Source organism: Thalassospira sp. B30-1 (assembly GCF_015767575.1).
Lineage (GTDB): Bacteria > Pseudomonadota > Alphaproteobacteria > Rhodospirillales > Thalassospiraceae > Thalassospira > Thalassospira xiamenensis.
Genome location: NZ_CP065232.1, coordinates 3,138,358 through 3,196,028 on the forward strand (window position 1 = coordinate 3,138,358; position 57,671 = coordinate 3,196,028).

Sequence of the window (57,671 nt, forward strand, 5' to 3'; positions counted from 1 at the left end):
TTAGAGTCACTCGTATCGCGGCGCACCTCGGCAATCGGTTCAACGCGGCGCAGGACGGCACGAATGCGAGCCACCAGTTCGCGTGGATAGTATGGCTTGGGGATGTAATCATCGGCACCAAGTTCCAACCCGACAACCCGGTCGACATCGTCACCCTTGGCGGTCAGCATGATCACCGGCACCCGGCTTTTGGTGCGCAATTCGCGCAGTACTTCAATTCCGCCTATGCCCGGCATCATGATATCAAGCAACACAACGGAAAACCCGCCACCCAGCGCCATGCGCAGGCCATCCTCGCCGTTATAGGCGTTGGCTATTTCGAACCCCTCGCCTTCAAGATATTCGCCCAGCATCGCGCCGAGTTCGACATCATCATCAACAAGCAGAATTCTGGTCACGGGCAACGGGTCTTTCAAATGCGGGTTAATTCCTGTTCATGATGACATTCTAGCGCTTAAACCGCCTAACGAAAGGCGTGGATGCCAGACTTTACACATTCCTTACAGATCATTTTCATCCCCCTCACCCCGTTCTGACAAAGGGGTTGCTATGTCTGGTATGCCCGACGGCTCAATTGCCTTTCAACGTCGGGCGCGTCTCATCCAAGGACATGAAAGCACGATGAAGAAATCATCCAGGACCGCACGCAACCTTGTCATCGCCCTGATCGTCATATTGGCGGCAGGATGGATGGCACAGGCCTATCTGTTCCCGTCCGAAGCCAAAACCAGTTATGTGACCGCCAAACCCCGTATCGGCAATCTTGCCGATACGGTACTGGCAAGTGGCACCATCACCGCCTCCAAACTGGTCAGTGTTGGCGCACAGGTATCAGGGCAGATCAAGGCACTGCATGTCGATCTCGGTGATGAAATCAAGGAAGGAGATCTGATTGCAGAAATCGATCCATCGACCCAGCAGAACGATTTGCGCGATGCCGAGGCCGCCCTTGCCAACATCAAGGCACAACTTGCCGCCAAACAGGCCGAACTGAAACAGGCGGAACTTGATTATGCGCGGCAGAAAAATATGCGTGCGCTTGATGCCTCGCCTCAGGAAGATTTCGAAAGCGCCGAGGCAACCCTAAATGTGACCAAGTCTGAAATCGCAGCGCTCAATGCGCAAATTGATCAGGCAAAAATCGCCGTTGATACCGCCGAAATCGATCTTGGATATACCAAAATCCTGGCCCCCATGGACGGTACAGTTGTTGCCCTGCCAGTCAAGGAAGGCCAGACCGTCAACGCCGCCCAATCCACCCCGACCATCATAAAACTCGCACAGCTTGATACCATGACGGTCGAGGCTGAAATATCCGAGGCCGATGTCATCCGCGTCCGCGAAGGCCAACCGGTCAGCTTCACCATTCTGGGCGATCCCGACACGCAATATGAAAGCACGCTTCGCGCCATCGAACCGGCCCCGACCGGGATCGAGGATGACGACGACAACACCGACGACGAGGCGGTTTATTATAATGGCCTGTTTGACATCGCCAATCCGGACCACCGCCTGCGTGTCTGGATGACGGCCGAAGTCACCATCACGTTAAACGAAGTGGAAAATGCCCTGATCGTACCGTCCGCCGCGCTGAGTGGCCCGAACAAGGACGGGCAATATACCGTTCGGGTTCTTGATGACGAAGGCGCCCCGGTTGAAAAACCGGTCACAGTTGGCATGAACACCAATATCAACGCCCAGATCATCAGTGGCATTTCCGAAAATGACGACATTGTCATTGGCGCGACCAGTGGCGCAGTCGCAACCAGCCAGTCCATACGTCGCGGCCCGGGGGGGATGTTCTGATCATGAACCAGATAGCGAGAAACACGGTTAACACCCCGCTGATCGAAATCCGCGATCTGTGGCGGCACTACCCGGCGGGCGAGGATCGCATTGCCGTGTTAAAGGGTGTCAACCTGACGATTGAACGCGGCGAAATGGTTGCGATCATTGGCGCGTCCGGATCGGGCAAATCGACGCTGATGAATATTCTGGGTTGTCTTGACCGACCAACTGGCGGGGAATACCGGGTTAATGGCCGCCTGACCGGCGATCTGGAACCAGATGAACTGGCCGCCCTTCGGCGCGAATATTTCGGATTTATCTTTCAACGCTATCATTTGCTGTCGGATCTAAGCGCACTTGGCAATGTCGAAGTGCCGTCAATTTATGCCGGTTTTGACGCCGAAACCCGGCGCGACCGTGCAATGGATATCCTGACCCGTGTCGGACTTGGGGATCGCATTCATCATCGCCCCAGCCAGCTTTCCGGCGGGCAGCAGCAACGCGTCAGTATCGCACGCGCATTGATGAATGGCGGCGATGTCATTTTGGCCGATGAGCCGACCGGCGCACTTGATAGCCAAAGCGGCGCACAAACGCTTGAACTGTTGCGGAACCTGCATCGCGACGGCCATACCGTCATTCTGGTCACCCATGATCATGATGTTGCCGCCCATGCCGAACGCATCATTGAAATCCGCGACGGCGAAATCATCCGCGATGAACGCCAGACGCAAGCCTTTGTCGAACGCGCCGCCAGCAAAAAAGCTGAAAACTATACCCACCGCGCATCGCGTATCCGGGCCGAAATAGATCGCTTTACCGAAGCATTCAAAATGGCACTGGTGGCCATGAATGCGCATCGGTTGCGGACCTTTTTAACCATGCTCGGCATTATTATCGGTATCGCATCGGTGGTTTCGGTCGTTGCCCTTGGGCAAGGGTCGCAGGATCGCATCCTTGCCGATATCAGTTCGATTGCGACCAACACGATTGATGTCAATCGCGGCAAGGATTTCGGTGATCGCGATGCCAGCCAGATCAGGACATTAACCGCCGCCGATGCCGATATTCTGGCGACCCAGTATTATGTCGACAGCGTCACACCCAAGGTTTCAAGCACCGTCACCCTGCGATATGGCAATATCGAAGTCGATGCCGCGGTTGCCGGTGTCGGCACCGATTATTACCGGGTACGCGGCTATGAAATGGCCGACGGCATCTGGTTTAACAGCCTAGCCGTCGATAAACGCAGTCAGGACGCGGTCATTGACGACAATACACGAGAAAAACTGTTCCCGAACGGCGAAGACCCGCTGGGGCAGGTGATTTTCCTTGGCACCGTGCCGGTGCGCATCATTGGTGTCACCGCGCCAAAGGACAGCACTTTTGGCAATAATGACAGCCTGAATATCTGGGTTCCCTACACCACCGCACTGACCCGAATTCTCGGCCAGAATTACCTAAGCAGCATCACCGTCCGTATTGATGACGCAGTCCAAACCGCGTTGGCCCAACAGAACATCGAAACCCTTCTGACCCAGCGGCACGGGGTAAAGGACTTTTTCACGATCAATACCGACACCATCCGTGAAACCATCGAAAAAACCACCAGCACCATGACACTTCTGATTTCATCAATTGCGGTGATTTCCCTGATCGTTGGCGGTATTGGCGTTATGAATATCATGCTGGTGTCGGTTACAGAACGCACCGGTGAAATCGGGGTTCGGATGGCGGTCGGCGCACGTCAAAGCGACATTCTGCGCCAATTCCTGATCGAGGCGGTTCTGGTCTGCATCCTTGGCGGGGCACTTGGCGTTCTGACTGCCCTTGGCATCGGCGTTCTGTTTGACGCGATGGGAAGCTCGTTTTCGATGGTCTATTCGACGACCTCGATTGTCGCAGCCTTTGCCTGCGCCACATTGATCGGGATTGCTTTCGGCTTCCTGCCTGCCCGAAATGCCGCCCGGCTTGATCCGGTCGACGCCCTGTCGCGCGACTGACGGAGAATACAAAAATGATCACACGGATTTTAAAGACCGGAACCATCCTTTCGATGATGGCACTTGCAGGGTGCAGCAGCCTGAACGAAACCCGCTATTCCCGTCCGGATATTACGTCGGAAAACGGCTGGAACGGAGCCGCCACCGCATCGGACAACAGCAACGCAGCAACCATCACCGCCTCGCAAAACTGGTGGCAGAATTTCGGCGATGACCAGCTTGATGAACTTGTCGCCCGTGCGCTTGAACGCAATAACGACCTGGCGGCGGCCACCATCAAAGTCCGCAAGGCACAATTGACCGCGGGCCTTGCCGAAGATGACCTTTACCCCGATTTCTCCGGTGGAGCAGATGCATCGGTTTCGCGCGATCTGGACGAGGATAATGGCAGTACGCGAAGCTTTGGCACCAATGCCGGAATCAGTTACGAGCTCGACCTTTGGGGCAAGCTTGGCCATGATTACGATGCCGCCCGCTGGGAAGCACTGGCGACCCTTGAAGATCGTGAAAGCACGGCATTATCGCTGATCGGGACCACCGCCACCCTTTACTGGCAGGCGGTTTACTATCAGCAACGCCTGGATATCGCCCAGGCCAGTATCGATTACGCCCAGCAGACCCTTGATCTGGTCGATGTTCAATATGCGTCCGGTTCGACATCGTCACTGGAACTGTTCGAAGCCCGCCAGAACCTTGAAAGCCAGTTGGCCGATTATACCCAGATCGAACAAAGTCTAACGGAAACCAAAAACGCGCTATCGATCCTGTTTGACCGCGCACCGGGTGATATTGAAATTCCGCGCATGACATTACCGTCCGGTGCCCTGCCCGATGTGGCGGCGGGTCTGCCATCGGAATTGCTGTCGCGTCGCCCGGACGTACGGGCGGCTGAATTGCGCCTTAAGGAAAGCGTTTCGGATTTGAATTCGGTCAAAACCAGTTTGCTACCGACCCTGACCCTGACGGGGGAATTGGGCACCAGCAGCGACCAGTTGCGCAATCTGTTGCAAAACCCGATTGGCACATTGGGCGCCAGCCTTGCCCTGCCTTTCCTGAACTGGAACGAGGGACAGCTTAATATCAAGGTATCCGAAGCCGAATATGAACAGGCCATCGCCGAATTCCGCCAAACGGCTTACGAAGCCATGAGCGACGTTGAAAACGCGCTTTCAGCCCGCACACAATATGATCGCCGTGCCGCCCGGCTTGAAGCCGCACTTGACGCCGCACGCAATGCCGAACGGATTTACGAAACCCGGTTCCGGTCCGGTGCAGTCGCCATGCAGGATTGGCTGGACGCGCAGGAAACCAGACGCACCGCCGAAGAAGCTGTTCTTTCAAATCAGCTTGATCGCATTACCAACCTGATCACGCTCTATCAGGCATTGGGCGGCGATGCGACACCTGCCAATGCCCAAACCAACCCGGCACCGGACACCACAGCCGCCTGACAGCAACTGTCACACACAAAAACATGATGATGCGTTTTCAAAACCTTTCGCACCATATCGGTCATGTCCTGATCCTTTTGGGTACAGGACTATGCGCAACCGCGATCCTGCTTGGCGCAAGCCGGGCGGCACAGGATTGCAAGGATGACACTGGATCAGATCGTCTCCTTGAAACGCGCAAGATCGAGCCGCCCCCAGCAAAAACCGAATACAGGAAACGAAAATAGACCACCGAACCCGTACTCGACATTATCAGATCCGCCCCCTCGGCTTCACCCGTTTCCACGTGCGCGGCATCAGAAATGTCAAGGCTGAGTGGCAGCTCATGGCGCTCGGCTATAACTGCAAGCGTTTCGCAAGCGTCATGCAGGTATGAGGCCTTTATCGACCGTCACAACCAGCAACCAAACTAAGATCCGATATGGTAAATTCAGCGCAAATATTCAAACAGCGACATATCAACGATTTGACCGGCGACCGAATAGGATGCCTCAAGCTGTACTGACAGGGTTTCAAGATTCACCATGGCCTCGGCCAGGTCGACTTCGGAAAGGTCGGTCACGATACCCTCGGCGGTCAGTTGGAAGTCGGTATGCATGTCAACAATCGCCTCAAGCTCATCTTGGGTCAAAGAGACCTGGGTCTGAAGATCTGCAATTCCCTCGACCGCGCCCTCGATCAGGGTCATGGCCTCGGTCAGGGCGGCTTCATCAATCGGATCGGCTGATGCGTATGCCGTCAGGTTCAACGCCCGCAATGCCTGTTCGAACGGCTCCTGATCGGCGGTAAGGCCATATTCGATGGTGGTGCCATCCGCGACCTTGGCCGATGCAATATCACTATTGCCGGAATAATAGCTGGTATCGGCTGCACTGGGCGTTGTCATGGCCGGATAATCCGCCACATCGACAGAAACCGGTGCCGTATTTGTGGCCGACCCGGCAAACAGATACCGGTCTTCATATTGGGTATTAAGCAAAGATTCCATGGTGGAAAGTGCTGCCGTCGCGGACTCATTAATCCCGGCAACATCGGGACTTCCAGTGCTAAGTGCGCCCGAAATATCGGCCAGCATATCGCTCATCAGATCGACCATATCATTCAGCGTCGAATAATACATTTCGACCCGGCTTTGAATTTGCTCTGCTAAATCGGCATAGGCAGACGATTCCGATATTTCCGCGCTTAGTGTGCTGATGACATAGGAATTATCCGAAACACCGGAATAGGAGTCCGCTTTCATTCCCGAACTTGACTGGTTGGTTGCATCTGTAAGTTGTGATTGAACACTTCGCATCTGATTCAGCAGATTTTGCTGCATGGCGGCTGTCGAAACTCTCATGTTCTTTACCCTTTACCGGACAGCTTCAAGCAACGTGTCCATCAGAGACTGCGTGATCTCCAGGACCGCTGCGGCCGCTTCGTAGGCACTTTCAAGATTGGCCAATGTCAGAGCCTCTTCGTCAGTATTAACCCCGTATTGATTGGAAAAACTCTCAACCAGATCGCTAAACGCGGTGCTCGCAACACTGGCCTTGGTTTCGGCAGTCGAAGCCTGCTGGGCAACATCAGACAGTATTTCTGATGCATAATCCGAAAGCGTCGTTTTGGTACTGCCAAGGTTCCCGGCCGCATCGAAACTGACATTGGTATCAAAAACATTGGCCAATGCCTCGGCCACATCCGAGCTTCCCGACGAAATCACGCTATCGCCAACGGCAAGAGTCGCGTCGTCCGATCCCGATCCGGTTGGCACCAGACTGGAATCGGCCAGCCACGCGCTATTAACCGAAATATCATCGGCACCGGTTCCAGTGAACATGTCGTTCAGACCGAAATAATCCGACAATCCCTGCGCATCCGCACCAATCTCGGCATCCATATTGATGATCGATACACCGTAATCATCATCCGTGCTGGCGATGGTTAAAGTGCCATCCGCATTTACCGTAGCACTCATGTTTGTTGATCCATTGATCTGATCAACCAGATCTTGAACCGTCGTCACCGTAGTCAGATCGATATCAAGAATTTCAACCGCATTGCCATCCTCATCCGTCGCCACCAACCGAACGGTGCCGGTTCCGGAAAAGGAATCTGTCAGCGCCGTTGTCTCGCTTGATGTTAGCTCGTTCGGGCCGGGATAGGACGTGCCAAGATTGGTCACGGCATTGACGCTGTCCATCAGAGCCACGGCAAGGGCATCAAGTTCATCCTGAATGGCAGGTAGGGTTTCATCACGAAGTTCAATCAGTCCTCCCAGCGCGCCACCGCTGACATCATCCGTGATCGAATTACCATTCACGGTGATTTCGCCAAACACCGTGTCGGCATTTACCGTACCAACCGCGTTATATTCAAGTTCCTGCACCTGACTACCAACCACAAGCGTCCCGCCGATATAGATCTGCGTCTGGTTGGATGAATTGGTGTAATAGGACACATCAACCAGTTCAGACAGTTCCTGGATGGCGACCGCACGCGCATCTTCAATCTCGCTGGAAGCCAGCGTTGTACCATCCGTTCCGGTAAGCTGCTCGTTGTAGGACTGAATCTCATTCAACAAAGAATTGATCTGATCAACGGTATCTTCGATCGACTGATCGGCAGACGCACGCTGATCCTGAACACTTGCCGAAAGGCTGTTAAGCTCGCTTGCAATCTGCTCTGCATCGGTCAGAACAAGCGACTTGGCCGACTGGCTGTCTGCACTGACAGCAAGGGATGCGATTGATGTTTCAAGGTCGGTGATCAGGGTAGAAATTGCGTCATCATCTCCAACCGATCCGAAATTGCTTGAAACAATCTCAAGCGGGTCGGCAAACACGGATGCATACCCACTTTCCGACGCGGCTTCGTTAATCGCTTTGATCAGATAACTGTCAACGCTTGATCCCACCGAAGTGACCGAAACGCCCACAGCCGAACCACCGCTGATATTGCTGGCCAGACTGGTCGACTTGGTTGTGTATCCTTCGACCGACGCATTCGCGATGTTGTTCGAAGATACAGCAATCCCGGTCTGGCTTGATTGCAATGCGCTGAACGCAGCAGATTGGGCAGCACGGATCGACATTTTTCTGACCTGTCAGTTGTCAAAAGTGCAGTTACATCTTCAAATTCAGAATGGCGCGCGTTGATTTGCCATGCAGATCACCATCGCGGTCATATGACGTTGCCTGATCACCTGCCGTTGCGGCCCAACCGGCACGAATACGTTTCAGGCAGGCATCGCGCTTGGCCATAAGGCGGATATTATTGCGATCAAGCTTATTGCGAAGACTGCGCACCAAATCAAAATTGATGATCTGGCCAGCAAGCGGATTTTCCGGATCGGCCTGTTTCTGAGCACGCAGTTCGGACTTCAGCGCATCTTCCAGCAGAGTCTTTTCCGCCGTGATATCGGGCAAAAGGTCATACTGACCCTGTTCAAGGATCCGCCATTCGACATCGAGAAGTTCTTCGAGACGCGCAATGATCTGCGTGACGGCGTCGCTATCGTTTGGAAGTGCCAAAGCCATTGCTGTCATAACCTGAAATCCCCTTGCTTCACGACTTAGTTCACTGCCGAAATGAGCGTGTCATACATATCGCTGGTCGTTGAAACGACCTGTGCCGCCGCCGAATAGGCCTGCTGTGCGATGATCATTTTGGAAAACTGGCTGGTAGTATCGACGGTGGAACTTTCCAGCGAATAATCCGCCAGCGTCCCGGTTCCGCCATCACCCGGGGTTTTCAGCACATAGCTGCCCGATGTGTTGCTTTCCTTGTAGACAGTATCGCTATAAGCGGTCAGGCCATCCGCGTTGGCAAAATCGGCCAGTACGATCTGATAGACCGGTTCGCTCTCGCCGTTTTCATAGGTCACCGAAACAACCCCATCGTCCGAGATCGATATCTCGGCGATCTCGCTGTAATTCGAACCGTTCTGGTCAACCGAATACAGCGTCATGTCGCCATCTTCTTCGTCGGACGCAAATTGCTGCAAGCCGTCGTCATCGCCGGCCGTTCCAAGATCGGAAACGATAGAGCTATCATTAGCCCCGGTGGTCCAGCCGGTGATGGTCAGAGTTGCATTGTCGGTCACATCAGTGCCGCTGGTATCCGTAATCGCCGAAAGATTGCCGTCCCCGTCAAAGGTAATCGTCAATGGACCACCCGAGGACGTACCCGTAACCGTCGTTCCGTCCGAGGTCAGAACCGGATCAGAATAAGTCAGCTCCCACTCATTCTCGGCCGTTTTCTCGTAGTTATAGGTTACCGTATGACTGGTACCGAGACTGTCAAACACTTCGACATCAACGGAAAATGTATCGCCAACTGCCGCATCTGCCGGAAGGTTTGCTACCATCGAAACTTCGGTCGAAGCTTCTGCCGTTCCGGTCAGATCTTCAAGATTGATCGTCGTCAGGGCCGATGTGCTGGTCGGAACGGTGCCGCTTGCCGGATTACCGTCATCGTCAAGCGCGTATCCCATAAGATAATAGCCAGAACTGTTAACCAGATTGCCTTCGGCATCAGTGTCAAAATCACCGGCACGCGTGTAATAAACGTCACCATTGCCATCGGTCACGACAAAGAAACCATCACCCGATATCGCCAGACTGGTCGCAGTATCATCTGCCTGAATCAGGCCTTGCGAGCTGATATTGGTTTGGGTCGATGTCGTCACACCATTGGAATAGCCAGTCGTCGTCGAGCCGGGCGTGGTCACCAGCGACGAGAAGGATGTCGAACTATCCTTGTAACCGACAGTCTCGCTGTTACTGATATTGCCCGAAATCACACCAAGCGACGTCGATTGCGCATTCAGCCCCAAAACGGCGGAATTCAGTGCACTGCTTAAGCTCATGGCTTTGATCCTTCGCTTCAGGAAACTGTTTGCGTGCCCTGAACGTCCGAGATCGCGATATCGACCCCGTTGACATACAGCACGGCTTCGTCGCCGGTCAGGTCGATTGCCGACACCACACCGGTCATGAGAATTTCAGAATCAACGGAATTTCCGTCAGAATCGGTCGCTTCGACCGAAAGGGTATAGGTCCCCGAGCTCAGCGTGCTTCCGCCGTCCGTCACCCCGTCCCATGTGAAATTATTCGCACCCTCGGCACCGGTCACCGTCGTCTCGTAGACAACATTTCCATCTTCATCGGTGATTTCGATGCTGACATTCGAGGCATCATCATCAAGGACAAAATACCATTCGGCCTCGCCATCTTCGAGCGGGGCGGTATCCCCGACTGCGACAACATCGGTACCAAGATAGGACTGCGCGGCGCTGTTATCGATCACCCCCTGTAGGGTCAGAAGCGATTCCGAAAGATCCGACAGCAATGCATTGTTATTTTCAGCCAGTTCAAGCTGCTCGAAGGTCGCCAGCTGCGTGGTCATCTCTGACACATCTTCGGGATCGGTCGGGTCCTGATTCTGAAGCGTCGTCAGCATCAGCGTCATATAGGTTTCGTAGGTAGAGCTCTCGCTCGTACTAGACGAAGTTGATGTGCTTGACGACGAGGTCGTCGAAGCCGTCAGGCTATCGTATGTCAGGCCGCTGAGGTAACTCATCACCGCCTCCATGAAGCGAACATTGAACGGGTCTTATGTTCGTTTCACGCTGACGGACGGAAAAACTGGCGCAGCAAATTCACTTTTTTAGAAAATAAATCCAAAAACAAAAAAGGAGCGCATTTGCACTCCTTTCCGTCTTAGGCTCGTTTCCGGCAAAAGTTACTGCGGCGGCGGTGGCGGCCCAGGACGATGCAATGCCAGTTCTGCGCGATCTTCGGGTGACAGCTGGACCGCGACATTGGCCATGTGCGTAAGTATACGACCAAAATCATCCCCGATACCGTTCTTCATTTTTTCAAAGACGCCACGGATTTCGGCATCCGTTGCATCGTCGCGCAGCAAAACCTCGCGCAGTTCTCTGAACTTTTTCAGGTCATCACGACGTTTCATCAAATCTTCCATCACCGGCGCAAACTCGGCGTCAAAAATGGCCTTTCCTTCCGGGCTCAGCTTCTCGCGTACTTCTGAAAGCATGCGAACCGGCGGCGGCGGGCCATTGTCCGGACCAATCATCGGCGGCGAGCCCCCCAAAAAGCTGTGGAGGATCGTACTACCCGCGGCAATACTTCCCGCAATTGTCCCAATCAGGAACAGATTCAAAGCAAGCGATGCCCACAAGAACCTTCGGGTGGCATCAGGCTTGCGACGATCATCTAAAATCATCATTCCCGCCCTGTTTGCGTGTTTGCACCATTCGAACCGATTCCCATGCCTTGCGAGGCCTCATCAAAAACATGATTTTCCAGAGCCTGCATCATCGGCATTTCGATTGCTTGGGCGTTGGTTTGGATTTCCTGTTCGGACGTAAATACAACGCCAACCACAAAACCGAACATCACACAAAGCACCATCCCGAAGGCAGAAGCAAAGGTCGCTGAATACCGCAACAATGCCTGCGATGACTTCACCCGGATACCTGATATTGCAAGAGCCGGGTCAGTTGGTCCTGTGACGCTACCAACCGGATTGGCGGTCCTTTCGGACGGATAAGTCTGACGCTGTGGAACAGAATCACCCTGATGTTCGGCCGCCCGCAGCTCTGCACCACGTCCGCGGCGCGCGTCGTTAAAGGAAAAGGCATCGCTTTTCGCGTCATGACGTCGCGGCTCTGCCGCATTTTCTTCTGCCTCAATCACCGCAAAAATATCGTCAATTGCGCGATGTTTGCCCAACGGCAAGGGATCATCGGCCAGCAAATCTTCAACAGATTTCAGGGATTTCAGCAATTCAGCTGCTTCATCATTCCGGGCAACAAGAATGTTGGCCTCATGGCGAAGCGGCTCCGGCCAGGATGTAATGTCCCACCCGTACTGATCCAGCAATTCTTCAAATTTCTCGATCTTCACAGCACACCGCTTTTTCCTAGGACGAACCTACCTGTTCGAACGCAACTGAAGTTAACGATCTATCCCATTGCTTTCAACTCTTCACGCAGTCGCTTTCGTGCCCTTTTTAACAATGATTCCATCGCATTGACGGAAACCCCCATAATAGCAGCCGCTTCTTGATTGGACAGTTCACGATCATAAAACAGATTGATGGCAATTTGTTGTTGCTCCGACAGCAGCTTGATCGCAGTTCGAAGCCGCCTGAATTCCTGATGTTGTGCCAGCTGTTCAACTGGTGAAATCGCCTCATCAGGCATGTTTTCAAGATCACTGCCATCGACGAATTGCGGTTTGCGTTTCAGATCAATCACCCGGTTTACCGCAACCCGATACAGCCAGGTTTTGAAGCTGGCTCCTTCCGGACGCCATTTTTCCCGATGCAACCATACCCGGACGAAAACATCCTGCGTCGCATCTTCCGCGTCACTGCCTGTAAGACCCATACGTCGCGCAATCCCGATAATCCCGCGATAGTATCGCTCGACAAGCACGCGATAGGCGTGCTTGTCACCCCGAACCATCAGGGCCACAAGATCCTGATCAGCAAGTTCCGACAGGGCGGCATTCTGTCTTGCCGCCTCGGAGGCTTGCGATCCCGTTGTCATTTCGCGACGGATGCCTACACTCAACTGCCCCTCACAACACCTGTTCCACGATATGACGTGTTCCACGAACCTGTTGCGGTCCAGCGGCCTGCGAATTTACCGATTTGAAACTCTCCCACTGTTTTGCCAGTGTTTCGAGGTTCCGGTCCACGATTTCGTAACGTTCCTCAAGCGGTGTTTTCCGCCCGTTTCGAGCCAGAAGTTTGATCATGCGCGCATAGAACGCATACAGATCACGAGACAGTTCAGGGGCCGACTTCGGCGAGACAACTGCCTGCAATGCTCGCAATCGATTGACCGCAATTGCCTTTTCCTGACGTTCAAGATCGAAATGCTTTTCTTCACGGTATTGTTTGGCCGCCCGCAGATGCTGGCGCGTACGGGTGATGGCGATCACCATCATCGCAACCGGTGACGTCGTGCGCAATGCATTGTTGTATTGTGCGCTTGCACCGGCAAAACGATAGGCCTGCTGTGCAGTCGTCTGCGAATGCTTATTCATCATCACCCCACAAGGCTTCAAGTTGTTCGCGCAGCAGCTGAAGCTGATACATCTTGGTTTCCAGCGCCGAGTAGCGTTCCGTCAGATCTTCGGCATAAGCCTCGGCGGCGGTCGTCACATCTTCGATTTCATCCTCAAGATTGGTGGTTTGTTCTTCCAACCGCTCGATACGGGCGGAAATCAGGCCATCCGAACTGTTGGTATATTTGTCGAGCGCCTTGACCATCTCATTGCCAAGGCCGCTAGAAATCGTGACATCGACACTTTCGGAACTGTCCCCGCCAAAATACAGCTCGACACCTTCATAGACCGACCCTTCAGCCCCGATGATATTGTTGCCGCTGATGGTGAACAGACTGGAATCACCGCCGACACTGCCCGACGTGATATTGCCTTCGGCATCAACCTCAATGTCGATGGTAAAGGTCCCGGTATAGGTACCATCGGCTTCGGAAACCAGCAGGGTGTCCGAACCGGTATCGGTCGACAGTGAAAACAGATCGGCAACCTCGTCAAAATTCGACACCAGAGCATCTTCAAGTGTCTCGGAATCGATCACCAGATAGTTGCTTTCATCAAAGGTAATGCCGATTGACGATAGGGACGCATAAGTTTCGCTGTTTTCGGTGAAGGACAGTGCGTCATAAACCGATGAAACAGCCGAGCTTAAAAGTGAATCACCAAACAAAACCGCATCCTCATCCGCGCCCTGACCGGCTTCATAGGATTGATTGGTAATAACAAAGCTGCGCAACTCGTTATAGGCGTCGACAAAAGCCTCAATCGCGTCATAGACCGAACTCGCGTCCTCATCGATTTCAAGCGTAATCTCAGTACCTTCTTCCTCCGCATACAGATAAAGCGTCACACCATCAATCACGTCATCAACCGTATTGCTGCTTCGGGTTACCTCTACCCCGTCGACAGAGAAAATCGCCTGATCAGCTGCCACCAGCTCGTTCGCATAACCGCCATCGTCATTGATAAACCCCAAAGACGCAGCCAGCGTTGTGTCTGCTCCATCGGTATCAAAGGTGATCTCCTGCCCGGTATCAATAGCCGATAGCACCAGCATATATTCATCATCGGAAACCTGAAGCACACTGGCACGTACCCCGGTTGCACTACTCTGGTCATTAATGGCATCGGCAATATCGTCAAGCGACATGTCATCGGATATCTCGATATCCGTCGCAGTATAATCATCCCCGGCCACAAGACTGAGAGTACCTGAGAGGCCTGCCGCTGACGACGCATCGGCATAAGTATCTCCGCCCAGTCTGTGGGCAGTCGCCATCTGTTTGATTTCAATCGTATAACTGCCAACAGTGGCCTCATCATCGACGAGCACACCCAGCACATCCGATGCGGTCGTATTGGCATCCGACGATGACAGATAGGCCGATTTTCCAACCCAGACATCATCGCGCAAACTGTCAAGCTCGGCCGAGGCGGTCAGGGCCTCTGCCGCATCTTCCAGCGCCTCAAGCAGGTCCTGTAAATCTTCAAACGCCGCAATTTCAAGTTCAAGCTCATCAACCTCTGCCTCGATGGTGTCGGCAACTTCCATCTTGGCGTTATAGGCGTCTTCAACCAGCTCTGCGGTATCAAGGTCTGTCAGACCTGAAACGTAGGACGACGATACATAGCTCGACGATGTAGATGAGTTCACTGTCGACATTCAGCCCTCCCTTGTCACGCGATACCAGAAGCAACAGGACCACCCGGCGGCTCTAACACCGGGCGGTCCCGCAACGAGTTAGCTCAGCAACCGCGAGAGCTTCTCGAGATTTTCGTTGGAAACCGACAGGGCTTGGATGGCAGAGTCCATCTTCACGCCAAGTTCGGTCTGCTCCGCACTCAGTTCCGCGATATCGGCATCCATATAGACGCTCATTGCGGCTTCAAGGTTGGTCTGGGCGGTTTCGATGTTACCGGACGCATAATCAAACCGCGACATCAGTGCACCGACCGTTGCACGCCCGGACGAAACGGTGGTAACCGCCGCTTCGATTGCCGTCAGCTCGGTTGCCGCGTTGGTCGCCGATGTCAGATCACCGGCAAGACCAAGGCTTGCGGCGTCATAGGCCTGTGCGGACAAGTCAACAGCGATTGCTGCAACGCTCGAGTCCGCAGAAACGGTGAAGTTCTGGTTATAGGTGCCGTCTAACAGCGACGTATCGAAATAGGTCGTCGAGTTGACGATGGAATCAACCTGCGCAACCAGTTCCTGATACTCGCTGTCAAGATAGGCACGTTCCGTATCGGTCACCGAACCCGAAGAAGCTTCGGATGCCAGTTCGTACATACGTTCAAGAATATCACCGATTTCCGAAAGACCGCCATCGGCCGTTTCAAGAATAGCCGTTGCGACTTCAGCGTTATCGCCAGCCTGTTCCCATGCCGCATAATCAACAGACATCGCAGTATAAACCGCAAGACCCGCCGCATCGTCCGATGCAGAGTTGATGGACTTGCCGCTCGACATCGCCGTCAAAACGGAAGTCATTTCATCTGTGGTCTTGTTGAGGTTCGACACCGCAAGGGTCGCCGACATATTCGTGTTAATGCTCGCCATTTTCGCGATCTCCTATATGGAAGAATGGAACTGACATACCTGCCAACCGACCCAAAATCGGGCCGGTATCCATATCCACGCGTGCAGGCGATAAAACTGGCGACGCTTCTGTTGTTTTTTTTTTCGAGAACTGCCAATGCCACACGATAAATGGCTGTTTTTCCGGATTTCGCAGCAGATTTAAATTTTGTGCCTATCATGAAAAAAAGGCCGCCAAAACGGCAACCTTATGCATTGAGAGGCACGAACATTTGCTATGATGTTCGTGTTTTTTCTATCATTTACGCGTATTGCCTTTGCCTTGGTCGCGGCAACAACCTGTCACCAACGGCGGATAAGGCAGAATGGGCTAACGACGACCTTCCTGAGTGATAGCCTTAACCCATTTCACAACCGTTGAGGCGCTGACTCGCAAGTGCACCAAGGCATCTCAACAGCGCATGCCACCTTGCAAAACGGCATCAATACCCGACCACGTATATCTTGACCCCATACTTTCAGCTAAGAGACTGATTAGAAAAGACTCTGAAGCAGAATGGGTTTGACCTGAGCCCTTAAAATTCGCCCAGAAATGAGTAGGTCTGTCTTAACGAAGAAAACAGACGATATGAAACGATCACGGTTCACGGAAGAGCAAATCATCGGGATGACCCGGAAGCAGGAATCCGGGCAGAAGACAGCGGATGTTTGCCGTCGTCATGGCATCTCGGAAGCCACATTTTAAAAGAACAAAGCCAAATACGGCGGTATCGGAGGAGACAATCCCCATCTTTGAAATCTCGAGATCGATCAGATTGGCGACGCGGCATGAGCGAAGAAAACGTTATTGCTGCTAGCCCTGAACAAATCTGATCCGTTTACCCGCCCCGGCCCGGAACACAGAAAGATCACAGGCTCTCGGCCACGCTGGCCCTAGCCTGGGACTGACGCTGCGAATGACACCTCGGTCAATGATCTTTACCGCCGGAAACATGACCAAGACATCCGGGCCACCGCCAAGCGATAGCCGATGCGACAGCAGAACACACAACCCAAAACCGAAACTCCGGCCTCCCGGAAGTCCGGGCAGCCCCTGTGCCTCCCCCAACCTCACCGACGGACGGTCCTCGGGCTCACCGCCCGCTCCGATCACCCCTGGCCATCACGACTCTTCCGGCAACCGATGGTGCCCAGACGCATTTCGGGTGTCTGCTATCCTCACCCTCGGACGGTCTTCAGGCTCACCGCCCGCTCCGGTCACTTTCGGCAACGACGGCACTTTCCGCTAACCGCTGAGGTCCGGACACACTTCGGGCGCACGGCCCCCACTGGTCCACCATCGACGGGTCACAGATCACCGCTGCCCGCTGCTGCCATCGCTGCCGCTCCCGGCAAATTCAACGCTCCTTTTCCAACAAGACGCACCTCTCCCGTCATGACAAATGACCGGATTAGTCCCCTTAGTCCTTGGGCAGAATCCCGCCGTAACGGCTCCGCCATCCGCCGCCCCATATCCTGCGGGTCACCTCGCCGCCCTGCCCGTGTCTCTGTCTCTGTCCGTCTCTTTGCCGCATCATCCTGATCACCTCTTTCATCCAGCCCCAAACGCAAAAACCCGCAAGGCTCAAAGCCTCGCGGGTTTCGGTCCGGGCGCTTTTCTCCCGTTGACTTTTATCTTATGCCACAAACAAAAGAACAAATCAAGAACTTTTTTTCGAAGAATCTGAAAAACTTTATATATGCCCCAGGGCTGCCCCCAATTCGTACGCCTGAAATTGACAATTGAAATCTGGTTGCCCTTAGAAAAGGGAATTGTCGTATGGCACGGATTTAATGCTGCAGAATGAATAAGTTATTGCTCGTTTTCTTCTGCTTGAAGGGCGTGGATTGATCAGCAGAACAGCGATCTAACAGCATATTTCACATTCTTTAAACCGTTACACGGCCCAATTTAATTGCGAATGAGTATTATTTTTGATAACTCAACAAGTATCGGATCATTAGAGTCAGGTTTTCGGTTTGGCAATAACCGACATCAAAACGCTATTCCTTTCCCATCAAAGGGAATTGCAGATTTATCTCACTCGCCTGTTGCGCGACGCTGATATTGCTGTGGATTTGACACAGGAAACATTCCTGCGTGTTACCGAACACGCCCGGCAGAATAAATCGAATGATGTGACGCATGTACGCTCCTACCTGTATCGGGTTGCCCACAATCTTGCCGTGGACCATGTTCGTGCACAAAAGCGTAACCCGGTGAATCGGGCTGATGACAGCAATCTGGGAACGATCCCTCACAATGCCCCCTCGCCAGAACAAATTGTCGGCGATCAGTCTGAACTTGATTTCGTGCGGCGTGCCCTTGATGAACTTCCCGAAAGGACGCGCAATATCTTCGTGCTGGTGCGCGTAGATGGGCTTACCTATCATCAGGCTGCCGAGAGACTTGGTATCTCCGACAGCTCGGTCCAAAAGCATATTGCCCGTGCCATTGCCCACGTCATGGCACGGCGGGGCAAGAAAGGCGTGTGATCTGGTGCAAAATTTTTTAGCCTTTTCTTGTACTTTGAACGTCCTAAAGTTATGGACCAAATGAAACAGCGATTTTCGGGCGCGGATCAGTAACGTGAATCAAACGCAACAGACGCAGGAAAGCATTGATCTTTGTGCCGCCAACTGGGTTGCGCGGATGATTGACGGCGGCCTGAATGATGCAGAACACAAAGCTCTTGATGCCTGGCTTGCACAATCCCGTTCCCACCAGCAAGCATTTGCCGATGCCAATCACGCACTTGCGATGATGGATGCCAGTCTGTTTTCTGACGGCGTAAATGCGGCGCAAAGCTCTATGCATGAGGCAGACAGGCAGAACGCCGAAATCCGGCCATTTCCGGTAATTACAGGCAAAGGCAAAAAACCGCCTCGCACAGGTATCGGAAAATGGGCCGCGATTGCCCTGGCTGCCTGTCTGCTCATCGCACTGTTTTCCGGCAGGGTGCTGATGGGTGATCCGGCTTTGGTCTGGGGGGCAGATTATCATACTGCACCTGGCGAAATCAGGACGATCACCCTTGACGATGGCAGCAAGATAACACTTGGCCCCGATAGCGCCATTGACGTCAAATTCAGTGAACAGGAACGACGGATCGAAATTTTTACCGGCCTCGTCGACTTTCAGGCAGTTCCGATGGAGAATGCCGGTGATCGTCCGTTCGTCGTGTCCACCGGCGACGGTATAGCACGCGCTTTAGGGACCCGTTTTGTCATCGACAAATTCGATGATTATGCGTCGGTCTCCGTATTGCAACACAACGTGAAAGTCAGCCTGACAAACGGCGCGCGCCCCACAAAATCGCTCGTTCTGAGCCCCAATGAGGCTGTCAGATACAGCCGATATTCACTTGAAGATATCTATCCCGTCAATTCGGACCGTGTTCTGAGTTGGCAAAAGGGCAAGCTGATCTTTGACCGGGTTGCCTTGCGTGAAGTGGTTGCCGAGTTTTCCCGCTATCAGCATGGAAAAATCCTGATCGCCAATGAAGCCGTTGCACGAAAGCGTGTAAGTGGTGTTTTCGACATGAGCGATCCACAAGTCGGGCTGGACCTGATTGCGACAGAGCTGTCTATCCGCAAGGTTTCCATCACACCGCTGCTGACATTCCTTTACTAAATCGGACGCCCAGTCTTCCGGAAAAGCCGCATTTCGGCCATTTCCCGACCTTCCTCCTGAAGAAAAACAAAAAATAGAAATTTATCTTACTGAATCAGAATGCAAATCCCGTCTCACCTAGCATCAGCAAATGCAAATCATTTGCGTTATTAAGAAAATATCGAAGATGGGGGTCTGCATAATGCAGGTAAATAAAGCCGGCAAAGCCCGGTTGGCAAAAGGTTTGGCATATCAGTTGATATGTGGTGCAAGTTTGTTTGCACTTGCTGCCGGGTTGATCGTTACGGGGGTTCCAGCCACGGCGAAAGCACAACAGGACAATACGTCGGTAAGCAGTGCAACACCGATGGAATTTTCAATCCCGTCACAGGACCTTAATCAGGCGCTGTTGACTTTTGCCGATCAGGCAAATTTGCAATTGTTCTACGATCTGGACCGTGTCGACGGTTTGCAAAGTTCGGAACTGGAAGGCAGTTACACGCCTTCTGATGCACTTAAAGTCCTGCTGCTGGGTAGCGGTATGACCTATCGGTTCACGGGCGAGAGCACTGTTTCCCTGTCAAAGATGGAAACTTCCGATGTGGATGCGTCGACTGTTGTTGATCCGGTCTATGTCGAAGCAAATGCACAAAGCTCAAGCGAACTGGCGCATGGTTACGTCGCAACAACCAGCAGTTCGGGAACCAAAACCAGCACTCCCCTGATCGAAACCGCCAAAAGCATCTCGGTCGTGACCGAACAGGAAATTGAAGACCGCGCAGTCGCCAGCATTGAGGATGCAGTCGCCTATACCGCAGGTGTCGCAACCAATAATTACGGCTATGATCCACGCTTCGATCAGGTCTATGTCCGTGGCTATCCGGTTCATATCTATGGCGATTATCGTGACGGCCTACGGCAGATGACAGGTGTTTACGCAACCTTCAGAACCGAACCTTACAGCCTTGAACAGCTTGAGATCGTGAAGGGCCCGACGGCGGCACTATATGGCCAGACGACACCCGGCGGCTTGCTAAATAGCGTCACCAAACGCCCGCACAAAGATGCCAAAAACAACGTCTATGGACGTTTCACCGACACGGAATCCTATGAAGGTGGTTTCGACTATAATCTGGATATCAGCGAGAATGGCGAATGGGCTTCGCGATTTGTCGGCATGGCGCGTTATGGCGAAACAAGCAATGACATCCAGGATGATCGCCAGATGTTCGCGCCAACCATTCGCTGGCAACCCAATGAGAACACGGACCTGACCGTTTATACCCTTTTACAACATGACGAGACGGACGCATCTGCGACATTGCTGAACCTGAATGGCGAAGTCCTTGACTATCGTACCAGTGACGCAGATTACGACTATCAGAAGCAAGATCAGTTTCAGGTCGGCTATGAACTCACCCACCATCTGAACTCCGTGCCGGTCACCCTGGCTCAAAACACCCGATTTGGTTATTTTGACCTCACGGCCCGCTATCTCACCGGGGGCGTTGCCGGGGCTGGCTGGAATCCTTCTGACGCCAACGAATATCGACGCGTGGCGCAGGCCGTCCAGGAAACGCTCTGGAGCGCACAGGTCGACAATCAGGCAATTACCAGCTTTGAAACCGGAGAGGTTTCTCATGAATTGCTGACCGGTCTGGATTTAATGTACTCGAAATCCGATTATCGATTTGGTTCAAGTGCGGTGCTGAGCGACTACAGCTTCTATCTTGATGACCCAAACAGATCAATTTCCGGCAGCACGCCTGCCTACACGACATTGGATGATGTTACTTATAACCAGACAGGCGTCTATGTTCAGGATCAGCTGGAATACGGGAACTGGCATTTCAATGGCGGCGTTCGTTTCGACTATGCAGAGCGCAAGCGCATCAGCCGCCTGACAAATACCGGCTCAACAGACTACAACACCGCAACGACTTTTAATGCCAGCGCACTTTACGCGTTCGATAACGGTGTATCGCCCTATGTCAGTTGGGGCACTTCATTCCTGCCAAGCACCAGTCAGGATATCAACGGCAAGATGCTCACCCCGACCGAAGGTGAACAATATGAAGTTGGCGTCAAATACGAACCAATCGGGTTCGATAGTTTAGTCACCGTATCTGCCTATCGGCTGACCGAGGACAATGTTGCCCGCTATGCAGGCTACAGTGCCACAATTGGTTCGTATTATGAGCCTATCGGCAAACTTGAATCACGCGGGCTTGAAATCGAAGGCAAGGCAAATGTGACCGAAAGCCTGAGCCTTGTTGCAAACTTTGCCTATAACAATGCCAAGATCGTCAAAGGCTCCTACCGTGGCAACACGCCGCTCGTAACGCCGGAAAAAACCGCATCGACCTGGGTGGATTACACTTTCCAGAGCGGACCTCTGAGTGGCTTCGGACTTGGCGTTGGTGTTCGCTACATCGACTCAAGCTATGCCAACTATACCAACACCAGCAAGAACAAGTCTTACACACTGCTTGATGCCGCAATCCGATATGACTTCGGTGCGGTCAGCGACAAGCTTGAAGGCCTGACACTCGCCATCAACGGCACCAACCTCGCCGACAACAAAGCCGACATTTGCAACAACGGATACTGCTACCAGAACGAGGGGCAGACCATTGCAGCAACATTAAAATACGACTGGTAACCGCGCATCCCGGGGCGCAATACCGCGCCCCGGGTCCGTTTTCCGCAATCCGCGTCCAACGCGGATTTTCTGCATTTCCAAGAAACTGGTTCATCGCCATGGATTTGTCTGACCGCCCCGCCGTTCTTGCCATGCAGGACACCCATTTCCAAACATCGGAGGGCTCAATCCTTCTTAAGGAAGTCTCCGTTACATTTCGGGCGCGCAGCCTGACTGCAATTGTGGGCCATAACGGTTCTGGTAAATCGACGGCCCTTAAAATGCTGGCTGGGCTGAACAAACCATCGGGGGGGACCGTCACCCTTGATGGCGAAAATATTGCAAGCTTTGGCACACGCGAATTTGCAAAAAACGTTGCCTATCTGGCACAGGATCCCGGCGACGGCGCAGATTACACCGTCGAGGAACTGGTCGCTCTGGGACGGTATCCCTGGCACGGACCATTCGGGCGATTACAGGACCACGACAAACAAGCAATCGAACGTGCCATTGCTCTGACCGGGCTGGAATCATTACGTCAACGTGCTGTCCACACCCTGTCTGGTGGAGAACGGCAACGTGCATGGATCGCAGTCACGCTGGCCCAGCAGGCACCTTGCCTGCTTCTGGACGAGCCAATTTCAGCACTCGACCTTGCCCATCAATATGAAATCCTGCTTTTGCTTGCAGAACTCAGCAAGCAAGATGGCTTGTGCATCATCGCCGTTTTGCACGATATCAATCTGGCTGCGCGCTTTGCCGATCAAATCGTTGCCTTGAAAAATGGCCATCTGATTGCGGATGCATCCCCTCAAACCATTATGCAGCCCAATATTCTGCGCGATATTTTCGGCATCGACATGCTTGTCCAGCCCCATCCAACCAATGGGCATCCTGTTGCCTTGGCCAATGTGTGACGGGACGAATTTCAATGCATAAACCAATCCATTTATATTCACGCCGATCATTCCTGCGCCTTGTCACGCAGGCATCGATTATATCAGGATGCGGTTACGCTTTATCCGGCCTGATGGCAGAAACCACATCGGCGGCAGTTCCCAAACGCATCGTGATCGCAGACGGCGCAATCAGCGAAACGGCACTGGCGATGGGGATTGTTCCGTTAGCGATGGCCGATATTCCGGGTTATCGGGCATGGGTGCAGGAACCGGCTGTTCCAGATAGGGTCATTAACCTTGGCGCACGTTTCCAGCCAAGCCTTGAACGTCTGGCACAGCTTAAACCTGATCTGATCCTGACCAGCAGCTTCTATGCAAACCAATATGCCAGCCTACGTGATCTGGCACCGATTGAAAAAATCGACATTTACAGCAGCAGCAAAACCCCGTTTTCAAATGCGGTTACCGCAGCACGCAAAATTGGCGACGTCACCGGTCACCCGAACGCCGCCGATAGACTGGTTGCTGATACAGCTGCGCGAATTGAACATGCTGCCCGACAACTTTCAACTCCAAAAGCCCGTTCGGTTTTGATTACCAGCATGCTGTCCCCCAGACACATGCGTGTATTTGGCCAAAACAGTCTGATGCAGGATGTTATTGCGCAACTCCCCATCCAGAATGCCTGGACTGGCCCAACCAATCATTGGGGGTTTGCGACCGTTTCGATTGATCAGGTCGCGCAATATACCGATGCCGCAATGATTGCCATCGAACCGGTGCCTGACAATGTTGACCGGGCAATTGATCACAGTCCCATTCTTTCCGAACTTCCACCGATCAAACGCTACGGGCTGATCAGGATGCCCCCGATTGCAACATTTGGTGGCCTGTTTGCCGCCGGTCGTTTTGCCGACCTGCTGGCAAAGTCGCTTACCCAAGCCACGCCGGAGAATGCCGAGGCGACATCATCATGACAACAACATTGCGTAACCACCCCGCATATCTGGGCACCATACCGACGACGATTTTCATTGCAGCTTTGCTGCTAAGCGCCCTTTCACTGTATATCGAAACGGGAAGCCTGAACCCTGCAATAGTTTTCGATCTTGCATCTGCGTCGGGTACACAATCCTTGTTGCTAACCCATGGCTGGGTGCCAAGGTTTTTGATCTCCTTTGTCGCCGGTGCAGGTTTGGCGACGGCCGGTGCACTGTTTCAGCACACCCTCAAAAACCCGTTAGCGTCACCGTCCACACTTGGCCTTGCTGGTGGGGCAAAACTGTTTCTGACACTGGCAACACTGTATGTTCCCGGCGCACTTGTCATTGGCCACGATATGATTGCCCTGCTGGGTGCTTTAGTGGTCGGTATGTTGGTTTTTGCCTTGGCCCGACGTAGCGGTTTCTCGCCGTTGGTGGTGATCCTGACGGGTATGATCATTGGGCTTTATTGCGGGGCTGTGACCACCGCCCTTGCAATCATTCATCATGAATGGCTCAAAAGCCTGTTTATCTGGGGCAGCGGTGATCTTACTCAGGATGGCTGGTACATTTTGAATCCGCTGACCATCAAAGTCGCGATCGGGATGGTCGTTGCAATTATGCTGGCCCGCCCGCTTGAGATGCTGAACCTGAATGATCATCAGGCAACGGCCCTTGGTGCATCACCGGCCCGACTGCGTATGCTGTGCCTCCTGATCGGCTGCTGGCTGACGGCAGTTACCGTTGCCGCAGTTGGTATTGTCGGTTTTGTTGGCTTGGCTGGTCCCGCAATCACACGCATGATCGGTATAAGACGCCTGCGCCACAAACTGATCGCATCTGCACTGTTTGGAGCTCTACTGCTTTGTGCCGCCGACCAAGGAGTACAGGTCCTTTCGGGTCATCTCGGAACTCTTGTTCCTGCAGGGGCCTTGACCGGTGTTTTCGGCGGGCCATTACTAATTATTCTCATAAGGCAACTACGTGCCAATTCCCCACCATCACGCAGCACAACAGCAATCCCGACGAAGGATAGGAGCCTTCGGCAAAGCAGAATGATCCTTAGAACTTGTGTCCTGCTGGCCATTGCGGGTGCGATATTCATAGGACGTGACGTAAATGGGTTCTGGCAACTTCAATGGACAAATGATCTGCAAACTGTCTGGCCATGGCGTGGCCCGCGCATTTTGGGGGCAATCGCGGCTGGAACAATGCTGGCAATTGCCGGAACCGTCTTGCAGCGCATGACAGCAAACCCGATGGCCAGCCCCGAAAGTCTCGGTGTTAGTGCCGGGGCGGCAATTGGCATGATCGCCATCATCTTTGCGATTGACGCACCATCTGTGTGGCTTCTGATTTCCGGGGCCGCAATTGGCGCATTCGTGACACTGGTTGCGATTTTTGTCCTGACGCGGAAATCGGGATATGCACCGGAGCGCATTCTTATTGCCGGAATTGCAATCGGAGCATTATTTGATGGTTTCATTGCATTCCTGATGGCAGGTGGCGACCCACGTGCCGCACGCCTTCTGGCCTGGAGTTCGGGGTCCACTTACGGGCTGGGCTTCGACCGTGCCACTATTCTTGCAATCGTTGCTGTTACCGCCCTGCCAATCCTGCCTGCGCTTGCACGCTGGCTTAATCTATTTCCGCTAGGCCCCATCACCACAAAGTCGATGGGTGTGGACCTGTCGGTGTCACGTGGCAGCATGTTGCTGTTCGCTGCCATTCTGACGGCCGCGGCAACATTGCTGGTAGGGCCGCTCAGCTTTGCCGGCTTGATTGCCCCACATCTTGCGCGATTAGCCGGGTTCCGCCACGCGCTTTCACATAGTATCGGAGCTGCTTTTATCGGTGCCGCCCTGATGGTGAGTGCCGATTGGCTTGGACGGATGTTGTTCTTTCCGTGGGAAATACCTGCTGGCCTGATGGCTGCGATCATTGCCGGACCGGTTCTGGTTTGGCTTCTTATGCGTATCGGACAAACCTCATCATGATGTCAGCACCACACAATCAATCGAACCTGCCGCCGCGGCAGCCCTCCATCAACGGGACAGAAAGCAAACTGCTTTCGGAAATCAAGGCTCAGGTTTTTCAGGGCCCCTATCAGGGGCTCGGCGAACGTCATCACGTTACTGCCGACGCCAAGGCCGGTATTGACTGTTTTGACTTGCATGATCCCGAATGCCTTTCCCCGCTGCTGGATCACTATTGCAAGATGAAATATCCCAATGATGATCGTCGTGCCGCGGTTTCGATGTGGTCACAGTGGTATTTCGGGCTTCTTCTATCGCCTATGCTGGTCATGGGTGCCTGGGGGGAAGTAGTACTGCCGTTTCAGGCTGGCTTTGTCAGCATGAAGTCAGATGACGTCAATTGCCCGGTGGGGTTTGATTTAACCGACAGGCACGTTCGCCAAACGGTCACCGATCCTGTGGCACCTTGTTCATGGGCACATTTTGATGATCTGATCTCCATGCATCTCACCCCTCTGATCATGTCGCTTTCAACCTCATCAAAGGTTTCCCCCAAAGTATTCTGGTCAAATGTTGGCGTGTTAATTGCCTATGTCGAAAAACACGTTCTCAAGGACAGCCGTATCTCGCTTGTACCGCTGATCAGTGATGCAAAACGCCCCGACGATATGCGCAACCCTCTGGCAAATCCATACAGCACCAAACAATCAGAAGATGGCAGTCTTTCCAGGCGTGTCTGTTGCCTGCGGTATTTGCTCACCAGTGTCAAAATATGCCCCACCTGCCCGCTCGCAAAACTCTAGAAATTCCACAAGCCCCTTGCATAACTGCGTTCACTTTCCGGACACGCAGTTTTCCTTACTGAAAGCGATCAGAAATCCCGTCTCATGAATCATGAGGCGGGTTTGGAGCACCATCAGGCCCTGCTCAAAAAACAAAAGATGTATCGACCTCACGGAGAGTGCAAAGCCACGTCCCAAATTTGCAAGTGACTATTAATTTCACTTGCGAGCAAACCAATGGAGACTATTGGAAAATGCACCTATCAAACCGACTTGAGCCGAAATCCTTTGAGCACAAACAGAGACACGAACTGCTGATCAAAACCCGGGACATTGAAGGAAAGCTGCGTCGCATTGCCCAATCCATCGTCAAATGCCCACATCTTGCAGATGATATTGTTCAGGACACATATGCCAAACTTCTAACTATACAGATTGACGAGGAAGTCTCCACGCCAAGTGCATTTATCACCCGCATTGTACGCAACATGGCCATTGACAAGGTGCGGCAGATGACATTTGAACGCAGCCTGTTTTCAGGCAGTGACCAAACCGAGTTCTGCCCGGCAGGTACTGCCAATTGTCCGGAAGCACGACTAAGCGGATGTCAGGCCCTGCGCGTCATTGAACACACCTTGCAGGAACTGCCGCCCCATGTTCGCAATGCTTTTTATCGCCACCGTGTCGATGGGTATGCGCAAAACGTCATTGCCAGAGATATCGGCGTTTCAAAGGCATCTGTCTGCGCCTATATTCACCTGGCCGATCAAAGTTGTCGCAAGGCCCTGCAAAATGCCGAACTGGTGCGTCCCGCCTGATTGGTAAGGAGGGATCGGCAGCCGGGATAAAAACTATTTATCCCGGCCGCTTGCCGATCAATTATCACACCATACTATCCCCACGCCTGAACCACAGCGCCATCTGCCACATGCGTCCCATCTGCAACCCAATCGACAATTGGCCGGTTTTGATCGAGATCGAACACATTCTGCCCCATCAGTGCATTGACGATCTTCGCACTGCGCCATGCCATCAGGCTGAGCTGTGGTTCAAAGATTCCCAGATCAATACGCCCGGCATTTTGAACGAAGATGCTACGATCAGCCGGGCCATCCCAACAGGCACGAAAATCCGCATCAAGCCGGTAGGCACCAGACACACCTTCTTCAAGACGTGGGCGCAATGGTGCCATGAATTCCGGCAAGGCCGTTTCATACCCTGTTGCAAGGATCAATGCATCGACATGGAAGAATTCAACATCCTGATTTAGGCCGTTGCGCGCCGCTATCCTGAAATCTTCCCCATCATGCTGAACCTGAAAGACCTCACGTTGCGGCAACAATCGCGCAATGACGTTACCCTCATCAAGATATCTTTGCCGATAGATCAGCTGATAGATCGACTTCAATGTCGAAAGCGAAGCCCCGTCACTTGCCAGCTTCTGGCGCGACATAAGCTCCTGCTTCCGGCTATCGTGCAATCTGGCAAAGATATCAGCATATCCGGGGGTGAAATATTCATTCACAAACGGCGTATCATCAAGTGGCTCAAAATTATCCCGCCGTGACAGCCAAAGGACTTCTTCCACATTCCCGTCATTTCCGCCAAGCAGATACTCCACAAGCTCCGCCCCGCTCTGACCACCGCCGATAACCGCGACCCGTTTGCCATGCAAATCAGGCAATCGCGATTTTGCCTGGCTTGTATGGAAACATTTCTCAACCGGCAGATGACGTGCCCAACCGGGCACAAAAGCAGGCTTTCCGATGCCAATTGCAAGATTGCGCGCCACATAGGTGCCATTGTCTGAACGCACCTGGAAGTCATTGCCGTCAAATTCGACTTCCCGCACCGCATTATTGAACAGAAGCCCGCCAAGATGATCCGCAACCCATTTCAGATACGCTGCAAACTCCCGACGCGGTACGGCTGCAAAATCGGCATTCATGAAATCAAGCATACGTTTCTGGCTGACCATGTAGGACAGAAACGACCATTTGCTTGTCGGGTTGGTAAGGGTCACAAGATCCTTCAGGAAAGATGTCTGAAGTTCAACACCGGGCAGCATCATGTCGGGATGCCAGGCAAATTCAGCCTTTTGTTCCAGAAATGCATATTTCACATCGCGAACGTCATCAAGTTGTGCCGCAAGACTAAGATTGAAAGGACCAATCCCGATCCCGACCAGATCCAGCTTATCCATCTTCTGAGTCCTTCTAATTGCCTGAAAATTCGGAGCTGACTGTCTGTTCAAACGCACGTTGCAAACGTCGTCCAAACAGTCTGTGAAATGCAGGGTCACCAATGATGGTCAAATGGTCTGTGCCAGGAATGTGTTCTGGTTGCTCGGCCCGACGTGACAGGGCCTGCCAGTCAATGAGATCAAGCTTGCGACTTACGGTATCACCTGCCAGCCAGGATGCGATTGGTGCGTCATAAGGAAGAAGTTCATGGCGCCGAAAGACAAGGGCATTATCAATCAGCACCCAAAAAGTGTGCTCCCGTGTCCCAATTCCTGGACCATCTATCGGAAGGCCAAATTCGCTTTTACCGACGAAATGGACAAACTGCGCATAGGCAAGATCATCCATCAGCGCCAAAAGGCGTTCCCATTCCTCGCGCATTGCGGTTTGTTGTAGCCAGCGGCGAATGTTGCTTTCGATCTCCTCACGCTCCCCCGGTTGGAATTTTGGTCGGGCATTCAGATCAAAATCATCATCCATGTCACAAACATCGACCATACCGATCAGACGCAGATCAATATCGCGGCCCAACATCCGGGCGGCTTCATAGGCAAGCAAGCCTCCCCACGACCAGCCAAGAAATGCACAGGATCGTCCTTTGGCCTCGCGATGCACGATCTCGGCATAGCGTGCGCTAATGTTTGATACAGAAACGTCAAGTTCCTGACTGTCTGAAAGCGAATGGCACATGAACCCCACAGCCGATTGATCCGCACCAAGGCTTTTAACCAGTTTCATATATTCACGCGTGCTGACCAGAAGCCCGGGGAAACAATAAAGAACGGGCTGCTCTGACCTGCCTTTCTGCAAATGCACGATGTCAGCACCCGGTTTGCATTCCGGTTCAAAAAGCGCAGTCAAAAAGGTTCGGACTGTCGGGAAATTGAAAAGATCGGTGATTTCAGCATTTCTATCCGGGAACTGTTCACGAATCTTTCCCAGCACCCGAAGAGCGGTGATCGAGTTTCCCCCGATTTCAAAAAAATTATCGCTAACGCCAATGTCATCAAGTCCCAGTGCCGATTTCCAGATCGCAAGCACAGCGATCTCATCATCATTTGCAGGAAGCGTTATCGTACCTTCCCGACGTGGCAGAGGAAGCTGTGCCTTGTCGACCTTGTGATTGGCATTGAGCGGAAGCATCGTCATCTCAATGATGTAACCAGGCACCATTGAGCTTGGTAAAAGCTGCTGCAAGCGCGCACGAACTGAGCGGGTATCAACCGACGCACCCGATCGCGGAACCACATAGGCAATCAGTTCAAGCCGGGATGCAACATCCGCCGCGATAACCACGCAGTTGGCAACATCATCAAACCCGCGCAGGACAGTTTCAATTTCCGCTGGTTCAATCCGATGACCACGGATTTTGACCTGATCATCGACACGTCCGGCAAACTGTATCATGCCGTCTGGCAAGAAACGCCCCAGATCACCGGTGCGATACATCCGCGCGTCATCGGCAAGCGCAAATTTGTCATAAACAAAAAGGCTGTCGGTCTTTTCCGGCAAATTGTTATAGCCGCGTGCCACACAATATCCACCAAGATGGATTTCACCGATCTCGCCATCGGCAACCGGATTGCCATCACCGTCAAGGATATAGGCCCAACGATCACCAACCGGACGTCCGATCGGGGCGGTCACCGTCTCACAAAGCTGATCCTGATTAACCCGCCATAACATTGGGGTCATCACCGTTTCGGTCGGGCCGTAACCATTGATCAGATAGCGTGAATTGATCGCACGAGCGATGCGATTGAAGGTTTCTTTTGGCATTGCCTCGCCACCAAAAGAACAAAGCGTCAGATCAAGTGTCTGTTCCTTTTCACGTAACCAACCGGCCAATTCATGAACGTAGCTTGTGGGAAACGATGCATGCGTAATACCGTGATTGCGGATCGCACCGACCGTGTCTTCGGGTGTCCAGAGAAGCTGGTCTGGCAACAGAATGCTACCCCCGGCCATCAGCGGGACAATCCATCGTTCGTGGCCACCGTCCGAAGAAAAAGGAAGAAATGGCAGTTCCCGCGATGTTTCATCCATAAGATAAAGCGGACCAGTCGCGTTCAGATGATCAACGAGAGGACCGTGATCAACCATCACGCCCTTTGGCTTTCCTGTCGAACCAGATGTGTAAATGACATAGGCCAATTGATCTGCACTCGGTGTTGCAGCTTCAAACCGGACTTCCTCTGTCCCGACATCTTCAACCAGAACGGCTTCAAGATCATGGTTGCCCAAGCTTGCCAAACTATCGCGGCTGGTTACGGCGAAACGCGCACCGCAATCAGATAGCACATGCCGGTTGCGGGTTTCGGGATGCTGTGGGTCCACCGGAACAAACGCACCACCTGACTTCCAGATCCCCAGAATAGCGGCAATCGCCATCGCTGACTTCGGCAAAACAACAACAACAACGTCACCAACCCCAACACCCCTTGCCACAAGCGCATGTGCAATCGCGTCCGAGGTTTGCTTCAAACGTTTGCGCGACCAGTCATCGTTCGTCGCCAGAATGACTGTCCGGTCCGGATCGCTTTGGCAAAAACGGTCAATGACTTCATGTGGATACCCCGTCATGGGCCAAGGGGCCTCTGCCCAGGGTAATCCATTCGCAATCAAGTGCTGGTCTGACTTGGAAAAGGGCTTTGTAGCCAAATCAAAAGAAGCGGCAGATACCGCCTGAGAACAGTTCATGGTCGTCTCCATGCTGACAAAGCAATTATTGCATTTGCAGGGGAGACGATCCGTTCGGATGTAAATTCAGTTTTTTCTGCACGCAAACGCAAAAAAGATCACTGAACTTCCTGCCCTCTCACTCGTCCGGACTAGAGCAAGATAATCGGCCCCAATGGGCTGGCACCATGGAAACAAGGAGTCCCGGACATGAATGTCATGACACAAGAAAGCCCAACACAATCCTCGATGAAAACATTTCAGATCAAACACTTCCAGCAGGTGGGCAGGCGGCATTCCGTAGTCGAAGGTGGGCACCTGCACATGTCTGGCGAAAACGAGAATCACGACTTTTATTTTACACTGACATCAAATCAGATCGTCCTTGATGATATCGCCAGTATGACTTTATGTGTTCTTGACCAATATGGTTTGGCTGCTTTGGCCGAGGCGCTTTTTGCCGTTCATCCGGCACGCTATGAAATCCGCCTTCCCAATCAACTTGATCCTGACTGGCTTAGCCAGATGGCCCGAAGTGGATTGATTACTCACACTGCAGGCGACAATACCATCTATTCAGGTGACCTATACCAACTGTCTCTTAACTGGCTGGAGCATCCTGAAAGGAATAGCTTTCCGCTACGCTACACCTCAACGAATGGCCGTCGCCATCCGGTTCGTCGACCAAGCGCGCACCAGACGCTCTATTCCCGCTACATTCCATGGATCAATAAAACGATCCGTTTTGAACGGGCTGATCCAACGCGCCACCTTGGGTATTTCCATAAATGGATGAATGACCCACGCGTAGATGTTTTCTGGGAAGAATCTGGCACGGAAGCGAAGCACCAGTCCTTCCTTGAAAACCGGCTGAATGATCCCCGGACAGAACCGCTTATCGGATTTTTTGATGATGCACCTTTCGGGTATTTCGAACTCTATTGGGCCCAGGAGGACCGGCTGGGCGAACACTACACGGCCGAGGATTTTGATCGTGGCTGGCATGTTGCAATCGGTGAGGAAGCTTTTCGCGGCAAGGAATACCTTACAGCATGGTTGCCATCACTGATGCACTATATGTTCCTTGATGATCCTCGCACCCAGCGGATCGTCGGCGAGCCCGACGCTGGTCATGATCAGCAAATCCGCAATCTTTTACGTTCAGGCTTTGCCGGTCTCAAACAGGTTCGCTTCCCGCACAAAACATCTCTTTTGGTGATGCTGCTGCGTGAACGGTTCTTTGATGACCGGCTTCATGTTCCGGACTTTGTTCGTAACGAGGATATATCCTGATGCGTAAACGCGAACTTCCGGACTTGAATGATCCTGCGATCATGCGTTTGATCCTGCGACTGGCCTTGCCTTCTGTAGCGGGGCTTTCGATCAATGCGATCAATCAGGTTGTCGATGCCTTTTTTGTCTCGCATTATGCGCTCAGTGCCATGGCTGGTGTAACACTCTCCATCCCGTGCTTCATGCTTGTCGGTGCCATTGGTCATGGATTGGGTATCACGGCCTCAACCGAAATTGGTCGCGCGCTTGGTCGTGGAAATGCAAATAATGCAACTCGTGCAGCTTCACTCGCATTGGCGCTGGCGATCATATTCGGAATTATCGTTGCCACCCTGATCTTCCTCTTTCATGTTCCGATCCTGCATATCCTTGGTGCAAGCGGTGACGCCTTTGGTGAAGCTGCAATCTATATGCGGATTCTTGGTGCCTGCGCCATCCTGGTACTTTTGCAGATCGTATGTGATTTCATTGCAATAGGCGAAGGCAACAGCCGGTTCTCCATGTACACCCTGATCGGATCGTTTGGTCTGAACATGACCCTTGATCCGATCCTGATTTTCGGGTTTGACATGGGTGTTGCCGGCGCGGCCTGGGCAACCGTTATCTCGCAGGTCGCGGCCCTTTGCGCATATATCTATTACTTCCGCATACGTCTGGGCCGTGTGCATCCAGCGGTATCGGCTCTTCGTCAACTGAAATGGCGACCTGCCCTTTATCCTTTCGCAAAGCTTGGCATACCGGCAAGCTCGACGACTATACTTGCATCCGTTTGCTTTGCCATTTTGATGCAGGCGGCAAACGTCCATGGAACCGAGGATGAACTGGCCGGACTGGCCATTTCTCTTCGCATCGTGCTGCTGGCAATCCTGCCAATCATCGGCTTTTGCCTTGGAGCACAACCTATCCTGAGTTATGCGGCCGGTGCCCATAATCAAAATCGCTTTGATGCCGTTTTCAAAGGGATCGTTCTTTATTGCACTGGTTTTTCGTTAAGCTGTGCCCTTATTGCATTTCTGTTTGGTGATCTACTGATCACGGCATTTGTTGATCGTGCAGAGCTTGTCGAATTTGGAGGGCATCTGCTTGATATTCTCGCCATCCAGATCGCCTGCATCGGGATTTACCAACCAATGGTGTCGCGGTTTCAGGCCGCCAACAATGCCCGGCACGCCGCGATGGTAAGCATGGCCCCACAAGGTTACATCCAGATCCCGCTCGCCATCCTTTTACCAATGGCCGTCGGGTTTGATGGAATTGTGATGGCACCGGCACTTGCCGCTGTGCTGACGACCCTGCTTGCGGGTTTCCTTACCTTTTCGGGGATCAGATCACTTCCCATCAAGGAGCTTTCATCATGAATGAACTGCCCTCAAAACCATTGAGTATACATCAGGGAGAAACACGGCATTTGGGTGCGCATGACCCAAATTATGAACGACATTTCCGTGCTGTTTCTCAACCGATTTATCAAACATCCCTTTTCGCATTCCGTGATTTTGACGACATGGCAAATGCCTATGCCGGGAATCCGGGGGGACCGATCTATGCCCGTGGCGACAACCCGACTGTCATGGCGTTCGAGCGCGAAATCGCCCGGCTGGAGAATACCGAAGCCTCCCGGGCGTTTGCCAGTGGGATGGGTGCTATCAGCGCAACGGTCATGGCTCTTGTTGCGCCAGGTGATCGAATTGTGACTGTCCATAATGTCTATTCGGATGCCTATCGCCTGTTTGAAACGATTCTCAGGCCAATGGGGGTCGAGATTGACTATGTCGATGGCAAAGATACCGATGCCGTTATTGCCGCTATTACGGATGCAAGGTTACTGTTTCTGGAAAGCCCGACATCGCTGACCTTCGAGTTACAGGACCTTGAAAAACTCGCCACTGCTGCGAAGTCAAACGATGTCATTACGGTCATTGATAATTCTTGGGCGACACCTGTTTTTCAAAAACCTGCGGATCACGGCATTGACCTTGTCATTCATGCCGCATCAAAATTCCTGTCAGGGCATAGCGATACCGTGGCAGGCGTTGTTACAGGGCGTCAATCATTGATCGACCGTATCAATGCATCGACCTTCCCCTATCTTGGTGGAAAGCTTGGCCCGTTTGAAGCATGGCTTCTTCTGCGTGGGCTTGATACCCTCGAATTGCGCATGCAAAGGCACGCCCTGAACGGAGAATATCTGGCCAGAAATCTTGCCGTGCATCCACAGGTTTCATCCGTGCTTTATTCCGGTTTCAGTGACCACCCCGGAAGTAAAACCCTGCACGGTCATTCCAGCCTGTTTTCGATCATTCTTGATGACGCCGTTGATATCCGGGCTTTTAGCAACGCACTTCGAATATTTCGCCTGGGTGTCAGTTGGGGCGGCCCTGAAAGCCTTGTCGTGCCTGCGGCTGCGGTACTTGATCAGAAATACGATGTCAGCGCGTTCCGTCACTTCAAACTCAACCCCCAACTTGTCCGCATCTATGGCGGGCTTGAGAACCCCGAACACCTGCTTGCCGACCTCAAACAGGCAATTGCCGTCGGTCTGAAACGGTAGACGCGGGCTTTCCGGAACGACCAAAAGCAAAGGGCGCCCAGACGGCGCCCTTTTCGTTCTTTGCCAAACAGACAGAACTAACTGCTGCTCACCGAAACCTCAATCCGTCGCGATCCGGGTCGAGTCAACAACGTCAATATCCATTCAAGCGGGCCGCGCGATGCCCCCCTGAACCAGACTTGTGCAAATACAACCCATCCCAGATACATCACCAATGAAATCCACAAACAGTCGACCAAACTGACCTGATTGTGCAATCCGGCACCATATCCAAAAAATACAAACCCCATGATCAACGACATGCCAAGGTAGATGGTCAGTGACATGCGTCCTGCTGGCGCAATAAATGATGTCAAACCGTTACATGATCTCGACATGAAGCCCCACATCGCTACTGACACCAGAACAAGAGACAGCGGCACAGCGAACAACGGACGCAAAATCAGGGCCATCATAAAGAAGCGTTCTGGCTCTGCTGATGCTGGCAAGGCGGCCAACACGCCATAAACCACGCTACCCAGAATTGCCGGAATGACCGCAAACGATGCAATCAATCGCAACCTGCCAATCAGAACATCAAATCCAAGTGCATCACAATATCGCGCGGCGGCCAACCCGCCGCACATCGCTGCCGCCACCAACAGGTAATTGCTCCAAAGACAGTAAAGCTGGAACCCGCTCCAGCTATCGAGCCGGATGGCCATGACATCAACAAAACTCCCCGACGCCAGCACTTCGGAAACCGGTATGTCCGGCGCAACATAAGGTACAGGGTTTACCGTCATGTTTACACCAAACAAGGCATTGCCAATAACAGCCCAAGCCCATAGTCCGATGGCATAGGTCAGAAGAGAACGTACCGAATGATTGCGCACAAAGACCAACAACAGGCCAATGACCGCATAGGGTAAAAGAATATCTGCTTCAAACAGCAGCGTCAGGTTCACCACGCCAAACAATGCCAAGACCACGAGACGTCGAATGTAGAATGACAGACCGTAACGCTGAAACTGTTGAAAGGCAGCAAAACCAAACAGCGCAGAAAAGATCAGGATAAACTTGCTTTCAAACAGCCCCTGAATCACACCAGCAGCGATGACATTCGCCCAAAGTGGCGTTGCATCCTGCCATACCCCACCGGCAAAGCCATACGTAATGGCAAAAAATGGCAGATTGACCACGAGTATCCCAAACAGGGCAAACGCACGAAGTGCATCAATTGAAGGTTCGCGTTGCTTGAACATTTATCTTTCCTTTGATGATAACGCGTTAAAGGAAAGACGTTTGGGATATCGGTAAGTTCAGGCTAAAGACGGTCGCTATATCTCAAAGCGAGAGCGCATCTCTATCTTTTCGATCAATTTCGTTACGTGAACAGTAGAATTACCGATCAATATAGCCCCCAATTGAGACAACCATTCCTACAGAAAATAAAATTCGCAACTCGTAAACCGTAACCTATGAAACAAAACACCCCGCTCGACTTTCACCGAGCAGGGTGTTTTGATCTAGAGCACTGCTATATCTCGCACAGGAGCGAGTTATAACAGAAGTGGTTGCGGGGACAATCGCCGATGTTCGATTCACTTCCACGGGATTTGCAGATTTTAGCTCAATAGAGCGATTAGATCGCTAACCCGTGATAGATTGGGATCATATCTTTCTCTTCCTTGTCAAGTCGTTAATGACCTGATGGGGTAGTAGATGGTCGCCACTTGGGGACAGGCAAAAATCGAGTTCATCGCCCTATGCGATGAGATTTTCGATGAGCATCTGAAAGGTAAATCCAGAAACCGGATTTACCTCGATCTGCGTTCAGCAGGTCGCATCACCATGTCCCAGCGATCCTTCTATTCCTGGTTCGACACCCTTTCGTCCAGCACGTCTCCCGAACCTCCCCTCATCAATGCCAGCAACGCAGTCAGGCAATTGCCTGCTCATACGGCTGTGGCTGTTTTGCAAAGTGCTCCCCCTGTCTCGGGCAAGGCCTCCGATACATCCGCCATTGAAGGCCGGGTTGAGACAGGGCGCATGCAAATTTGGGACGACGATCCACAACCGAATGAGGCCGAGCAATGACCAGAATGGTTACCTCCTGCGGCAACGATCCGCCTTCCCGTCAAGTCAATCACCTCCGTGCTTCGGGTGCGGTCTGGTGAGCCATAAACGCCCCAACGCCTCCGCCCGTTACCCGGTTTGAAGACCGGGTCGGGCCTAAGGCGTCAAGGACAGAAATTTAGGGGAAGTCAATGAAACGCCTAGTCGTAGCAGGATTGTTCGCAGTCATATTGGGGAGCCCATCTGCGTTTGCAGGGTGGCTGGTATATGATGTTGAAAAATGGCCGTCTGGTCGCAACGGATTGATGTTTGAGCCCAATCCGCAATTGCCTGCCGGTCTGATCACGTGCCGCGTCATCACGGTTCAGCGAAAGAAGCCGCTTGTCCTGCAATCTGACGAACTCACGTTGGATCCTCGCACTGACAGCCTAGTCTGCGACTATGCGGAAACGACGGGAAAGAAAGTTCAATCTTCACCAGCCTTTGAAGATGACCAAGAGTCAGGGGCGGGTGCAAATTGATGACCTCTCAAAGCAGTGCGAATGCCGAACACCGGATAGCTGTCGACATTGTCGATCCTGCCCTGATATCGGCGATTTCTCAATTTCACCAGTTCAACATCACCAAACGAACGCTTCACCGCCTTGCCGAGAGCGCAAGAGATATCGGTCTGCAATTCGTTATCGGTGGCGAAACGCTTGATCTTAATGAAGAACAGCGTGACGCTCTGGCACGTTCACTGGCTTACCTTCATGTATCGCTGAATTACCCATTCTGCCCGGATGAATGGGAGAAGATAGCAGACGACCGAATTCGTGATGGGTGGGCTCTTGGGCTGCTGCTTCAGCTTCTTGAGGAACTTGCACAAGCGAATGTTCATTTGGCAGCTTTCGCGTCAGGCAAGATTGAACAACCTTGGCCGCATGAGAACCCCGAACACTCCGGTGCAGAAATAAGCGCCCCGAGATTGCCTGCTGGCGAAACTGGCTGGCCGCCCTTCCTTACACGTTTTATCGGCTGTGTTCTTGGAAGTTTTATTGGTGTGCTTCTCGCCCAGTGGTTGGTCGAAAGTGTGCTTGTTGAAACGCCTCCCCAGATATCGTTTCCGGCATACGGAGAGATTGAAGAGTTCGATCTCCCCGATCTCCCGTTACCAATTGATCAGTTCGAAAGACTGGTAGAGCCGGTTCGGCCGATGGAGGTCGAATGAACTGGCAAGCCGATTATCTCGCTTTCCATCGTCGTATCCATGAACAGCGCAAAGCGCTTGGCATGTCTCAGATCAAGACCGCCAGCCTGATTGGTGTGTCTGAAAGAACCTATCGCAATTTCGAAAACGGTACCGGGGAACTTGAAGGTGCGAAGCTTTTCAAACTCGCCAGTTCGCTCGGTATCAAAATCATCATTTCAGACGGAGTTATCGCTGATGGCGTTGATTAACATCACTCTTCAGGGCAAGGGTGGCGTCGGCAAGTCCTTCATCAACAGCCTGTTGATGCAGTATTACGCCAAGCGCCAGATTGAGGCTCAGGGTTTCGATACTGACCCGGTCAATCAGACGCTTGCCGGTTATAAAGCCTTTCCGGTGAAAGCTGTAAAGCTTGGCGATCGGGACGACGAAATCAACCCGCGCTATTTCGATTATTTGATCGAAGACATCGTAGCACTTCCCGAAAACGCTGCCGCCAATATCGATAATGGTGCCAGCACATTCCTGCCGCTTCTATCCTACCTTCTGGAATCACAGGTTCTTTCAATGTTGCGTGAAGCCGGTCACGAAGTCCGGCTGCATTGTGTGCTGGTGGGCGGGCAAGCACTGGATGACACGTTACGGGGACTGGCGGAGGTGCTGGTTCACCTTCCTGACGTTGCCGTAGTCGTCTGGATCAATGAATTCGTCTACGGCCGGGTGGAAAGAAACCGCCCGGGTATGGAGCCCGAAGGCTTCGAACAAACGGCCCTCTTTAAGAAAAACAAGGACCGTTACCACAGTCTAGTCCGGCTTCCCGAACTCCGCCAATCCACCTACGGCTTTGACATCAAACAGATGACACAGGCGCGGTTGTCTTTCGAGGAAGCTATTGCGTCTCCTGACTTCAAGATCATGCAAAAGCAGCGCCTCAGAACAACGTGGGGCACCCTCTTCAACATCATGGAAGAGGCGATGCTCTGATGTCTGCTCTCGACGATATGCCGCCGCTTCCAAATAGCATCGAGACAATCGATGAACTTCGCACATTTCTGTGGAAGCAGCATGGGGTCACGGTCGGAGAAGACGATCCGATCCTGCTGGTTTTCACAATGCTGCGTGTCGGGCTTGATCAGCAAGAGCGGTATAACGAACGGGAACGTCGAGCTCTGGCCGAAGCAGTACAAGCCGCTGCCGACACCTTCACGCGCGATGTCGATATTTCGATCAAGACCTTCAAAAATGAGGCAATTGGCGATGTCGTTCGCGAGCGTGTTGAAGCCATGAACGAGGCCGCCCGTCAGGCGGATCGCGCTACGGGCAAGTTCAGGAAAAACCTTCTGTACCTATCGATAATCACTGCCGTGAACCTGATTGCCGTCGTTTTCAACGTCGGTCTGCTTTTTGCGGCCGCTCGCTAATTGACGAATTCAAATACAGACGAGGATCTAATGAAAATCAAATCATTCATCGGAGCTGTCACCAGCAATGTTCTGCTCTCCATCATGCTTGCAGAACAGGCTCTCGCCCAAGGCGTCGATCTTGGTGGTGAGGGTGGCGCAGGTGGCTCCGACAAGAAGTGGTACAGCTGGATCGTCGACGGGCTGAACCTGATTTCAGAAGGTGTCGGGGCGATTGTCGCTGTAATGCTCGGCTTGGGCCTAATGTTTTGGGGCGGCTGGGGGGCACTCACAGGTCAAATGGACCCCAAACAAGCATTTATCCGCGTGATTGGCGGAATTATCGCAGTCGCCGGCCCTTTGATGGCCGACGGTCTTCTATCATTCATCGAATAGTCGCGAGGTAGCAATGAAAGCCGCAAGCCTCGTCCAGACCCACATTCAGCACGAAATGACCATCGCAGGCCTTCCTTTAAGGTTGCTCTTCGTCTCGGCCACGTTTGGAGTTTCAGCACTTGTAATACCCTTGATCGCCCGATCTCTGGTGCTTGCAATCCCATGTGGAGCAATCGGGATCGTTGGCAGCTGGCTTATTCTCGTTCGTCGTTATCGTAACGATCCATTCTTTGACAAGCAGCTTCTTCTTGCCCCGCGATACTGGGTCAAACGCAAAGGGAAACTCTCTATCCTGTCTGCCGGAGGTCAGTCAGAATGATTTGGCCCGAGGTAATCTCCACCGGAATGATATCTTTGATGGGTGCTGGTCTTGCCGTACCGGCTGCCCGCAAACTGATGCTCGGCGACCTGCAGCAAGACTGGTTACAGGATGAGCTTGAACTCGATTGCATCGATCAGATTGACGATGTGACCATCCGGAACAAGGACGGTTCCGTTTCGCGGGTATGGCACATCGAAGGCACCAGCTACGACGCTCGGATTGATGTCGAGCAGAACACGATGATGCATGGTCGTTCTGATCTGATTATGGAGCTCGGCAAAACCGGTGTTGCTATCCGCTTCATTGGCGTCAAACGCCAGCGCCAAATTAGCAATCAGGCAACATGGCCCAACGCTGTTTTAGACGAGATCGGAACAGCTGAGGCCGAACGGTTCAAGGCCAGTTATTTTATCGACTGGTACCTGATGCTCTCTGCTTCGGAAATGCGCCCGCTTAGTGAAGCCGAAGAAAAGATAGATGCATTGCTCGCCCCCTATCGTCCTTCGGTTCTGCGCAAAGCCGAAACTAATGACGAAGCCTGCCCGCTGACCGGTTTCCTGAACGGTCTGGTCTGCGGGGAATACCGGCACGACCTGCCGTCTGCCAGCCGCAATATATCGGGAGGTTTACCCGCCTCCGATATCTCGTTTGACAAAATTAGCGGCACAATAACGACGAATGTTCCGCAGCAAAAATTCCAGAAGATCATCACGGTCACCCATTGGCCCGAACAGATCTCTGCCCGGTTCATGGGAGAAATCCTGACCTTGGAGGGTGACATTGAAATCAGTCAGGTCTGCGAGCCCTGGGGACGCGATCAGGCCACAATGTTTTTCAAGCGTCGGCAAAAATCTGAAGAAAGCACGTGGTTCGGTAACCCGGCGGCAGCGAAGGAAACAGACGCCCTTCTCAAGTATCTCGCGTCGGGCAATGTCGGACTGTTTGCCTCGCAATTCTGTATTATTGCACGCGCCGAAACGGCAGAAGCGCTCGATCTTCTGATCCAACAAATTGCCGTCATTCTCGGTGATCAGCGTATCGGTTATTCCATCCAGACAGCCGGTGCGCCTGCCTGCTGGTTCTTCCGCCTGCCCAAACCGGGTAAGGGTGGCTTGCTGCCCCCGGGCGGGCGGATGATGGCAAGTCTTGATCTTCGCGATCAGAATATTGCAGCGATATGGGCCTTCCCGCATTCCGCAACCGGTATGCTGGAAAGCCCGCTTGGCCCTGCCCCCGTTCGCTGGTTTGCCACCCCTAGCGGCCAAACCTATGCATTCCAGTTCCATGTCGTGAACAAGCCGCTCACGCTCGGCAACTTTCTGGTTTTTGCTCCGGCCGGCAGTGGCAAATCCACTCTGATGATGCATCTGCTTGGCGGGCTGGCAAAGTTCCCGAATGTCCGTTCCTACCTGTTCGATTCACAGGAAGGTTCTAGATATATGATTGAGGCAATGGGTGGGCTTTATCAGGCCTATGACGGCCTTGCTCTGAACCCGCTGGATGTCGGCGAAGACACCCCCGGAAACAGGGAACGTATAAGGCTTATTCTCAAGTCGATTGCAGGTATCGATCTCGACAAGGAAGACATCCGAGATCTTGATCATGCCGTTGAATTGACCTTTGAGCTTGAGCCGCCTGAACGAACGATCAATGCCATCTACCCTTACGCATTCGCCCGTCGTTCGGCCCTACGCGAAGCTTTTGCCCAATGGGTTGTTGACGACAAGGGCAACAAGGGCCTTCGCAGTCATATTTTCAACGCTCCTCGGGACAGCCTCGGTGGTGTTCTGAACCAGTCCCACATGGTCGGCCTCAACATGAACGAGGCTTTGGCCGATCCGTCCCTTGGCGGGCCGGTTGTGGCGCACATTTCCCAAGCGATTGCAAAGTCGGTTGCCGGCCGGGATGACGGGTTTGTGATGACCATCGAGGAAGCGGCCAGACTGCGCCAAAACCTCGGCTTCAGAAACCTAAGTGAGGTGATGTGGCGTGAATACCGTAAGCTTGGCGGTATTTGCGGCATGATCTTCCAGGACCCGGCAGCCCTCACAAAGTCCGAGGGTTACGAAGCAATTATTGAAAACACGGCCGTTTTCATCTTCTTCCCGAATTCGAAGGTCACGGAAGAAAGCTTGCGTCCCTTCAACTTGAACGCCGAGCAAATGCTCTTTGTTCAGGGTCGCACACGTAGCCGCAGGAAAAATGACAGGCGTGTCCTGATTATCAAACGCGACGAGACCACGGGATACGAGGAAAGCGTCATCGCAGATGTGGATCTGACGCCACTCGGCAAGTCCCGCCGATTTTACAAGAGCGGCCCACAGGCCAATGCCGAGCTTGCGGCTCTCAAACAGAAATGGGGGGATGCATGGCCAAGCCACCTTTAACCCGCTCCCACCTTCAGTCTCTGGTCGTTGCTGTAACCTTGATATTTGTGCCATCCGTGGCACTTGCGACATATCCGGTTTTCGACGCGACGTCCTTTGCCAAGCTCACCGAACAGTTCAACAGCCTGCAGAAGCAGCTTGATCAGTTAATGGAGCAAACGGAGATCCTGGGCAAGCTGTCGCGAACGGCTCAGGACCAGGTAAATGCGATCGGCAAGATGGGGCGTGTCACCATGCCGATTGTCAACCTTGCCCGACTTGCCCAACAGATTTCCAAAGATGCCAGGTGCCTCCTTCCGGATCTGAGTGGCCTGATGCCCGGCTTGAGCCTCGACGAGCTTGATTGGGAGAGCATTTGCGCCCGTCGTGCCTTTTATCGCGAAGCCCTTTGGTTCGATCCCAACGACCCGGATAGCTGGACTTTCGATGAAGGGAACGGCCCTGAAGACTGGTCTGTACCCGATGGCGGAAGTTGGGGCGGCAGTGGTCCGGCAGACTGGAAAAATCCCGATGCTTCACCTGAAGCAAACAGGGCCTATATCCGTGCCCGCGATACTGCGCGCGAACAGGTTATCCAGCGCCAGAACGCGGTTGTCTTTGAAGCCATCAATACCGGATTGGCTCAATCCGATCAGGTCATTGCCCAGGTAGAGGATAACCAGAAAACCGCCGACGAACTGGAAGCTCAGGCCGAAGCTGCAGAAGACGTAAACGAGCGCATTGCGACGATGAACAAGATCTTGCTGCATCAAAGTCGCCAGCAGACCGCCATCCAGCAGCAAAACGCACAGCTTCTGCGCATTCAGGCGGCCATGCTGATGAAATTCATGCCACAGCATGCGACATGGGACGAAGCGATGTCCGGTGGCGAGAATGCAGCAGGCAACGAACCGGAAGGGTCAGAAGAATGATGCCCCTTCCGATCAAAACGGGTTCACTGCATTTATTCGATGGCGGCCTTGAGTGCGTCACGGTCAGCTTCCGACAGGCTGTCACCGTGGCTTGCGAGATAATCCTCGACCACTTTGCGGCTTGTCGCACGCTGTTCCTCGGTTTGCCGTGCCGTTTTCGCTCTGGCGATCTGGTTGTTCACCAACCCTGCATCATATTTTGCAACCTCTTCCGGTGTGCGCCAGTCGGGCAGATCGTTACATTCGTCTTTGTTAATGCCTTTAGGCCCTCTCATGTGAAAGCAGTGACGATCCCAATCGTTAAACGGTTCGGAAATGTTGCTGTATTCGTATTCATAAACTCCGGCTCCGTGAGCAGGGTTTCTCTTTGCTGCTTTGTATGTGTAATGCCAAGTTTCATAGGTGCGAAGAAGATCGTGACAATATTTTACGGTCTCAAGATCACCTTTGACCAGCGCCATACCTTCTGGATCGTAGTGTTCGAGAACGTAGTCATACACAAAGTTGGCATGGCGCTTCTCCCAAGCCGTCCAAACAGCTTCTTGTCCATTGGCACGCTTTTTCAGCACCCAGGACTGGTGTCTCCCACGCTCAATCAACCAGACATTATTCCAGTACGCGAAAGCTTCATTGTTTTCGCAACGTTCCCAAGCCTTTTCCAAGGCAGGCAGAGTCTCAACTTCGGTCCAGAACCCAACAGCCCGATCATAGTCAAAAAACCGGTCAGGACCATTCGGTCTCGATCTCTCGTCAAGCGGCAGGGGACCCGCATTTGCTGCTCCTCCTCCCAAAATCAGGAGGGCCAAAATGGATAGTTGTCCGACCTGCACAATCGCCCTGACTTTCGCCCAGAACTCCGAAATGTTCGTGATCGGCTTGGCCGAAGCACTGAACCCCTCAATGCTTGTGATCTTTGCGGCTGTCACCGGTTTATGGGTTTCGATATCCGGTCTGAAAATCGTCATGGGCAAGCTCGATCTGATCAATTTCGGTCATGAGTTGTTCTTTGTGATTCTAGCAGGCGGTTTACTTGCAGGCCAGTCTGGAGTGGTAACGCAGGTTTATAAAACCGGTATCAATACCATCAGTGGTGCATCGTCTCTGGTCATGGATGCAGCTCGGAATACGGGTGGCGATAGTTCGATCCCCTTAAAGGGCGAAGGTAACAATACCTCCCTCTTTAAGCTGACTTCACCAAATGCAGCCAGCAAGGTTATCCAGACATATAAAACTGAAAACGATAAGGAAGTTGGCGACGAATATCTCGGGATTGTTCGCCTCCTGTATGCGACCGAAAACGGTTTCCTTGCTGTCATGGATATGGGCAAGGAAATCTATATGTCCTTCTCGCTGGGCAATCTGACAGGACCGCTCGCGGGGCTCTTGATCATGCTGGTCTGGCTCATTCTGATCCTTGTCTATCTCAGTCAGGTTCTGGTCACACTTTTCCGGGTGATGGTTTTGTCCGGAATGTCCCCGTTCCTATTGCTTGCCGTTGGTTTTGGCTGGGCGCGGGGCATGGTCTGGGCAAGTCTCAAAGCTCTGATGGCGGCCGGCATGGTGCTCTATGGCGCTACGATCGCGATCGGTTTTTGCCTGTTCTCGGTTTCAGTGATCGACATGTCCAAAGTCGATGGCATCACAATGGGAACCTTTTTCACTAGCGCGGGCTTTACCGCTGTGCTGGTCGGATACATGGGGATCATTTTCGTCACCGAAGCCACGGCGATCGCCAACTCAATCGCACAATCGCAATTCACCAACACTGCAGCCGCCGCGATTGTCGGCGGAACAATGGGCGCTGCATTCGGCCTTGCCAAAAAGGTCAAACCGTTTCTGCCGCCTGCAGCTCAGGCCGCAATGAAATTCACAGACAAGCTTGAGGGTGGCGCAAGCAACTGGTCCGACGCGATGCAGGCCAGCCGGAACAATCCGAACATGATGGGCGACGCCAAATCATCTTTCTTCGGTGATTTGCGCAATGTTTCGTCGATGGGCGACATGGGGAAATACATGGATGCCCTTCGCAGAGGAGGGGTAGACCGTGGATAAGACCGACCTTTTCGCCTTGGCATCGCAGCTGGCGAAATCCCTTCATTCCAGTTTGAAGCGTTTGGGCTTGATCCTGATTTATCTGGCGCTTTTGAGCCTCTTGGCGGAGCCGGAAGCGACACTGAATTTCTTCAAAGCCTTCTTCAAACTTGAAATTCGCGATCAGGCGCAACTCACGAGGCAGGCGCTTCTTCTCCTGTTCTTTGCGGCCTGCATCTGGACCGGCATTCGATTTCTTCTTGCGATCCTGCCCGGGAAATCCGGCGTCGCCTCATCCCCTGACAAAACCAACGACATAGGTGCCAAATGATGAATTTGGATAAGAAAGCTCTGCTCAAAAATGTGCGTCATTCCATCCTCCCCGAAATCGCGCATTGTCTGGGTTTTATTTTGAGGATGGGTACCTCCTATCTGGTATTTATCTGTTTCTTCATCGGTGGCGGTTTTCTGTTTTTGATCTGTTTCACACCGAATGAAGCTATCTCCGCCTTCGAGATTTTGGCAGCAGCCACGCCAGAGGCCTTACAGAGTGGAGCTCTCAAGTTTGCGCCCATTCTGACCGGTTTATGGGTCATGTATACTGGCACATTTGCCGCCATCTTTGGCAGATTTCCTTTTTCAGCTAAAGCCTCGAAGCACCCCGAAAAAATAGCTGTAGCTCGATCTGCTTTCCCCTCTATCGAAGGAGAAAGCAAATGAAACGTCTGATCATTGTTTTTTCCGCTGTCGTTCTCCTCACCGGCTGTGCTGTCACCGGCAAAGAAGTCGAGATGCCCAAAGAGGGCACCGGCACCGATGAAATGAAAAAAAGCCCCTGCGTTTGCGAACCGATCCCTTTCAACAGCGGAGGCTTTGAATGGGTTGGTTAGGCAAGCTGCTTGAGAATATACGCGACAGAAGGGCCGCATATCTCGAACAGAAAAACAACCAGGTAGCCGACAAGAAAGCGGGCCAGATCATTCCTGCCACCAATGGCCGGCACGGAATGGCCGTCGCTTCCGATCCGTTTTCATTTCAGGCAGCGCACAGGCGGCTTGCCTGGATGCTTCGGATGTCGGCCGGCATGAATATCGCGCAGCTGGCATCGATCGTCGTTCTGGTGAGCGTTATCGCCGAAATGGTCCCTCTTAAGGAAAAGGTACCGTTCTGGATCATTCCGGCGAACGAAGACGTTGTTCGCTTCCAGATCAAGCCGGTTGTCGAAGACGTCAATGCCTTTGACGTGGAGCTGGAAGGCAAGGCACGGCGGTATGTCAAAGCCCGCCTTGAGATCGATCCGGTTACACAGAAAGAGCGCATGCAGGAAATCTCCCGCATGACAGAGCGTTCCGAATGGCAAAATTTCCATGATGAATGGATCAAAAGCGGGAAAATCGCCGATGCCATCAAAGACGGGCTTGATCGGGAAATCATCATCGAAAGCTCAAACAAGGTCGCAAGCCTGACAGGCGATTACAAGTTTGCGATCGACTTCACGCGCATTGACCGACGAGACGGCCGCCAGATCGGCGAGCCAGTTCATTTGCGGGCATACCTCTCGATGGTCACAAGCCCCAAAACCGTCACGCTCGAAAACAAGTACATCAATCCTTTCGGGGTCACTGTCACGGACATGATTTTGCGAACCAGGGGGAGTTCATGATGAACGTATCCACCCGTCGCAAACCCGATTTTTCAGGCAACTCAGAAGCATTAAGGGGATGTTCCATGAGGCTCCCGAAAGCCCTCCGTATCACCATTCATGTCATCGGTACCCTGCTCTTTCTCGGGTATGTCGTTCTGTTTGTCATTCATTCGGCCAGTGCGCAAACGCCATCCGGTCGGCCGCCAATGCCAAATCAGGCACCTTTCTCTGAGAGTAACGTCGGCACGACGACAGCAGGCAGCAATAACGTTTCTCAAACAGGCCAGCGTGCGATGCCGGTCCCGCAATCAATCGTGGATCAGGCTCGGGATCAGGCTGAAGGCAATTTCGGTCCTTTGATCCGGCCGCGCACATCAGGGCAAGTTCAGGAAGCATGGGATTATGCCGAAGATGGCGATGCCGTCTATGTGACGGATCTGTGCGAGGACTGCACCTATAAGGTTCGCACCCGCGAATATGTCGTCACTATCCTTGAATTGCCGCGTGGCGAGAAAATCGACCGCACCGATATCGGCGATAAAGTGAGCTGGTCCATCGAGCGCCGGGGTGACAGAAGGCTTGCCGTCAGACCCGCAAGCTATGGATATGACACGTCGCTTGTCGTCTATGGACAATCCGGCCGGGTTTATCCGTTCTATCTCCGTGCCGAAGGCGTGAACTCCCACAACATTCCCGATCTTGTCGTCAGGATCGCCGGATCGGTGCAAATCGACACACCGCTCGAAGTGCCGATGGGAAACGACACAGATACCGAAAAAGTACCAAATAAGTATGGTAAAAATACTGCTTCAGTTCCGAAGATGGATCTGCCCGCTTCGTCTCAGGTCGAAGATGCCATTGATGGGCTCGTCAACACCAACCCGGGAACGCCTGAAGGCGACTTTGTTGCCGAAGCCAAGTTCAATCCAGACAATCTTCGCGGATGGGGGCAATACAATCTCTGGGGCGATGAGGAACTGGAACCGGTTACGGTCTTCAGAGACGATGAATTCACTTACATCAAGTTCGGCGACAAGTGGAAGGATCTGGAACTACCGACGGCCTATGTGGTGGTCGATGAATTTGACGAACTGGTCAACACACGTGTCCAGGGCCAGACCTTCATCGTTGAAAGCACACAGAAACTGATCACGCTCAAGAGCGGGTTCAAATTCATGTGCATTGAATATATGGGGGCATAAAGGCATGAGCGCCTTTTGCGATATCGCCCTCATTGTCGGACTGACCTTTGGCGGAGCCTGTGCCGAACCGGTAGATACTGTGCCGGCACCAACATTACCACCAGATGACGAAAGCGCGTGGGCATTGCCTGCACCGCCGCCACCAGCCCCGGAACCGGCAGCGCCGCGCTTTCCTCCTGTTATCATACGGCAGGAAGCACCGCCTGCTCCACCGGCCCCGCCGCCTGCTCCGGAACCGGAGCCCGAACCTGAACCGGTTGCCGCTCCTGCTCCACCCGCACCCGATCCCTATCGGCTGGCGTTGGAGGCAGCATGGGCACGGCCAGTTTATGCCGGCAATGTCCCAACATTTGCGGCCTGGACAGATACAGGATCATCAAGCAGTCCGCTCGTTGGCAAAATGCCTGAAATACCCGCTCCTGCGCCTGATCCGCTCGATCTCAAAAAGCTCGATACGCCCCCTGAAGATTATGGCGGAGCCCGCAAAACCTCGACCCTGCCCGTGGATAACACCCGGAAAATTACTCAGGATCGATACATTCCCGTTCAGTTGGAAACCGGTATCAATACACAGGTTGGTGCCGGTGAACCGGGATCGGTCATTCTGCAAACCACACGCGATGTCTTCGGCTATCACGGCCGCATGAACCTTGTTCCCAAAGGCTCACGGCTGGTCTGCACCTTCATGGCACCGGAAGATATGGGCAGCAGCCAGATCGGCATTAACTGCGAACGTATCCTGATGGCAGGTCATCGGGCGGAAATCCTCAATATCGGCTCAAACGTGACAAACCAGCAGGGCTGGCTTGGTGTCGCTGGCGAAGTCGATAACAGGTTTTGGCAGCGTTACGGAAATGCCTTCCTTTTGACCGGTATTTCCACGGCTGTCCGATATGCCGCCGCAAGCACAAAAACAGAAGATGCCGATGGAGAAGTCGCGACCGCGGCCGCCGAAAAAGCATCCGAAGAACTCTCCAACAAGTTCGGTGAGATCACTGCCGACATGCTTGAGAAAAGCCTCGATCTCAAACCGATCATCACCATTCCCCAAGGCACACGCCTTCAAATCCGTCCGGCAACGGACTGGTACATCCAAGAAGTGGAGTAACGTCATGAAAAGCAAATTGTTAGCTTTGCTTTTGTTGTCGTCATGTCTGGTTCTGCCGGCATCCGCACAGGTGGCGCAGTCGATTGATGACAACAATTCGGAAACTGCAGTTGCAGTCGCCACCCCTGTCGATCAGCCCGGGACCAATGAAGCCGGCAGCGACATGGATGCCCTGGTTCAAAAGGTGAAAATCATCACCAGAACCAAACAGGTCACGGAACTTCCGGAAAATGAACCGGTCGCGCTTGATCTCGGGCTTGTCGATGTTCCAGGTGTTTCCAAAAACCTTACTGAAGGCGTAACTGCGAACGCCTATGCACGGTTTGTTTCAGTTGACGATATGAAGATCGGTCAGCTGGTGCTTTCGAGTGTCGAGAAGAACAGTCGTGTCGAGGCACTCAACTCCGACAACTTTGTTGCGCAGTTCGATATTGAACAGCCCTCGCTTGATCCCTCCTTGCCAATTTCGGTTGAGGGTAATCAGGCGGAACTCAAAGCAGCTCTCGAACGCCTCGCATCCCTGCAGGAAGAGGAAGAAAAGGAGGAAAAAGAGGAAGAGATTGCTGATTCCGGTGTTGGCGCGTCTTCAGGCAGTGTCGGCAGCAATGCCGGTTCCAATCCGGATGCTTCTGGATACAGCACTCCTAGCGCGTTGGATGTCGGCAAGGAACCCGTCATCAGCTCGAACATCACGACGGATGGATGCAAGATCCGCACAGATCTCGACCAGCTTCAGGCGATCCAGCAAACCCGCGTCGTAACGACGACTGACGGCACACCAGAATACGGTGAGTGCGCCGATGGTTCAGAGCGGTTCAAGATCAACCAATCTTACGCCGTTTGCCCTTACGACGAAAATACCGAGACGATGAAAGCGACCGCGCAGTTCATGTATTATTACACGGACGGCGGCGGCAATCGTAAGGAAATCGGGGACTGCCAGCCGGACGCTGAAAAAATCTATGACATTGTTGAAGATCGCAATGCCTGCAATGTCTATCTCGATTACGTCAACCTTCAGGCTGTGCCGCAAGGCAAGCTGGTTTACACCAACCATAACGGCAAAGTCGTTCCGGTTGCCGATTGTGCAGCTTCAATTGAAGTAGAGCCTGTGCCGTTGGTCGAAACCACCGAAGGCTGCGACATTCGCGATGACTTCTTAGCAAACAAGTCCTATGGCCGTTCGAAATATATCTACACGCTGGATGGTCAGGATTGGGACACCTCCTGCCAAGATAACGACGAAGAATATCCGCACAGCACGATTTACAAGACTGCCAATGGCGATCAGGTCTGCGAACCGATCATCAATCGAGACACCGGTAAGGTAACGCTGCAAAGCCGGGTGATGATCAATGTCAACGGCTTCGAACTGTATCGCACGCCTTGCACGCCGGACACTTCTGCCAAGGATATCCAGTCAACCACGGCAGGCTGCGAGGATCCGTCCAAATGGACGCACAATATCAGCGCCAGCCAGAGCATCGGCCAAGAACGTTTCTATTATCTGCTTGATGGCAAACAGGAACCGGTGACGGAGTGCCAGGATAACGGTGTTATCTATTTGCATCAGCAGGAAATCACGGGCTATCAGCGACATGACGACAAGCTTTTCGCATATCGCCTCGTCACGGTTTATATTGAGGGCGTAGAGACCCTGACTGGTCGATACAACGTGCTGACCTCGCAGGTCTTGCCCGGTGATCCCCAGATCCCCTACTCCTATGTAGGCAAAGGTCCCGCAGTAAATGGTGAAACATTCTACGAAGAATGTACCCGCTTCGACGAGCGTGACGAAGTCGAGACCTATAAACGTCCGGACGATACAACCCATAAAGTCATTGTAGGTGACGCAACGCCTTTAAATCTTGGAGACAAGTGTAATCTTGAGGTCACCTGGAGTGATGTAACTCAATGGTACTGGCAAAATCCCGGCGTATACACGAACACAAACTACTGCGGGATAAGTATTGCAGGCGGCACTCAGGGAAGTGATGATAGTCCATGGACTCAGGCGGCGTCGAATCACTGCACTTGGTCAAGTGCTGTTGGCACAAAGAAGCTGGTGCGTGAAGATGGCACGCAGATTGGCGACACTGCGACAGCCACCTGTCAAGCAAGTCCAAACTCTTACGCAGCGATTGCAGGCCCTCCTTCCGGACAAAGGGGCTATTGGCGCTACCTCTCCCTTGGCAGCCATAACTGGTCTTACCCGCCTCACAACAACACTCTAAAAATGGCCTGCCGAAATGGATGGGGGTGGGTCCGGTGAACGCCATCTTTCCAATCAATCCGATCTACAAGCGCATCGTCGCACCGCTCGCGAAATACTATGACGACCCTAGAACGATCGAAGTCCGGCTCAATGGGCCGGGCAAGATTGTCGTCGACCGGCGCGGTGAAGGTAAGCAGCTGATCGATGATCCGGAACTGACGCAGTCCGCCATCGAGAAGCTGTGCAAAAGTCTCTCGAATGGGCGCGGACTTAATTTCAATGCCGATACCAACCCGATCCTTTCAACCGCACTCGATGAAGGGCATCGCTTTGAATGCCTGGTCGGACCCTCCGTCCGATCAGGCCTGAGCCTCGCAATTCGCTGTAAACACCCCTTCACACCGACATGGGAACAGTTGATCGCGGCAACCCGGAAAGGAAATCGCGATTTCCTTGATGACGCCATGGAGCGCTTAAATATCAAGTGCGAAAGCGAGATCAAGGATCTGCTGATCGAAGCGATGATTAAGGGATGGAACATCGCCATTTCTGGAGGCACCAATACCGGCAAAACCACCCTGCTCAATCTTTTGCTGTCGTCAGTAGAGGATTATGTCCGCGTTATTGCGCTTGAGGACACGATGGAACTGTTCCTCGATCGTTTCTGGGACGGCAACGGCCTGCTCGCAGCGCGTGAAAGCGATAGCAATAGTGGCATGGTTGACTGGCGTGTTCTGTTCGATCACGTCAACCGCATTACCCCGGATCGTGTCCCGTTCGGGGAAATCAGCACCAAAAATGCCTTTGCCGTTCTCGGAACACTCAATGCCGGCGCAACCGGTGTCAGCTTCACGATCCATTCGACCAATCCCAAACACGCGATCCACCGGAAGTTCGATCAGAACATCGCCTGGGCCGGTATGAAGATGGATCGTATCCCCGAATTCCTGACGGAAATGGTTGATCTGGTTGTCCAGATCAAACGCGATAAGGACGGCTTCCGGCGCATTACCGATATCTGGCAGCCGCGAAACGACAATTTCATCCTCAAAGACGGGAGGGCGGCATGAGCCAGCGCCTCGGTCACTTTATCCTTGTCGTCATCCTTCTTGGCATGATTGCCGGCGTTATCGGCCTCTGGCATTTCGAGGTCGGTTTCGACCCAAGAAACCCGGCATGGTGGAAATGGCTCGGAGCTGCAGCTATTCACCCGGCCGGTTTGCCTAAAGAAATGCTCTATCCGGCATTTTATACGGCCGTCGGCGGCGTGCTGCTGATGATCGTAGTTGGCGTTCTCATGTCCAAGGCCAGAAACGATACCGTTGCCGGCTCGCGTAGAGGAAACGAACTGCATGGCTCGGCCAGATGGGCGACCATGAAGGACATCCGCAAAGCCCGCCTGTTTCGCAAAGACGGTGATTCCGTCATTGTCGGGGCGGTTCGCAACTGGCGCGGCAAGATCCGCGTCCTCCGACATAAGGGCCCCGAACATGTTCTGGTTTGGGCAGCGACCCGTACCGGTAAAGGCGTCTCGCTGATTATCGCCACCCTGCTCACCTGGGTGCATTCCAGCCTTACCCTGGACATCAAAGGCGAGAACTTCATGAAAACCTCCGGATGGCTGAAGTTCTTCGGCATCCGTGTGGAGAAGTTCGAACCGGCCGCAATCAGCGGATCGTCAAGATTCAATCCTCTGGCAGAAGTCCGCATTGAGACGGAACGCGATATTGCGGATTGCCAGAATATCGCAGCGATGATCATTGATCCGGACGGCAAAGGCATGGCCGGTAACTACTGGCGCGAAGAGGGCTTTGGCTGGCTCTCGGTCGTCCTTCTGCATGTTCTCTATAAGATCAAAAAGGAAGAAAAACGCATCGCCTGTTTTGACGATGTGAACACGTTTCTTTCCGGTATTTCGACAGTGAAACCACCGGTCGATGCGATTGAAGCCGCCCGCGAAGGGGCTTCTGAAGAAGCTCCCGACGATCAGATGTCGGCCCAGGACAACTTTGTGAAGATCCTCGAAGCGATGGCCGATTACGACCACGGCCTCGCGCACGTGAACAAGGAAGTCCGTCGTGGCGCAAACAGCATGGCGATCAAGGCTCCGCAAGAACGTTCAGGCGTTCATTCCAACGCTAAAACGCAGTTGACGGTTTTTGCCGATCCGATCGTTGCGAGAAACACCGCCGTAAGCGATTTCCGGCTTTCCGATCTGATGAATGGCGACCGGCCGATGGCACTCTTTCTGGTTGTCAGTCCGTCCGACAAAGACCGTTTGCGCCCATTGATCCGGATCATGTTGAACCTCTTCCTGCGTCGCCAAACAGAAAGTCTTGCGGCCAGCTTCAAGCATCCATTGCTTCTCATGCTCGACGAGCTGGCCGCATGGGGAAAGATGGAAATCCTCGAAGAGTCCTTGGCCTTCATGGCTGGCTACGGCATCCGGGCATACATGATCTTCCAGAATGTCGAGCAGCTTCATAAATGCTACGGCAAGGATGAATCCCTGATGGCAAACTCCAAGGTGCGGATTGCCTTCACCCCGAACAAGCTGGAAACAGCGAAGCTGATCTCGGAAATGACCGGCCGGGCGACAATCGTTCAGAAACGTCGTTCGCAATCCGGAAAGTCCGGACAGTTTGTCGGGTCGAACTCCGACAACATCCAGGAAACGTCCCGTCCGCTCCTGACACCTGATGAATGCATGCGCCTGCCGGTAATCGATACGGAGGGCAAAAAGCCTCGTCCAGGTGATGCGCTTATTTTCGTGGCCGGCTCGCCGCCAATCCACGGAACACAGAGCCTTTATTTCCTTGATAAAGAGCTGAACCGGCGTTCGCAGATGCCGCCCCCTGAAATGCATCCACATCCCGTCAATCAGAACAGTTCGCCAATGATGGAGAAATCCCATGAAGCAGCCTGAACAAAATACGGGCGCAAATGCCCGTGTGACCGACAACGAATTTCTCAAGCTCGCATCCCTCGCGGTTTCGGCCGCAAGCGGTCTAGGCCCGGTTTCTGTCGATCCGGATGTCGCCGAAGCGATGGGTGCGATCAATGAACAGGCGCTGTCCCTTGACGATGCCCTCGACAGCCATTTCGACGGCGAAGATCCAACTGCGATCGAGGAGGTAAAGGGTCATGGCTAAACCGAACTTTCGCGATCAGGTCGTTGAATCCCTTATTGAACAAATGGAACGCGGTACAGCCCCCTGGCAAAAGCCATGGGAACCCGGGAAAGTCCGCGAGCCTTCCTTTAATCCCTCCACCGGCAAAGCCTATCGCGGCATCAATCAGATCTGGCTTGAATCTCGTGGTTATGCAGATCCGCGTTGGGTGACATATCGCCAGGCACAAGCCAATGGCTATCAGGTGCGTAAAGGGGAGAAAGGTACTCAGATCGAATACTGGCAGTGGTCTGAGCGCCAGCCGATTAAAGATGATGCTGGCAATCCTGTTCTCGATCCTGAGGGCAAACAACGGTATCGCGAATTCAAGTTGGATCGACCGAAGGTCTTTCACGCTGTCGTTTTCAATGGCACGCAGATTGATGGTTTGGCTCCCTATGTCGGCATGGAACCCGATTTCAACCCGGTGGAACGGGCCGAACAGGCACTTTCTCAGTTGGGAGTGCCGATCCACCATGATCAGCGAGATCGCGCCTTTTATCAACCAGGTAGCGATGAAATCCACATGCCGCCTAAAGGCTGGTTCAAGGGGCAGTACGAATATTACGCCACAGCGTTACATGAAGGCGGACATTCGACGGGCCATCAATCTCGCATGGCCCGGGAGTTCGGGCCGTTCGGGTCTGAAACCTATGCCCGCGAAGAACTCCGGGCAGAAATCGCCAGTTTCATGCTGACAACGGAATTGGGCCTCGGACATTACCCGGAACGCCATGCCCCCTACGTGAAAAGCTGGATGGCCGCGATCAAAGAGGATCGCAACATCCTGTTTCAGGCGGCCCGCGATGCAGAAAACATTCGCACATGGATCATGGAGCCAGAAAAGCGCCTCTCCCTTACCCCAGTCAAAGAACAACGACAGGAAATGGCTGAAGAACAAGCAATGTCGCTCGGCGCGTCTTACGGTGAAAGGGAAGCTGCGAGACGACAGCAGGCCGTTGATGGCATGTTTGAAAAATATCCTCATGCCCATCCAACCCTTTGGGCGATGGAGCTGCAAGATGCGTTGGTGCTCTCTGGCTCACGAAATGACAAGGAATTGCTGAGTGCGGATCAGCTCAAGGAACGACTGAAAGCAACAGACCTGTCTACGGATCATCTTATTCGTTTCCTCGGACAATCTTCTGAGCGAGCCAACTGGCACAGCGTCGCCGAGACAGTACCAGGTTACGCTGAAGAATTTGCCGAATTTGCCCACCTGGCTGAACAATTCGGCAAAATCGATTGGGTAGCCCACTATGCCGCATCATCCGAGCGCCGGTTAAATGGTTCATCTCACCGGGAAAAAGTGCTGGAACAGATGCAATCGGAAGCTTCAGCATCCCCACTTCATCGCGAGTTGGTATCCGCCCTGTGGGATTTGGACGGCCCCGGGGCCAAGTCCTCTGTTCCGGTACCAGACTGGTATGTCTCTGCGGATCAGCGCAATGACGAGTTCCTGAAACGTCTAGCGAGGCCGCTCGATATCGAAAATCGTCAACTCAAAGAAGGTCTAGTATACCAGATTGAAGAATGGAGGAAGGAACCCAAAAACTACAAGAGTTTTGATGCTGCGTTGAATGAGTTTGTGGCTCGGCACGGTAGGGGGGCGGACTCTCTGAACGCTGTCCTAAACGGCACAGAACATACGCTTATAGGAAACGACTGGTACAATGATGGCTCCAACCACCGTCATACTTACATAACTCCAGAATTGGAGAAGTTACACAACTCCATGATGGCTCAAAAGAGACAATCTGATGTTGAACCCCTAATCATTCCAAAAGTTGAAGCGGAAGAATCCATAAAGGCTGTATTGGGTCGCTGGCAGCGAAAGAAAGAGGAGGCTCGTCTTATGGCGAATACCCCCATTGAACAGACCCTAAATACTGAGCTGCAAAAGAAAACGTATCTGAGTGTCCCATTCAGGGAAAAAAATGAGGCGAAAAGCCTTGGTGCCAAATGGGACCGTCGGGAAAAATCATGGTACGTCAGCGAAGGCACCGACATGAAGCCGTTTGCCAAATGGCAGCAGAAGGTTGCAGAGAACCAGACCAAGATTGATCCGCAGCAGGA

52 protein-coding genes and 1 pseudogene (2 of these 53 only partly in view) are annotated in these 57,671 nt (G+C 53.0%); 37 read left to right on the top strand and 16 right to left on the bottom strand.

From position 1 onward, the window contains the following. Nucleotides 1–398, bottom strand: the 5' portion of a protein-coding gene (locus IT971_RS14815) for a response regulator transcription factor (RefSeq protein ID WP_220387810.1). It extends 313 nt beyond the left edge of the window; 398 of the gene's 711 nt are visible here — the first part of the coding sequence; it begins with the start codon at nt 396–398; the stop codon falls past the left edge of the window. A gap of 223 nt (nt 399–621) precedes the next feature. On the opposite strand from IT971_RS14815, the gene IT971_RS14820 reads away from it, so the two are divergent. From IT971_RS14820 to IT971_RS14835, 4 genes are read left to right on the top strand one after another with little or no spacing between them, the layout of a single operon-like run. Then, nucleotides 622–1,806, top strand: a complete 1,185-nt coding sequence (locus IT971_RS14820) for an efflux RND transporter periplasmic adaptor subunit (RefSeq protein WP_063096093.1) — start codon at nt 622–624, stop codon at nt 1,804–1,806. Between the two features lie 2 nt (nt 1,807–1,808). Next, nucleotides 1,809–3,791, top strand: coding sequence for a MacB family efflux pump subunit (locus tag IT971_RS14825; RefSeq protein WP_063096062.1), 1,983 nt, complete (start codon nt 1,809–1,811; stop codon nt 3,789–3,791). Nucleotides 3,792–3,805: 14 nt separating this feature from the next. Then, nucleotides 3,806–5,242 carry an efflux transporter outer membrane subunit gene (locus IT971_RS14830; protein WP_063096060.1) on the top strand — a complete coding sequence of 479 codons (1,437 nt, stop codon included), beginning with the start codon at nt 3,806–3,808 and terminating at the stop codon, nt 5,240–5,242. A gap of 23 nt (nt 5,243–5,265) precedes the next feature. Next, nucleotides 5,266–5,469, top strand: a complete 204-nt coding sequence (locus tag IT971_RS14835; RefSeq protein ID WP_063096058.1) for a hypothetical protein — start codon at nt 5,266–5,268, stop codon at nt 5,467–5,469. 203 nt (nt 5,470–5,672) lie between these two features. Here the strand turns inward: IT971_RS14835 and IT971_RS14840 are convergent, their stop codons facing one another. From IT971_RS14840 to IT971_RS14890, 11 genes are all read right to left on the bottom strand, one after another. Further along, nucleotides 5,673–6,584 carry a flagellin gene (locus IT971_RS14840; protein WP_065702075.1) on the bottom strand — a complete coding sequence of 304 codons (912 nt, stop codon included), beginning with the start codon at nt 6,582–6,584 and terminating at the stop codon, nt 5,673–5,675. 12 nt (nt 6,585–6,596) lie between these two features. Next, nucleotides 6,597–8,318, bottom strand: coding sequence for a flagellar hook-associated protein FlgK (gene flgK / locus IT971_RS14845; protein ID WP_063096054.1), 1,722 nt, complete (start codon nt 8,316–8,318; stop codon nt 6,597–6,599). A gap of 31 nt (nt 8,319–8,349) precedes the next feature. After that, nucleotides 8,350–8,772, bottom strand: coding sequence for a hypothetical protein (locus IT971_RS14850; RefSeq protein ID WP_063096052.1), 423 nt, complete (start codon nt 8,770–8,772; stop codon nt 8,350–8,352). 26 nt (nt 8,773–8,798) lie between these two features. Continuing rightward, nucleotides 8,799–10,094, bottom strand: a complete 1,296-nt coding sequence (flgE, locus tag IT971_RS14855) for a flagellar hook protein FlgE (protein ID WP_063096050.1) — start codon at nt 10,092–10,094, stop codon at nt 8,799–8,801. A gap of 17 nt (nt 10,095–10,111) precedes the next feature. Further along, nucleotides 10,112–10,807: a flagellar hook assembly protein FlgD gene (locus tag IT971_RS14860; RefSeq protein WP_158526696.1), complete on the bottom strand. Its 696-nt coding sequence runs from the start codon at nt 10,805–10,807 to the stop codon at nt 10,112–10,114. A 162-nt stretch (nt 10,808–10,969) separates the two neighbouring features. Then, the gene (locus tag IT971_RS14865; RefSeq protein WP_065702077.1) at nt 10,970–11,476 is read right to left on the bottom strand and encodes a periplasmic heavy metal sensor; all 507 of its coding nucleotides are present in this window, start codon (nt 11,474–11,476) and stop codon (nt 10,970–10,972) included. Continuing rightward, entirely contained in the window at nt 11,473–12,156 is a 684-nt protein-coding gene (locus IT971_RS14870) for a hypothetical protein (RefSeq protein ID WP_063096044.1), read from the bottom strand. Before IT971_RS14870 ends, IT971_RS14865 begins: the two co-directional genes overlap by 4 nt. 59 nt (nt 12,157–12,215) lie before the next feature. Then, complete coding sequence (locus IT971_RS14875) at nt 12,216–12,827, bottom strand: sigma-70 family RNA polymerase sigma factor (protein ID WP_139190034.1); 612 nt, start codon at nt 12,825–12,827, stop codon at nt 12,216–12,218. Between the two features lie 7 nt (nt 12,828–12,834). After that, complete coding sequence (locus IT971_RS14880) at nt 12,835–13,308, bottom strand: flagellar protein FliS (protein ID WP_063114473.1); 474 nt, start codon at nt 13,306–13,308, stop codon at nt 12,835–12,837. Beyond that, nucleotides 13,298–14,986, bottom strand: a complete 1,689-nt coding sequence (gene fliD, locus IT971_RS14885; protein ID WP_063096038.1) for a flagellar filament capping protein FliD — start codon at nt 14,984–14,986, stop codon at nt 13,298–13,300. Before fliD ends, IT971_RS14880 begins: the two co-directional genes overlap by 11 nt. 78 nt (nt 14,987–15,064) lie before the next feature. Further along, on the bottom strand, nt 15,065–15,883 hold the full coding sequence (locus IT971_RS14890) for a flagellin (protein ID WP_063096036.1): 819 nt from the start codon (nt 15,881–15,883) through the stop codon (nt 15,065–15,067). 607 nt (nt 15,884–16,490) lie between these two features. On the opposite strand from IT971_RS14890, the pseudogene IT971_RS14895 reads away from it, so the two are divergent. The 9 genes and pseudogenes from IT971_RS14895 to IT971_RS14935 all read left to right on the top strand — a co-directional run. Continuing rightward, nucleotides 16,491–16,604, top strand: a pseudogene (locus IT971_RS14895) (transposase); the annotation flags it as partial. A 1,277-nt stretch (nt 16,605–17,881) separates the two neighbouring features. Further along, entirely contained in the window at nt 17,882–18,397 is a 516-nt protein-coding gene (locus tag IT971_RS14900; RefSeq protein WP_063093468.1) for an RNA polymerase sigma factor, read from the top strand. A gap of 94 nt (nt 18,398–18,491) precedes the next feature. After that, nucleotides 18,492–19,535, top strand: coding sequence for a FecR domain-containing protein (locus IT971_RS14905; RefSeq protein WP_063093467.1), 1,044 nt, complete (start codon nt 18,492–18,494; stop codon nt 19,533–19,535). 346 nt (nt 19,536–19,881) lie between these two features. Further along, nucleotides 19,882–22,176, top strand: a complete 2,295-nt coding sequence (locus tag IT971_RS14910) for a TonB-dependent siderophore receptor (protein ID WP_158526694.1) — start codon at nt 19,882–19,884, stop codon at nt 22,174–22,176. Between the two features lie 98 nt (nt 22,177–22,274). Beyond that, complete coding sequence (locus IT971_RS14915) at nt 22,275–23,072, top strand: ABC transporter ATP-binding protein (RefSeq protein WP_037989767.1); 798 nt, start codon at nt 22,275–22,277, stop codon at nt 23,070–23,072. Nucleotides 23,073–23,086: 14 nt separating this feature from the next. After that, a complete protein-coding gene (locus IT971_RS14920) occupies nt 23,087–24,031 on the top strand; it encodes an ABC transporter substrate-binding protein (protein WP_051682230.1) in 945 nt (314 codons plus the stop codon). After that, on the top strand, nt 24,028–26,034 hold the full coding sequence (fhuB, locus tag IT971_RS14925; protein ID WP_051682231.1) for a Fe(3+)-hydroxamate ABC transporter permease FhuB: 2,007 nt from the start codon (nt 24,028–24,030) through the stop codon (nt 26,032–26,034). The genes IT971_RS14920 and fhuB overlap by 4 nt, the downstream gene beginning before the upstream one ends. Then, nucleotides 25,917–26,816 (top strand): siderophore-iron reductase FhuF, encoded by a 900-nt coding sequence (fhuF, locus tag IT971_RS14930; RefSeq protein WP_146216718.1) that lies wholly within the window; start codon nt 25,917–25,919, stop codon nt 26,814–26,816. Before fhuB ends, fhuF begins: the two co-directional genes overlap by 118 nt. 158 nt (nt 26,817–26,974) lie before the next feature. Then, nucleotides 26,975–27,613, top strand: coding sequence for a sigma-70 family RNA polymerase sigma factor (locus tag IT971_RS14935; protein WP_139190036.1), 639 nt, complete (start codon nt 26,975–26,977; stop codon nt 27,611–27,613). A 74-nt stretch (nt 27,614–27,687) separates the two neighbouring features. On the opposite strand, the gene IT971_RS14940 is transcribed toward IT971_RS14935, so the two are convergent. Together IT971_RS14940 and IT971_RS14945 are read right to left on the bottom strand one after the other, a co-directional pair. Further along, nucleotides 27,688–28,998 carry a lysine N(6)-hydroxylase/L-ornithine N(5)-oxygenase family protein gene (locus IT971_RS14940; RefSeq protein WP_037989781.1) on the bottom strand — a complete coding sequence of 437 codons (1,311 nt, stop codon included), beginning with the start codon at nt 28,996–28,998 and terminating at the stop codon, nt 27,688–27,690. Between the two features lie 13 nt (nt 28,999–29,011). Next, entirely contained in the window at nt 29,012–31,621 is a 2,610-nt protein-coding gene (locus tag IT971_RS14945) for an amino acid adenylation domain-containing protein (protein WP_063093466.1), read from the bottom strand. Nucleotides 31,622–31,927: 306 nt separating this feature from the next. On the opposite strand from IT971_RS14945, the gene IT971_RS14950 reads away from it, so the two are divergent. From IT971_RS14950 to IT971_RS14960, 3 genes are read left to right on the top strand one after another with little or no spacing between them, the layout of a single operon-like run. Then, on the top strand, nt 31,928–33,010 hold the full coding sequence (locus IT971_RS14950) for a GNAT family N-acetyltransferase (protein WP_063093465.1): 1,083 nt from the start codon (nt 31,928–31,930) through the stop codon (nt 33,008–33,010). Next, the gene (locus tag IT971_RS14955) at nt 33,010–34,368 is read left to right on the top strand and encodes an MATE family efflux transporter (RefSeq protein WP_063093464.1); all 1,359 of its coding nucleotides are present in this window, start codon (nt 33,010–33,012) and stop codon (nt 34,366–34,368) included. The genes IT971_RS14950 and IT971_RS14955 overlap by 1 nt, the downstream gene beginning before the upstream one ends. Continuing rightward, entirely contained in the window at nt 34,365–35,561 is a 1,197-nt protein-coding gene (locus IT971_RS14960) for an aminotransferase class I/II-fold pyridoxal phosphate-dependent enzyme (RefSeq protein WP_063093463.1), read from the top strand. Before IT971_RS14955 ends, IT971_RS14960 begins: the two co-directional genes overlap by 4 nt. Nucleotides 35,562–35,638: 77 nt before the next feature. Here the strand turns inward: IT971_RS14960 and IT971_RS14965 are convergent, their stop codons facing one another. Then, the gene (locus IT971_RS14965) at nt 35,639–36,805 is read right to left on the bottom strand and encodes a DUF418 domain-containing protein (protein WP_063093462.1); all 1,167 of its coding nucleotides are present in this window, start codon (nt 36,803–36,805) and stop codon (nt 35,639–35,641) included. A 460-nt stretch (nt 36,806–37,265) separates the two neighbouring features. On the opposite strand from IT971_RS14965, the gene IT971_RS14970 reads away from it, so the two are divergent. The 9 genes from IT971_RS14970 to IT971_RS15010 all read left to right on the top strand — a co-directional run bounded on the left by IT971_RS14970 (nt 37,266) and on the right by IT971_RS15010 (nt 44,224). Continuing rightward, nucleotides 37,266–37,640 carry a hypothetical protein gene (locus IT971_RS14970; protein ID WP_065702078.1) on the top strand — a complete coding sequence of 125 codons (375 nt, stop codon included), beginning with the start codon at nt 37,266–37,268 and terminating at the stop codon, nt 37,638–37,640. Nucleotides 37,641–37,810: 170 nt separating this feature from the next. Beyond that, a complete protein-coding gene (locus tag IT971_RS14975; protein WP_065702079.1) occupies nt 37,811–38,140 on the top strand; it encodes a hypothetical protein in 330 nt (109 codons plus the stop codon). After that, nucleotides 38,140–38,829 (top strand): hypothetical protein, encoded by a 690-nt coding sequence (locus IT971_RS14980; protein WP_065702080.1) that lies wholly within the window; start codon nt 38,140–38,142, stop codon nt 38,827–38,829. The genes IT971_RS14975 and IT971_RS14980 overlap by 1 nt, the downstream gene beginning before the upstream one ends. After that, on the top strand, nt 38,826–39,059 hold the full coding sequence (locus IT971_RS14985; protein WP_065702081.1) for a helix-turn-helix transcriptional regulator: 234 nt from the start codon (nt 38,826–38,828) through the stop codon (nt 39,057–39,059). The genes IT971_RS14980 and IT971_RS14985 overlap by 4 nt, the downstream gene beginning before the upstream one ends. Next, nucleotides 39,046–39,792 carry a conjugal transfer protein TraL gene (locus tag IT971_RS14990; protein ID WP_065702082.1) on the top strand — a complete coding sequence of 249 codons (747 nt, stop codon included), beginning with the start codon at nt 39,046–39,048 and terminating at the stop codon, nt 39,790–39,792. The genes IT971_RS14985 and IT971_RS14990 overlap by 14 nt, the downstream gene beginning before the upstream one ends. Continuing rightward, nucleotides 39,792–40,229 (top strand): hypothetical protein, encoded by a 438-nt coding sequence (locus IT971_RS14995; RefSeq protein WP_063114503.1) that lies wholly within the window; start codon nt 39,792–39,794, stop codon nt 40,227–40,229. The genes IT971_RS14990 and IT971_RS14995 overlap by 1 nt, the downstream gene beginning before the upstream one ends. A gap of 30 nt (nt 40,230–40,259) precedes the next feature. Continuing rightward, nucleotides 40,260–40,604, top strand: coding sequence for a hypothetical protein (locus IT971_RS15000; RefSeq protein ID WP_063114504.1), 345 nt, complete (start codon nt 40,260–40,262; stop codon nt 40,602–40,604). A 357-nt stretch (nt 40,605–40,961) separates the two neighbouring features. Then, a complete protein-coding gene (locus tag IT971_RS15005) occupies nt 40,962–43,313 on the top strand; it encodes a VirB4 family type IV secretion system protein (RefSeq protein ID WP_223305181.1) in 2,352 nt (783 codons plus the stop codon). Continuing rightward, a complete protein-coding gene (locus IT971_RS15010; protein ID WP_071239501.1) occupies nt 43,295–44,224 on the top strand; it encodes a hypothetical protein in 930 nt (309 codons plus the stop codon). The genes IT971_RS15005 and IT971_RS15010 overlap by 19 nt, the downstream gene beginning before the upstream one ends. A 32-nt stretch (nt 44,225–44,256) precedes the next feature. Here IT971_RS15010 and IT971_RS15015 read toward each other — a convergent pair whose 3' ends face one another. Further along, nucleotides 44,257–45,030, bottom strand: a complete 774-nt coding sequence (locus IT971_RS15015; RefSeq protein ID WP_065702088.1) for a hypothetical protein — start codon at nt 45,028–45,030, stop codon at nt 44,257–44,259. Nucleotide 45,031: 1 nt separating this feature from the next. Here IT971_RS15015 and IT971_RS15020 point away from each other — a divergent pair, with 1 nt between their 5' ends. The 12 genes from IT971_RS15020 to IT971_RS15075 all read left to right on the top strand — a co-directional run. Continuing rightward, on the top strand, nt 45,032–46,276 hold the full coding sequence (locus IT971_RS15020; RefSeq protein ID WP_065702089.1) for a hypothetical protein: 1,245 nt from the start codon (nt 45,032–45,034) through the stop codon (nt 46,274–46,276). Next, on the top strand, nt 46,269–46,586 hold the full coding sequence (locus IT971_RS15025; protein WP_063096161.1) for a hypothetical protein: 318 nt from the start codon (nt 46,269–46,271) through the stop codon (nt 46,584–46,586). Before IT971_RS15020 ends, IT971_RS15025 begins: the two co-directional genes overlap by 8 nt. Next, entirely contained in the window at nt 46,583–46,975 is a 393-nt protein-coding gene (locus IT971_RS15030) for a hypothetical protein (protein WP_065702090.1), read from the top strand. The genes IT971_RS15025 and IT971_RS15030 overlap by 4 nt, the downstream gene beginning before the upstream one ends. Next, entirely contained in the window at nt 46,972–47,145 is a 174-nt protein-coding gene (locus IT971_RS15035) for a lipoprotein (protein ID WP_156488006.1), read from the top strand. The genes IT971_RS15030 and IT971_RS15035 overlap by 4 nt, the downstream gene beginning before the upstream one ends. 194 nt (nt 47,146–47,339) lie before the next feature. Then, nucleotides 47,340–47,918: a type IV secretion system protein gene (locus IT971_RS15040; RefSeq protein WP_158526693.1), complete on the top strand. Its 579-nt coding sequence runs from the start codon at nt 47,340–47,342 to the stop codon at nt 47,916–47,918. 188 nt (nt 47,919–48,106) lie between these two features. Further along, nucleotides 48,107–49,102, top strand: a complete 996-nt coding sequence (locus tag IT971_RS15045; RefSeq protein ID WP_230729529.1) for a TrbG/VirB9 family P-type conjugative transfer protein — start codon at nt 48,107–48,109, stop codon at nt 49,100–49,102. Between the two features lie 4 nt (nt 49,103–49,106). After that, the gene (locus IT971_RS15050; protein ID WP_063096152.1) at nt 49,107–50,210 is read left to right on the top strand and encodes a TrbI/VirB10 family protein; all 1,104 of its coding nucleotides are present in this window, start codon (nt 49,107–49,109) and stop codon (nt 50,208–50,210) included. Nucleotides 50,211–50,214: 4 nt separating this feature from the next. Further along, nucleotides 50,215–52,482, top strand: a complete 2,268-nt coding sequence (locus IT971_RS15055) for a hypothetical protein (protein ID WP_063096150.1) — start codon at nt 50,215–50,217, stop codon at nt 52,480–52,482. Beyond that, nucleotides 52,479–53,495, top strand: coding sequence for an ATPase, T2SS/T4P/T4SS family (locus IT971_RS15060; RefSeq protein WP_082822691.1), 1,017 nt, complete (start codon nt 52,479–52,481; stop codon nt 53,493–53,495). Before IT971_RS15055 ends, IT971_RS15060 begins: the two co-directional genes overlap by 4 nt. Then, nucleotides 53,492–55,351, top strand: coding sequence for a type IV secretory system conjugative DNA transfer family protein (locus IT971_RS15065; RefSeq protein WP_065702091.1), 1,860 nt, complete (start codon nt 53,492–53,494; stop codon nt 55,349–55,351). The genes IT971_RS15060 and IT971_RS15065 overlap by 4 nt, the downstream gene beginning before the upstream one ends. Beyond that, nucleotides 55,338–55,577 carry a hypothetical protein gene (locus tag IT971_RS15070; RefSeq protein WP_065702092.1) on the top strand — a complete coding sequence of 80 codons (240 nt, stop codon included), beginning with the start codon at nt 55,338–55,340 and terminating at the stop codon, nt 55,575–55,577. The genes IT971_RS15065 and IT971_RS15070 overlap by 14 nt, the downstream gene beginning before the upstream one ends. Further along, nucleotides 55,570–57,671, top strand: partial view of a zincin-like metallopeptidase domain-containing protein gene (locus IT971_RS15075; protein ID WP_065702093.1) — the 5' portion only. The gene runs 994 nt beyond the window's last position; 2,102 of the gene's 3,096 nt are visible here — the first part of the coding sequence; it begins with the start codon at nt 55,570–55,572; its stop codon lies off the right edge, out of view. Before IT971_RS15070 ends, IT971_RS15075 begins: the two co-directional genes overlap by 8 nt.

Excerpts from the sequence above, each read along its gene's own strand:
- IT971_RS14820 (WP_063096093.1), top strand. The coding sequence starts at position 622 with ATGAAGAAATCATCCAGGACCGCACGCAACCTTGTCATCGCCCTGATC.
- IT971_RS14825 (WP_063096062.1), top strand. The coding sequence starts at position 1,809 with ATGAACCAGATAGCGAGAAACACGGTTAACACCCCGCTGATCGAAATC.
- IT971_RS14830 (WP_063096060.1), top strand. The coding sequence starts at position 3,806 with ATGATCACACGGATTTTAAAGACCGGAACCATCCTTTCGATGATGGCA.
- IT971_RS14835 (WP_063096058.1), top strand. The coding sequence starts at position 5,266 with ATGATGATGCGTTTTCAAAACCTTTCGCACCATATCGGTCATGTCCTG.
- IT971_RS14840 (WP_065702075.1), bottom strand. The coding sequence starts at position 6,584 with ATGAGAGTTTCGACAGCCGCCATGCAGCAAAATCTGCTGAATCAGATG.
- flgK (WP_063096054.1), bottom strand. The coding sequence starts at position 8,318 with ATGTCGATCCGTGCTGCCCAATCTGCTGCGTTCAGCGCATTGCAATCA.
- IT971_RS14850 (WP_063096052.1), bottom strand. The coding sequence starts at position 8,772 with ATGACAGCAATGGCTTTGGCACTTCCAAACGATAGCGACGCCGTCACG.
- flgE (WP_063096050.1), bottom strand. The coding sequence starts at position 10,094 with ATGAGCTTAAGCAGTGCACTGAATTCCGCCGTTTTGGGGCTGAATGCG.
- IT971_RS14860 (WP_158526696.1), bottom strand. The coding sequence starts at position 10,807 with ATGAGTTACCTCAGCGGCCTGACATACGATAGCCTGACGGCTTCGACG.
- IT971_RS14865 (WP_065702077.1), bottom strand. The coding sequence starts at position 11,476 with ATGATGATTTTAGATGATCGTCGCAAGCCTGATGCCACCCGAAGGTTC.
- IT971_RS14880 (WP_063114473.1), bottom strand. The coding sequence starts at position 13,308 with ATGATGAATAAGCATTCGCAGACGACTGCACAGCAGGCCTATCGTTTT.
- fliD (WP_063096038.1), bottom strand. The coding sequence starts at position 14,986 with ATGTCGACAGTGAACTCATCTACATCGTCGAGCTATGTATCGTCGTCC.
- IT971_RS14890 (WP_063096036.1), bottom strand. The coding sequence starts at position 15,883 with ATGGCGAGCATTAACACGAATATGTCGGCGACCCTTGCGGTGTCGAAC.
- IT971_RS14910 (WP_158526694.1), top strand. The coding sequence starts at position 19,882 with ATGGAATTTTCAATCCCGTCACAGGACCTTAATCAGGCGCTGTTGACT.
- IT971_RS14915 (WP_037989767.1), top strand. The coding sequence starts at position 22,275 with ATGGATTTGTCTGACCGCCCCGCCGTTCTTGCCATGCAGGACACCCAT.
- IT971_RS14920 (WP_051682230.1), top strand. The coding sequence starts at position 23,087 with ATGCATAAACCAATCCATTTATATTCACGCCGATCATTCCTGCGCCTT.
- fhuB (WP_051682231.1), top strand. The coding sequence starts at position 24,028 with ATGACAACAACATTGCGTAACCACCCCGCATATCTGGGCACCATACCG.
- IT971_RS14940 (WP_037989781.1), bottom strand. The coding sequence starts at position 28,998 with ATGGATAAGCTGGATCTGGTCGGGATCGGGATTGGTCCTTTCAATCTT.
- IT971_RS14945 (WP_063093466.1), bottom strand. The coding sequence starts at position 31,621 with ATGACGGGGTATCCACATGAAGTCATTGACCGTTTTTGCCAAAGCGAT.
- IT971_RS14950 (WP_063093465.1), top strand. The coding sequence starts at position 31,928 with ATGAATGTCATGACACAAGAAAGCCCAACACAATCCTCGATGAAAACA.
- IT971_RS14955 (WP_063093464.1), top strand. The coding sequence starts at position 33,010 with ATGCGTAAACGCGAACTTCCGGACTTGAATGATCCTGCGATCATGCGT.
- IT971_RS14960 (WP_063093463.1), top strand. The coding sequence starts at position 34,365 with ATGAATGAACTGCCCTCAAAACCATTGAGTATACATCAGGGAGAAACA.
- IT971_RS14965 (WP_063093462.1), bottom strand. The coding sequence starts at position 36,805 with ATGTTCAAGCAACGCGAACCTTCAATTGATGCACTTCGTGCGTTTGCC.
- IT971_RS14970 (WP_065702078.1), top strand. The coding sequence starts at position 37,266 with ATGGTCGCCACTTGGGGACAGGCAAAAATCGAGTTCATCGCCCTATGC.
- IT971_RS14975 (WP_065702079.1), top strand. The coding sequence starts at position 37,811 with ATGAAACGCCTAGTCGTAGCAGGATTGTTCGCAGTCATATTGGGGAGC.
- IT971_RS14980 (WP_065702080.1), top strand. The coding sequence starts at position 38,140 with ATGACCTCTCAAAGCAGTGCGAATGCCGAACACCGGATAGCTGTCGAC.
- IT971_RS14985 (WP_065702081.1), top strand. The coding sequence starts at position 38,826 with ATGAACTGGCAAGCCGATTATCTCGCTTTCCATCGTCGTATCCATGAA.
- IT971_RS14990 (WP_065702082.1), top strand. The coding sequence starts at position 39,046 with ATGGCGTTGATTAACATCACTCTTCAGGGCAAGGGTGGCGTCGGCAAG.
- IT971_RS14995 (WP_063114503.1), top strand. The coding sequence starts at position 39,792 with ATGTCTGCTCTCGACGATATGCCGCCGCTTCCAAATAGCATCGAGACA.
- IT971_RS15000 (WP_063114504.1), top strand. The coding sequence starts at position 40,260 with ATGAAAATCAAATCATTCATCGGAGCTGTCACCAGCAATGTTCTGCTC.
- IT971_RS15005 (WP_223305181.1), top strand. The coding sequence starts at position 40,962 with ATGGGTGCTGGTCTTGCCGTACCGGCTGCCCGCAAACTGATGCTCGGC.
- IT971_RS15010 (WP_071239501.1), top strand. The coding sequence starts at position 43,295 with ATGGCCAAGCCACCTTTAACCCGCTCCCACCTTCAGTCTCTGGTCGTT.
- IT971_RS15020 (WP_065702089.1), top strand. The coding sequence starts at position 45,032 with ATGGATAGTTGTCCGACCTGCACAATCGCCCTGACTTTCGCCCAGAAC.
- IT971_RS15030 (WP_065702090.1), top strand. The coding sequence starts at position 46,583 with ATGATGAATTTGGATAAGAAAGCTCTGCTCAAAAATGTGCGTCATTCC.
- IT971_RS15035 (WP_156488006.1), top strand. The coding sequence starts at position 46,972 with ATGAAACGTCTGATCATTGTTTTTTCCGCTGTCGTTCTCCTCACCGGC.
- IT971_RS15040 (WP_158526693.1), top strand. The coding sequence starts at position 47,340 with ATGAATATCGCGCAGCTGGCATCGATCGTCGTTCTGGTGAGCGTTATC.
- IT971_RS15045 (WP_230729529.1), top strand. The coding sequence starts at position 48,107 with ATGCCAAATCAGGCACCTTTCTCTGAGAGTAACGTCGGCACGACGACA.
- IT971_RS15050 (WP_063096152.1), top strand. The coding sequence starts at position 49,107 with ATGAGCGCCTTTTGCGATATCGCCCTCATTGTCGGACTGACCTTTGGC.
- IT971_RS15055 (WP_063096150.1), top strand. The coding sequence starts at position 50,215 with ATGAAAAGCAAATTGTTAGCTTTGCTTTTGTTGTCGTCATGTCTGGTT.
- IT971_RS15065 (WP_065702091.1), top strand. The coding sequence starts at position 53,492 with ATGAGCCAGCGCCTCGGTCACTTTATCCTTGTCGTCATCCTTCTTGGC.
- IT971_RS15070 (WP_065702092.1), top strand. The coding sequence starts at position 55,338 with ATGAAGCAGCCTGAACAAAATACGGGCGCAAATGCCCGTGTGACCGAC.